The sequence below is a fragment of the Lentimicrobium sp. S6 genome, from assembly GCF_013166635.1.
Taxonomy (GTDB): domain Bacteria; phylum Bacteroidota; class Bacteroidia; order Bacteroidales; family UBA12170; genus UBA12170.
The window spans coordinates 1-57,671 of the sequence record NZ_JABKBZ010000021.1 but is presented as its reverse complement, the minus strand read 5'-3'; the positions used below and the strand labels follow the sequence as shown (position 1 = coordinate 57,671).

General features: G+C 36.4%; 38 protein-coding genes (1 of these 38 running past the window's edge). 21 read left to right on the top strand and 17 right to left on the bottom strand.

What is annotated here, in order from left to right; translation table 11 throughout:
• The 8 genes from HNS40_RS09195 to HNS40_RS09160 all read left to right on the top strand — a co-directional run.
• Positions 1 to 1,325: the 3' portion of a sodium:solute symporter family protein gene (locus HNS40_RS09195; RefSeq protein WP_172279970.1), read on the top strand. 499 nt of this gene lie to the left of the window's left edge; 1,325 of the gene's 1,824 nt are visible here — the last part of the coding sequence; the start codon falls outside the window, past its left edge; its stop codon occupies positions 1,323 to 1,325.
• A gap of 16 nt (positions 1,326 to 1,341) precedes the next feature.
• Positions 1,342 to 2,520, top strand: coding sequence for a glycosidase (locus HNS40_RS09190; RefSeq protein ID WP_172279968.1), 1,179 nt, complete (start codon positions 1,342 to 1,344; stop codon positions 2,518 to 2,520).
• A gap of 15 nt (positions 2,521 to 2,535) precedes the next feature.
• Complete coding sequence (locus HNS40_RS09185; protein WP_172279966.1) at positions 2,536 to 3,726, top strand: AGE family epimerase/isomerase; 1,191 nt, start codon at positions 2,536 to 2,538, stop codon at positions 3,724 to 3,726.
• A gap of 4 nt (positions 3,727 to 3,730) precedes the next feature.
• Positions 3,731 to 4,906, top strand: coding sequence for a glycoside hydrolase family 26 protein (locus HNS40_RS09180; RefSeq protein WP_172279964.1), 1,176 nt, complete (start codon positions 3,731 to 3,733; stop codon positions 4,904 to 4,906).
• 8 nt (positions 4,907 to 4,914) lie between these two features.
• Complete coding sequence (locus HNS40_RS09175; protein ID WP_172279962.1) at positions 4,915 to 6,690, top strand: arylsulfatase; 1,776 nt, start codon at positions 4,915 to 4,917, stop codon at positions 6,688 to 6,690.
• A gap of 1 nt (position 6,691) precedes the next feature.
• Complete coding sequence (locus HNS40_RS09170) at positions 6,692 to 7,987, top strand: cellulase family glycosylhydrolase (RefSeq protein WP_172279960.1); 1,296 nt, start codon at positions 6,692 to 6,694, stop codon at positions 7,985 to 7,987.
• Positions 7,988 to 7,993: 6 nt separating this feature from the next.
• Positions 7,994 to 9,826, top strand: coding sequence for a hypothetical protein (locus HNS40_RS09165; RefSeq protein ID WP_172279958.1), 1,833 nt, complete (start codon positions 7,994 to 7,996; stop codon positions 9,824 to 9,826).
• Positions 9,827 to 9,901: 75 nt separating this feature from the next.
• Positions 9,902 to 10,729, top strand: coding sequence for an aldo/keto reductase (locus tag HNS40_RS09160; RefSeq protein WP_172279956.1), 828 nt, complete (start codon positions 9,902 to 9,904; stop codon positions 10,727 to 10,729).
• 767 nt (positions 10,730 to 11,496) lie between these two features.
• On the opposite strand, the gene HNS40_RS09155 is transcribed toward HNS40_RS09160, so the two are convergent.
• From HNS40_RS09155 to HNS40_RS09125, 7 genes are all read right to left on the bottom strand, one after another.
• A complete protein-coding gene (locus HNS40_RS09155) occupies positions 11,497 to 12,081 on the bottom strand; it encodes a transposase (RefSeq protein ID WP_172279954.1) in 585 nt (194 codons plus the stop codon).
• 1,002 nt (positions 12,082 to 13,083) lie between these two features.
• Positions 13,084 to 13,668 (bottom strand): transposase, encoded by a 585-nt coding sequence (locus tag HNS40_RS09150; protein WP_172279952.1) that lies wholly within the window; start codon positions 13,666 to 13,668, stop codon positions 13,084 to 13,086.
• Between the two features lie 198 nt (positions 13,669 to 13,866).
• A complete protein-coding gene (locus HNS40_RS09145) occupies positions 13,867 to 15,915 on the bottom strand; it encodes a glycosyl hydrolase (RefSeq protein WP_172279950.1) in 2,049 nt (682 codons plus the stop codon).
• Between the two features lie 156 nt (positions 15,916 to 16,071).
• Entirely contained in the window at positions 16,072 to 17,856 is a 1,785-nt protein-coding gene (locus HNS40_RS09140) for an IPT/TIG domain-containing protein (RefSeq protein WP_172279948.1), read from the bottom strand.
• Positions 17,857 to 17,892: 36 nt separating this feature from the next.
• Entirely contained in the window at positions 17,893 to 19,494 is a 1,602-nt protein-coding gene (locus tag HNS40_RS09135) for a RagB/SusD family nutrient uptake outer membrane protein (RefSeq protein ID WP_172279946.1), read from the bottom strand.
• Positions 19,495 to 19,525: 31 nt separating this feature from the next.
• Positions 19,526 to 22,603 carry a TonB-dependent receptor gene (locus HNS40_RS09130; RefSeq protein WP_172279944.1) on the bottom strand — a complete coding sequence of 1,026 codons (3,078 nt, stop codon included), beginning with the start codon at positions 22,601 to 22,603 and terminating at the stop codon, positions 19,526 to 19,528.
• A gap of 577 nt (positions 22,604 to 23,180) precedes the next feature.
• Positions 23,181 to 27,356, bottom strand: a complete 4,176-nt coding sequence (locus HNS40_RS09125; RefSeq protein ID WP_172279942.1) for a hybrid sensor histidine kinase/response regulator transcription factor — start codon at positions 27,354 to 27,356, stop codon at positions 23,181 to 23,183.
• 174 nt (positions 27,357 to 27,530) lie between these two features.
• Between HNS40_RS09125 and HNS40_RS09120 the strand changes: the two genes are divergently transcribed.
• Positions 27,531 to 28,484 (top strand): hypothetical protein, encoded by a 954-nt coding sequence (locus HNS40_RS09120; protein ID WP_172279940.1) that lies wholly within the window; start codon positions 27,531 to 27,533, stop codon positions 28,482 to 28,484.
• Between the two features lie 54 nt (positions 28,485 to 28,538).
• Here the strand turns inward: HNS40_RS09120 and HNS40_RS09115 are convergent, their stop codons facing one another.
• Entirely contained in the window at positions 28,539 to 29,747 is a 1,209-nt protein-coding gene (locus HNS40_RS09115) for a DegT/DnrJ/EryC1/StrS aminotransferase family protein (protein WP_172279938.1), read from the bottom strand.
• 230 nt (positions 29,748 to 29,977) lie between these two features.
• Here HNS40_RS09115 and HNS40_RS09110 point away from each other — a divergent pair, with 230 nt between their 5' ends.
• Genes HNS40_RS09110 through HNS40_RS09100 form a run of 3 tightly spaced genes read left to right on the top strand, consistent with a single transcriptional unit; the run spans position 29,978 to position 34,240 of the window.
• The gene (locus HNS40_RS09110; RefSeq protein WP_172279936.1) at positions 29,978 to 31,933 is read left to right on the top strand and encodes a DUF3857 domain-containing protein; all 1,956 of its coding nucleotides are present in this window, start codon (positions 29,978 to 29,980) and stop codon (positions 31,931 to 31,933) included.
• 5 nt (positions 31,934 to 31,938) lie between these two features.
• Positions 31,939 to 33,849, top strand: coding sequence for a DUF3857 domain-containing protein (locus HNS40_RS09105; protein ID WP_172279934.1), 1,911 nt, complete (start codon positions 31,939 to 31,941; stop codon positions 33,847 to 33,849).
• 28 nt (positions 33,850 to 33,877) lie between these two features.
• On the top strand, positions 33,878 to 34,240 hold the full coding sequence (locus tag HNS40_RS09100; protein WP_172279932.1) for a VOC family protein: 363 nt from the start codon (positions 33,878 to 33,880) through the stop codon (positions 34,238 to 34,240).
• 720 nt (positions 34,241 to 34,960) lie between these two features.
• On the opposite strand, the gene HNS40_RS09095 is transcribed toward HNS40_RS09100, so the two are convergent.
• Positions 34,961 to 36,355 carry an NAD(P)(+) transhydrogenase (Re/Si-specific) subunit beta gene (locus HNS40_RS09095; RefSeq protein WP_216664167.1) on the bottom strand — a complete coding sequence of 465 codons (1,395 nt, stop codon included), beginning with the start codon at positions 36,353 to 36,355 and terminating at the stop codon, positions 34,961 to 34,963.
• An 8-nt stretch (positions 36,356 to 36,363) separates the two neighbouring features.
• Positions 36,364 to 37,881, bottom strand: coding sequence for a Re/Si-specific NAD(P)(+) transhydrogenase subunit alpha (locus HNS40_RS09090; protein WP_371742931.1), 1,518 nt, complete (start codon positions 37,879 to 37,881; stop codon positions 36,364 to 36,366).
• 219 nt (positions 37,882 to 38,100) lie between these two features.
• On the opposite strand from HNS40_RS09090, the gene HNS40_RS09085 reads away from it, so the two are divergent.
• Together HNS40_RS09085 and HNS40_RS09080 are read left to right on the top strand one after the other, a co-directional pair.
• Positions 38,101 to 39,627: a T9SS type A sorting domain-containing protein gene (locus tag HNS40_RS09085; protein WP_172279928.1), complete on the top strand. Its 1,527-nt coding sequence runs from the start codon at positions 38,101 to 38,103 to the stop codon at positions 39,625 to 39,627.
• 144 nt (positions 39,628 to 39,771) lie between these two features.
• Positions 39,772 to 40,716, top strand: coding sequence for a GyrI-like domain-containing protein (locus HNS40_RS09080; RefSeq protein ID WP_172279926.1), 945 nt, complete (start codon positions 39,772 to 39,774; stop codon positions 40,714 to 40,716).
• Between the two features lie 180 nt (positions 40,717 to 40,896).
• Here HNS40_RS09080 and HNS40_RS09075 read toward each other — a convergent pair whose 3' ends face one another.
• Both HNS40_RS09075 and HNS40_RS09070 read right to left on the bottom strand, forming a co-directional pair.
• Positions 40,897 to 43,392, bottom strand: coding sequence for a T9SS-dependent choice-of-anchor J family protein (locus HNS40_RS09075; protein ID WP_172279924.1), 2,496 nt, complete (start codon positions 43,390 to 43,392; stop codon positions 40,897 to 40,899).
• Between the two features lie 20 nt (positions 43,393 to 43,412).
• Positions 43,413 to 44,051 (bottom strand): hypothetical protein, encoded by a 639-nt coding sequence (locus HNS40_RS09070; RefSeq protein ID WP_172279922.1) that lies wholly within the window; start codon positions 44,049 to 44,051, stop codon positions 43,413 to 43,415.
• 277 nt (positions 44,052 to 44,328) lie between these two features.
• On the opposite strand from HNS40_RS09070, the gene HNS40_RS09065 reads away from it, so the two are divergent.
• The gene (locus HNS40_RS09065; protein ID WP_172279920.1) at positions 44,329 to 45,060 is read left to right on the top strand and encodes a hypothetical protein; all 732 of its coding nucleotides are present in this window, start codon (positions 44,329 to 44,331) and stop codon (positions 45,058 to 45,060) included.
• A 246-nt stretch (positions 45,061 to 45,306) separates the two neighbouring features.
• Entirely contained in the window at positions 45,307 to 45,978 is a 672-nt protein-coding gene (locus tag HNS40_RS09060) for a hypothetical protein (RefSeq protein WP_172279918.1), read from the top strand.
• Between the two features lie 6 nt (positions 45,979 to 45,984).
• On the opposite strand, the gene rsmG is transcribed toward HNS40_RS09060, so the two are convergent.
• Positions 45,985 to 46,599, bottom strand: coding sequence for a 16S rRNA (guanine(527)-N(7))-methyltransferase RsmG (gene rsmG, locus HNS40_RS09055; RefSeq protein ID WP_172279986.1), 615 nt, complete (start codon positions 46,597 to 46,599; stop codon positions 45,985 to 45,987).
• Between the two features lie 395 nt (positions 46,600 to 46,994).
• On the opposite strand from rsmG, the gene HNS40_RS09050 reads away from it, so the two are divergent.
• Complete coding sequence (locus HNS40_RS09050) at positions 46,995 to 48,788, top strand: glycosyl hydrolase family 28-related protein (protein WP_172279916.1); 1,794 nt, start codon at positions 46,995 to 46,997, stop codon at positions 48,786 to 48,788.
• 108 nt (positions 48,789 to 48,896) lie between these two features.
• On the opposite strand, the gene HNS40_RS09045 is transcribed toward HNS40_RS09050, so the two are convergent.
• Together HNS40_RS09045 and HNS40_RS09040 are read right to left on the bottom strand one after the other, a co-directional pair.
• Positions 48,897 to 49,325, bottom strand: a complete 429-nt coding sequence (locus HNS40_RS09045; protein WP_172279914.1) for a hypothetical protein — start codon at positions 49,323 to 49,325, stop codon at positions 48,897 to 48,899.
• Positions 49,312 to 49,785 carry a hypothetical protein gene (locus HNS40_RS09040; RefSeq protein ID WP_172279912.1) on the bottom strand — a complete coding sequence of 158 codons (474 nt, stop codon included), beginning with the start codon at positions 49,783 to 49,785 and terminating at the stop codon, positions 49,312 to 49,314. The genes HNS40_RS09045 and HNS40_RS09040 overlap by 14 nt, the downstream gene beginning before the upstream one ends.
• 297 nt (positions 49,786 to 50,082) lie before the next feature.
• Here HNS40_RS09040 and HNS40_RS09035 point away from each other — a divergent pair, with 297 nt between their 5' ends.
• A complete protein-coding gene (locus tag HNS40_RS09035; RefSeq protein ID WP_172279910.1) occupies positions 50,083 to 50,568 on the top strand; it encodes an ATP-binding protein in 486 nt (161 codons plus the stop codon).
• A 600-nt stretch (positions 50,569 to 51,168) separates the two neighbouring features.
• Here HNS40_RS09035 and tnpA read toward each other — a convergent pair.
• Positions 51,169 to 51,633 carry an IS200/IS605 family transposase gene (gene tnpA / locus HNS40_RS09030; protein WP_172279908.1) on the bottom strand — a complete coding sequence of 155 codons (465 nt, stop codon included), beginning with the start codon at positions 51,631 to 51,633 and terminating at the stop codon, positions 51,169 to 51,171.
• Between the two features lie 334 nt (positions 51,634 to 51,967).
• On the opposite strand from tnpA, the gene HNS40_RS09025 reads away from it, so the two are divergent.
• The 3 genes from HNS40_RS09025 (at position 51,968) to HNS40_RS09015 (ending at position 56,322) form a co-directional block, all read left to right on the top strand.
• On the top strand, positions 51,968 to 53,068 hold the full coding sequence (locus tag HNS40_RS09025; protein ID WP_172279906.1) for a lactonase family protein: 1,101 nt from the start codon (positions 51,968 to 51,970) through the stop codon (positions 53,066 to 53,068).
• Positions 53,069 to 53,230: 162 nt separating this feature from the next.
• On the top strand, positions 53,231 to 54,457 hold the full coding sequence (locus HNS40_RS09020; RefSeq protein WP_172279904.1) for a DUF1566 domain-containing protein: 1,227 nt from the start codon (positions 53,231 to 53,233) through the stop codon (positions 54,455 to 54,457).
• 356 nt (positions 54,458 to 54,813) lie between these two features.
• The gene (locus HNS40_RS09015) at positions 54,814 to 56,322 is read left to right on the top strand and encodes a CotH kinase family protein (protein ID WP_172279902.1); all 1,509 of its coding nucleotides are present in this window, start codon (positions 54,814 to 54,816) and stop codon (positions 56,320 to 56,322) included.
• A 139-nt stretch (positions 56,323 to 56,461) separates the two neighbouring features.
• On the opposite strand, the gene HNS40_RS09010 is transcribed toward HNS40_RS09015, so the two are convergent.
• Entirely contained in the window at positions 56,462 to 57,520 is a 1,059-nt protein-coding gene (locus HNS40_RS09010; protein WP_172279901.1) for a T9SS type A sorting domain-containing protein, read from the bottom strand.
• Positions 57,521 to 57,671 lie beyond the last annotated feature (151 nt).

The window sequence follows — 57,671 nt, the reverse complement described above, 5'->3', positions numbered from 1 at the left end:
AAGTAGCTGCTGAATATGTACCTCATATCTACGGAATTATATTTACTGCTTTTGCTGTTTTCTATACCATTTTAGGTGGTATGACTAGCATAGTATGGACAGATGTAATTCAATATGTGATTATGACTGTATCTGCATTGGTCATAGGAATTATTGCCATGAATGCATTAAGCTCTCACGATTTAATCGTTCCCGAAGGCTGGATGAGTCCATCGTTTGGATGGAAATTAGATTTGGATTGGTCCAATATCATAACAGGGGTGAATGAAAAAATACAATCCGATGGATATTCCCTATTCAGCATCTTCTTTATGATGATGGTATTTAAAGGGATATTAGTGAGTATTGCTGGCCCAGCACCAAATTATGACATGCAAAAGGTATTGAGCACCAAGAGTCCACAAGAAGCTGCAAAAATGAGTGGATTTGTTTCTGTGGTATTAATGCCAGTTCGTTATTTTATGATTACTGGATTTGTGGTTCTGGCCATCCTCTTCTACGACCAATTGGATTTAATGGTGGGGGGAAGATTAGATTTCGAACAAATCCTTCCATCAGCCATTAACGAATTTGTTCCTGTTGGATTTACTGGAATTCTATTGGCTGGATTATTAGCTGCTTTTATGTCCACGTTTGCTGGCACCTTAAATGCTGCCCAAGCCTATATTGTCAACGATATCTATCTGAAATATGTAAACCCAAAAGCCAATAATCAAACCATCAAAAGAACCAATTATATAACGGGAATTACAGTGGTGATTGTGAGTATTGTCTTTGGAATTTATGCTCTCGATGTGAATGCCATCTTGCAATGGATAGTTTCTGCATTATTTGGAGGATATGTCGCTTCAAATATTTTGAAATGGTATTGGTGGCGCTTCAATGGAAATGGATTCTTTTGGGGTATGGTAGCCGGAATCGTTCCAGCATTAATATTCCCTTATATTTTCGAAACACTCGACTTATATTATTTCCCATTCATCCTGCTAATTTCAATAGCTGGTTGTATTATTGGAACCTTTACAGCTCCACCAACAGAAGAAGAAACACTAAAGAATTTCTATAAAACAGTAAGACCTTGGGGATTTTGGAAACCCATTCACGATAAAGTAATAGCAGAAGACCCAAATTTTAAAAGAAACAAAGATTTCAAAAGAGATATGTTCAATATCTTGCTTGGAGTTATCACTCAAACTGCCTTGGTAGCGCTGCCCATGTATATTGTATTAAAACAAACTTGGCCTATCGTCATCCTCAGCATCATCACGCTAATTGGTGGATTTATTATGAAGAGAACCTGGTGGGATCATTTAAAGAATGCTTAATTAAAAAATATTAAATATGACAACAAACGCTAAATTTACCCAGCGATTAAATAAAATCACAAAGGAATATACCGACCTTATTTCAAAGGAAAACGAAAAATTGGAGGAGGGCTATAATGGAATCTATCACCGTTATAAAAACCCTATTCTAACAGCTAAGCATACACCAGTATTTTGGCGCTACGACTTAAATCCGGAAAGCAATCCATATTTAATGGAGCGCTTTAGTATCAATGCCGTTTTTAATGCTGGAGCCATTAAGTTCAATGGAAAGTATTGTTTAGTAGCACGAGTGGAAGGAGCAGATAGAAAATCATTCTTTGCCGTAGCAGAAAGTGAAGATGGAATCAATAATTTCAAATTCTGGGATGAGCCAATCACGCTACCAGAAACAGAAATTCCTGATACCAATGTATATGATATGAGGTTGATAGCCCATGAGGATGGATGGATTTACGGCTTATTTTGTACCGAAAGAAAAGACCCCAATGCACCAAAAGGAGATACTTCTTCTGCTGTGGCCAATTGCGGAATCGCAAGGACAAAAGACTTAAAATTATGGGAGCGCCTACCCGATTTAATCACCTATTCTGGTCAGCAAAGAAATGTGGTTTTACATCCTGAATTCATCAATGCGAAATATGCACTCTATACGCGTCCACAAGATGGCTTTATTGATACCGGCTCAGGTGGAGGAATTGGTTTTGGATACACCGATGATATGTGTAAGGCAGAAATCAAATCTGAAACCATCATCGATGATAAGGTTTACCATACCATTAAAGAAGTGAAAAATGGACAAGGCCCTGTTCCAATAAAAACAGATAAAGGTTGGATACATCTGGCACATGGCGTGAGGAATACTGCCGCTGGATTACGTTATGTTTTATATGTGTTTATGACCGATTTAGAGCAACCAGAAAAGCTGATTCACAAACCTGCAGGCCATTTTATTGCTCCCGATGGTGAAGAAAGAGTGGGCGATGTGAGCAATGTGATTTTCGCCAATGGTTGGATAGCTGATGAAGATGGAAAAGTATTTATCTATTATGCCTCCTCCGACACACGTATGCATGTGGCCACCACAACTGTAGGCCAATTATTAGACTATTGCATAAATACACCAGAGGATGGTTTACGAAGTGCTACTTCTGTTGAAACATTGAAAAACATCATTAGGAATAATAAGAAATAAAGAGCTCCGATAGAGATGAACTTAAAAATAGAACTTGAGCAGGAATTGGTGAATCATTTACTTCCTTTTTGGCTAAACAAAACCAAAGATGAAATAAACGGAGGATTCATGGGTCAGATAAACTACCTGAATGAAATCAACACCAATGCCCCAAAGGCTGCCATCCTCAATTTTCGCATTCTTTGGACCTTTTCTGCGGCCTATAATTTCAAACCAAATCCGGAATATCTTAGATCTGCTGAACAGAGTTTTCTCTACATCAAAGAGCATTTTATAGACCATGAATATGGTGGTACTTTTTGGCTTCTCGATAAAGATGGAGAATCAATAAATGATAGAAAGCAAGCCTATGCACTTTCCTTCGCCATGTATGGATTAAGTGAATATTATAAAGCATCAGGAGATGAAATGGCAAAAGATTTAGCAGTCCAACTCTTTCATGATATCGAAAATCATTTTTACGATACCGAAAACCAAGGTTATATAGAAGCCTTAGCAAGAAACTGGGACCCTTTAGAAGATATGCGATTGAGTGACAAGGATATGAACGCTCCTTTTACCATGAATACGCATTTACATATTCTTGAAGCCTATACCAATCTATACAGGATTTGGCCAAACTCAGACTTAGCCAAGGCTTTAAACAACCTCCTCTTCATTCATAGAGATAGAATTATGGATGACAAAACTCATCATCTTGAACTGTTCTTTAATAGAAAATGGGAATCTCAAAACCAGGTGATTTCTTATGGACATGATATTGAAGCAGCTTGGTTGATGTTAGAAGCAACAAAAGCCTTAAATGATACAGAAATCATTAAAGAATTTGAAACCATCCTCATCAAAATATCCAAAGTGACCATGGAAAAAGGAATTCACGAAGATGGTTCCATTTTATACGAAGGAAATCCAAGTGGGGTGATGGATACAGATCGTCATTGGTGGCCACAATTTGAAGCCATGGTTGGCTTTATGAATGCTTATGAAATCACTGAAGATGAAGCGTATTTAAAGGTGGTAAAAGGCTTATGGAAATTCACTAAATCCCATTTAAAGCATGAAAGTGGAGAATGGTGGTGGAGAGTGAATGAGGAGTACTTACCAAATGTATCGGACGATTTAGTGGGTCCTTGGAAGGGTCCATATCATAATTCTAGAGGAATGATGGAAGTCATCAGGATACTAAGCGCTACTCATACAAACTAATACTATGACAACAATTTCGAACAAACTTATTTTGGCAAAACCAAGCTTTATACTCTTTGTTGTACTGACGGCTTTTCTTTCATCATGTCAATTTGAGGAGGTTAAAAATCAAGAATCTTCTACCTACAGTATTTTGCCTGTAAACAAAAATGCTAGTCAAGAAACTAAAGCCTTATACCATCAACTCAATATGCTATCTAAAGATTATGTTCTAGTTGGGCATCAAGATGATTTGGCTTATGGAGTTAATTGGTGGGACGAGCAAGGCCGCTCCGATGTCAAAGATATAACAGGTTCTTATCCTGCCATTGGGGGCTGGGATATTGGAGGAATTGGTAGAGGATGGCCCATGAACTTGGACTCTATTCCTTTTGATAAAATGCGAAATTATATTCAACAAGCTTATGAACATGGCTCTATAAATACCATCAGCTGGCATACTTACAACCCTGTTACAGATGATGGCTCTTGGACCGACAAAACCATTGCCAATCCTACTCTAAGTCAGATTTTACCAGGTGGAGAATTTCATAATAATTATGTGGAAATGCTAGATTTAGCCGCCGATTTCATTCAAAGTTTAAAATCTAAAGATGGAAATTTAATCCCTATCCTATTTCGTCCATTCCACGAGAATAATGGCAGCTGGTTTTGGTGGGGAGAAATTCATTGTAGTCCTGAGCAATACAAAGAACTATATCAATTTACCATGAAATATCTTATTGAAACCAGAAAGCTCAATAATTTACTTTTTGTATATTCACCCGATAGAGCTTTTACAAACGAGAAGGAATACCTCGACCGTTATCCGGGTGACGATTTTGTGGATGTGATTGGATATGACGATTATTATTCTTTTAAAATTGGAGATACATTGGGTCTTCTTCAACGCCTAGAAGTCATTAGTGATTTTGCAGAAAAGAGAAATAAAATAGCAGCATTTACTGAAACAGGAATTGAAGGTTTAAAAGGTGATAAAATATTTACTGAGGTGTTTTTGCCCATACTTCAGCACAACGAAAAGACCAAGAAAATGGCTTATATCATGTTTTGGAGAAATGCCAATACACATCATTTTTATGTGCCTTATTTGGGTCAAGAAGAGGCAGAAGATTTTAAAGCTTTTAGAAACCACGAAAGCATATTATTTGGTGATGATTTACCCAAAATGTATCAATAAAAAAATTAATGGAGATTAGGAAACCACATATTATCACATTTATTTTATTCTTAGGAATCCTATTCCTCCTATCTTCTTGTCGAACCAAAAACGAGAAACCCAATATTCTACTTATTCTTACCGATGACCAAGGCTATGGCGATTTATCCATGAATGGAAATCCATATCTAGAAACTCCAAATCTAGACCAATTGGCTAGCGAAGGTGCTCATTTTACCAATTTCTATGTCAGCCCAGTATGTGCTCCAACCAGAGCCAGTTTACTCACCGGAAGATATCATCAAAGAACAGGAGTTTCAGGTGTGACTAGAGGTAGAGAAAACATGAAGCTCGATGAAAAAACCATGGCCGATTATCTAAAAGCTGAAGGTTATCAAACGGCTTGCTTTGGGAAATGGCATAATGGAGCTCACTATCCTTATCACCCGAATGGCAGAGGATTCGATGAGTTTTATGGCTTTACTGCTGGCCATCTCTCAAACTATTATCAACCTGTTTTAGAACATAATGGCGAAGAGGTCATTCCTGAAGGATATATCACAGATATCTTAAGTGAGAAAGCCATTGATTTTATCAGGAAATCGGACGAGGAAAATGCCCCCTTCTTTTGCTATTTGGCTTATAACACTCCCCATACTCCTGTTCAAGTGGACGATAAATACTATGACAAATACAAAGCCATGGGACTTCCGGATTTCGATGCTGGAATTTATGGTATGATGGAGAATATTGATGATAACGTAGCTTTGGTATTAAATGAAATTGAAGAACTAAATATAAAGAATCATACCATCGTCATTTTTTTATCGGATAATGGGCCTTTAAATTTTCGCTATAATGCTGGGTTTAAAGGTAGAAAAGGCTCAGTGGATGAAGGAGGAATGAGAGTTCCATGCTTTATCCGCTGGCCTAGCTATATCCAAGCCAAAACTCAAATTACTCAAGTTTCTGCTCACATCGACCTTTTACCTACTTTACTCGAAATGATCAATAGTCAGACTCCTCAAAAAAATAGAATGGATGGAAAAAGTTTAGTCCCACAAATGCTGAGGAATGCAGGAAATGAAGACCGTTTACTGTTTCAAGAATGGTCGGGAAAAAGAAGTGTAAGAAGTCAAGATTATTTAATGGTTGACCAAGAATTATTTCATCTACAATCGGATAGTTGTCAGAAAACCAATATTGCTCTTTTACATCCTGAGCTCATGAAAGAATACCAATCGAAATGGCAAGAATGGTATCAGGAAGTCAACAATAAAGAAAATGAAACAGCAGCCATTCCGGTGGGTCATCGGAAGTTTCCAAAAACCATTCTTCCGGCACACGAATCTGTTTTATTTCCTCCCTTCGAATTCAGGAAAGACAGAAAACTTACCGGAATCGCCTATCATGCAAAATATGGTTGGGCACATGATTGGATTGACTTCTGGACTAAAACAGAGGCCTATGCAGAGTGGAATATAGATATTTTAGAGGAGGGCAATTATCAAGTTACACTTAGTTATAATTGTAAGCCAGAAAATACAGGAACTGTGCTCAATATTTCAGCCGGACAAGCACAATTAGTGACCGAGATTGACGAGCCTTTTGTTTCGGAGGTACATGCTAGTTTCGACCGAATAGAAAGGGCACAAGAAGCACCCACAAAAACCTGGGCCAAGCATCAAGCTGGAATCATTCATTTGGATAAAGGAAAATCCACTTTTCAAGTGAAAACTCAAAACATGACAGGCCCAGAATCTATTGAACTAAAAGAAATACAAGTCACACAAATAGAGCAATAAAATGAAAAAACTCTTTTACTTATTCATACTACTTACTTTGATTTCTTGTCAAAACCAAGAAACACCAAATTCAAATTTTGTAGAAGTCAATGGCCTTGACTTTATTCTCAACCAAGAGCCCTATCATTTTTCTGGTGCCAATTATTGGTTTGGTATGAACCTCGGAGCAGAAAAATCAGGTGACCGAGCAAGACTCATAAGAGAACTCGACCAAATGCAAAAGTTGGGTATCACCAACCTAAGAGTTTTGGCAGCCAGTGAAGCACATGAAGATGCCAAATACTGTGTGCATCCTGCCTTACAAACTGCTCCTGACGTATTTAATGAGGATGTTTTTGGGGGATTAGATTTCCTATTGGCTGAAATGGCTAAACGAGATATGAAAGCGATTATGGTGTTGTCAAATTACTGGACCTGGAGTGGTGGTTTCCCTCAATTCTTAGAATGGACCGGAGCCGATTCTATTCCATATCCTCAAGAACCTCCCTATAGTTGGAGTGTTTTCACCAGCTATTCTTGTGAGTTTTATAAACATCAAAAAGCCCAAGAGCTTTATAAAAACACGGTAGAAGCCATTATCAACCGCAAGAATCACATCACCAATAAAATCTATAAAAACGACCCAACTATAATGACTTGGGAATTGGCCAATGAACCACGAGGATATGACTATCCAGCTGAATACCGACAATGGTTAGCCGATGCTGCTGCTTTTATAAAAAGCCTCGATAAAAATCATTTAGTAGCAGCCGGAAATGAAGGAAGTACCAATAGCAAAAGTGCTGGAGTAGATGTGATTCTCGACAATCAAATTGATGATATCGATTATATCACTTTACATGTTTGGCCACAAAACTGGAGTTGGTTCGACCCAAATCAAGCGGAAGAAAGCTTTCAACCAGCCATGGACTTAGCTAAGGAATATATAGAAACTCACGAAGCTGCAGCTATCAAACTCAACAAACCTATGGTATTAGAAGAATTCGGAATTGCCAGAGATGGAGGAGATTTTCAAGAGCATGCTTCCACTGTCTATCGCGATAAATTCTATCAATATTTCTATGAAGTGGTTTTAGAAAATATTAAATCTGACGGCCCTATCCAAGGCATTAATTTCTGGTCCTACACTGGGGAAGGGAGAGCTCCAAGACCAGGTGAATTTTGGAAAAAAGGCGATCCATTTATTGGTGACCCTCCTCATGAGTTGCAAGGTTGGTATTCGGTATATGATAAAGATGAATCTACCTTGAACATCCTTAGAAATTTCAATAAAGAACTACAAAACATCAAAAAATAATAAATCATGAAATCTAAATCTTTAATTATAGTAGCTGTATTATTTCTGCTGCTTCCTAATCTTCATGCCCAAGGTTTTGAGCATTTCATCACCGCCAAAGGAAATAAATTTATGAACGGGAAAGAACAATTTCGCTTTATCTCTTTTAATATTCCTACCCTGAATCTTGTGGAGGATGAAATGGATTTTAGGACTGTCTATCCTTATAAATTACCTACAGAATATGAGATTAGAGATGTATTGGAGTCGGTAAAGCAAATGGGAGGTGAAGTAGTCAGAATTTATACTTTACCTGTGAAATATCCTAACTTTCCTGACAGTGTAGCTACTCATATCACTGGTCCTGGAGAGTTTAATGAAGAGGCTTTTAAAGTAAATGATTTGATGCTGAAAATTGCCAATGAGCTAGAAATTCGTATTATCTTTTCCCTGCTCAACAATTGGGATTGGATGGGAGGCGCACCTCAATACGCTGCATTTAGAGATAAGGAATGGGATGATTTTTGGACCGACCCACAACTCATTGCGGACTTTAAAAAAACCATTGAGTTTACACTGAACAGAACCAACACCCTAACAGGACTTAAATACAAGGATGATAAAAGCATTATGTGCTGGGAAACTGGTAATGAACTAGTTTGTCCTCACGAATGGACCGCAGATATAGCAGCATATATCAAAAGCATAGACAATAACCATCTTCTTTTAGATGGATATCACGCCATGGATGAGCGTTTTGTAAGAGAATCTTCCGTAGCTGACCCTAATATTGATTTGATTCATACCCATCATTATGCCCTTGACCCCGATGTCATTTATGGTCATATTCAAAAGAACATAGAAATTATTGATGGCCGAAAGCCTTATATTTTGGGTGAATTTGGTTTTCAAAGCACTAGAGCTATGGACATTCTTATTGATAAGATTATAGCTACTGAGGAGATTTCTGGTGCATTAATTTGGGGATTGAGAGGACATAGAGAACAGGGTGGATTTTATTGGCATTCGGAGCCTCATGGACAAGGTATTTACAAAGCTTATCGTTGGCCTGGATTTAGCTCTGGAACGCTTTATGATGAGGCTAATTTCTTGGAAATGTATCGCAGTAAGATTTACAAAATGCGAAACATGGAAGTTCCAGAATTGGAAAAACCAAAGGCACCAGGATTACTACCTATTCAGGAGGTTTATAGCATCAGCTGGAAAGGTTCAACTGGAGCCAATGCCTATCATGTGGAAAGAGCTGAAACCCCATCAGGACCTTGGACTCGTATTGCTCATCATGTCTCAGATGCTCAACATGCTTACTTTCCTCTTTATAATGATTTCTATGCTCAAATTGGCAAAACCTATTTTTATAGAATTATAGCTATTAATTCAACAGGCTCCTCTCCATCTTCTAATATTATTGGTCCAATAACGGTGAAGGAAAATGCCATTGTGGATAATATGGAGAATATTGGCCAGCAATATTTCTCAAAAGACTTAGAGCTCACTACCGGAAATGACAGGAGATTCAAAGAAAACATAAATCGCTTTAAGGGAAAAGAAGGAAGTGAATTGATATACAGAACTGCAAAAGATTTTAAGGAATTTAGAATTTACAGTTTTGAAGAAACCGATGATATAGGATTGAGTATATGGGTTTCAGAGAACGGAAAAGACTATAAAAAAGTGGATGCCAAGGTTAATGATTATCAAGAAAAAGAGAGTAAATATGATTATTTACATCCGCTCTATTATCACGGAAATATAGAGGCTAAAGAAGACATCCATTATCTAAAAGTATTGTTTGAAGGTGAGGCTGAATTGGTGAGAGCTGAACTTATATTTAACTAGAGAAGTAACTTTTGTTTTTAGAAAGGTGCCATACATTTTGTGATGGTACCTTTTTTTATTCTTATTATTGTATTTATGAAAAACATCAATAGCACCAGAAAATTAAATAACGGAGTAGAAATCCCATTATTCGGATTGGGTGTATTTCGTTCGGAAAATGGAGGAGAAGTAGAAAATGCCATCCAATACGCATTTGAGGAGGGCTACCGATTGATAGATACGGCTGCCATTTATAAAAATGAAGAAGGAGTGGGACAAGCCATCTTAGATTCAAAACTAAAGAGAGAAGATATATTCCTAACTTCTAAAGTATGGAATGAAGACCAGGGTTATGAATCTACCCTAAAGGCTTTTGAGAAATCATTAGAGCGACTTCAAACCGATTATCTGGATTTATATTTGATTCATTGGCCTGTAGCAGAGAAATATATCGACACCTGGAAAGCCATGGAAAAACTCTATAAAGAGGGAAGAATAAAAGCCATTGGAGTGAGTAATTTCAATCAGCATCATCTGGAGGATATTTACAAAATAGCCGAAATTACTCCTATGGTCAATCAGATAGAGTTGCATCCTGAATTGGCGCAACCTGAGTTGGTTAAGTTTTGTGAGTCTCATGGGACTTTATTACAAGGCTGGAGCCCGTTGATGAGAGGTAAGATATTAGATATTACTATTTTGCAGGAATTGTCTAAAAAGTACCGAAAGAATATTGTTCAAGTGGTTTTGAGATGGCATCTGCAAAAAGGGTTTCTTTTAATTCCGAAATCCTCACAAAAAGAGCGCATTCAATCCAATGCCAATATTTTCGATTTTGAAATCAGTTTGGAAGATATGGGGAAAATAGATTTGCTGAATTGTGAGAATAGGACTGGGCCGGACCCTGAGAATTTTGATTTTTAGGCTTAGGAAACCTAAAGGATGATAGCCCCAACGCTGGGGATAGCGTCCTTGAATTTGTTACTCCTAACTCCTAAGTTAAGATATTTTTGCTAACTATTCCAGGGCCTCAATCCTTTCGTACCTCAAGGCTTTGATCCCTTTGCTTAGTTTTATCCGAAAGGATGATAGCCCCAAGGTACGCTGGGGATAGCGTCCTTGAATTTGTTACTCCTAACTCCTAAGTTAAGATATTTTTGCTAACTATTCCAGGGCCTCAATCCTTTCGTACCTCAAGGCTTTGATCCCTTTGCTTAGTTTAATCCGAAAGGATGATAGCCCCAAGGTACGCTGGGGATAGCGTCCTTGAATTTGTTACTCCTAACTCCTAAGTTAAGATATTTTTGCTAACTATTCCAGGGCCTCAATCCTTTCGTACCTCAAGGCTTTGATCCCTTTGCTTAGTTTAATCCGAAAGGATGATAGCCCCAAGGTACGCTGGGGATAGCGTCCTTGGGTTTATTACTCCTAACTCTTAATCTAAGGTATTTTTGCTATCTATTCCAGGGCATCAATCCTTTCGTGCCTCAAGGCTTTGATCCCTTTGCTTAGTTTAATCCGAAAGGATGATAGCCCCAAGGTACGCTGGGGATAGCGTCCTTGGATTTGCTACTCCTAACGCTTAATCTAAGGTGTTTTGCTATCTATTCCAGGGCCTAAATCCTTTCGTGCCTCAAGGCTTTGATCCCTTTGCTTAGGTATAATATATGGGGATAGCGTCCTTGGTATGTTTATTCACCTTCATCAAAAAGGTATTTTTTTATTATAGCTTCATTATGCAAAACCTGATGATAATTAATAAACTCTTCTTTAGTACCAAAAAGTTTTAATACATTTTTCCTAGCTAATCGAGTTGGCTTATCTGAAATGAGTGATTTATAAGAGCTATTGGGATAATTCTTGAAATCCTTTATCATTTCATGTTTGGTAGGATTGTGGTGTAAATAAAAAATCAACCTTCTTAAATAATCTTCAGTATCAACATGAATTCTTCTGAAATGACTTAAAAACAAGCTTCCATTTCTGCTTTCTTCAAAATTTATTTTATTCGTATAGCTTAATGAAAACTTTAAAAATTGATTGCTCAATTCATTTACTTCTAAATCATCATTTACTCGCAAAACCAAGTGATAATGATTAGGAATAAGGACATATGCATAAATTGAACAATAGTCCGCTAAATATTTAGAAAGTTTCTCGAGAAATAATGAATAATCAGAGTCCTTAAAAAACACACGATGATGGTTGTTTCCGCGGTTGTATATATGGTATACCTTCCCTGGTTCCAATGGTGTTTTTATCTTTTTTGATGGCATTTGAAGTGATTTCTGTAAAGGTAATTAATTTCTTTCAAACCCCAGGGCCTCAATCCTTTCGTACCTCAAGGCTTTGATCCCTTTGTTTAGGTATAACTGAAAGGAGGATAGCCCCAAGGTACGAAGGGGATAGCGTCCTTGGATTTGCTACTCCTAACGCTTAATCTAAGGTGTTTTGCTATCTATTCCAGGGCCTAAATCCTTTCGTGCCTCAAGGCTTTGATCCCTTTGCTTAGTTTAATCCGAAAGGATGATAGCCCCAAGGTACGCTGGGGATAGCGTCCTTGGATTTGTTACTCCTAACTCCTAAGTTAAGATATTTTTGCTAACTATTCCAGGGCCTCAATCCTTTCGTGCCTCAAGGCTTTGATCCCTTTGCTTAGTTTAATCCGAAAGGATGATAGCCCCAAGGTACGCTGGGGATAGCGTCCTTGGATTTGCTACTCCTAACGCTTAATCTAAGGTGTTTTGCTATCTATTCCAGGGCCTAAATCCTTTCGTGCCTCAAGGCTTTGATCCCTTTGTTTAGGTATAACTGAAAGGATGATAGCGCCAAGGTACGAAGGGGATAGCGTCCTTGGATTTGTTACTCCTAACTCTTAATCTAAGGTATTTTTGCTATCTATTCCAGGGCATCAATCCTTTCGTGCCTCAAGGCTTTGATCCCTTTGCTTAGCTTAACCTGAAAGGAGGATAGCCCCAAGGTACGAAGGGGATAGCGTCCTTGGATTTTTATTCCTAACTCTTAAGTTAAAATGTTTTTGCTATCTATTCCAGGGCCTCAATCCTTTCGTGCCTCAAGGCTTTGATCCCTTTGCTTAGTTTAATCCGAAAGGATGATAGCCCCAAGGTACGCTGGGGATAGCGTCCTTGGATTTGTTACTCCTAACTCCTAAGTTAAGATATTTTTGCTAACTATTCCAGGGCCTCAATCCTTTCGTGCCTCAAGGCTTTGATCCCTTTGCTTAGGTATAATATATGGGGATAGCGTCCTTGGTATGTTTATTCACCTTCATCAAAAAGGTATTTTTTTATAATAGCTTCATTATGCAAAACCTGATGATAATTAATAAACTCTTCTTTAGTACCAAAAAGTTCTAATACATTTTTCCTAGCTAATCGAGTTGGCTTATCTGAAATGAGTGATTTATAAGAGCTATGGGGATAATTCTTGAAATCCTTTATCATTTCGTGTTTGGTAGGATTGTGGTGTAAATAAAAAATCAACCTTCTTAAATAATCTTCAGTATCCACATGAATTCTTCTGAAATGACTTAAAAACAAGCTTCCATTTCTGCTTTCTTCAAAATTTATTTTATTCGTATAGCTTAATGAAAACTTTAAAAATCGATTGCTCAATTCATTTACTTCTAAATCATCATTTACTCGCAAAACCAGATGATAATGATTAGGGATAAGTACATAAGCATAAATAGAGCAATAATCAGTCAAATATTTAGATAGATTCTCAAGAAATAATGAAAAATCAGAACCCTTAAAAAACACCTTTTGATGATTGTTTCCGCGATTGTATATATGGTATACCTTTCCTGGTTCCAATGGTGTTTTTATCTTTTTTGATGGCATTTGAAGTGATTTCTGTAAAGGTAATTAATTTCTTTCAAACCCTAGGGCCTCAATCCTTTCGTGCCTCAAGGCTTTGATCCCTTTGCTTAGCCTATACGTCACAAAAAAGGAGCCCTAAAAGAGCTCCTTTAACCAATGTTACAAATACAAAAATCATCTTATGATATCTTTTCTAACATTGTCAATCAATTAATCAAATCAGTGTTTAACTATTTTTAATGAGGTTAATACCTTATTATAGCTAGTTACAACTAGTATATACATTCCATTTTTATGGGGATATGGAACGATATGTTCTAAATTTCTTTCTAAATCTCCTTCATCTACCTGCACTCCCATACTATTGAATATTTGATAATGCACCTCCTCTTCGGCATAAAGATGAAGCTGATCGCCTACAGGATTAGGATAGGCTTTTATAATGGAGGAAACATTCTCTAATTCTTCTATGTCATTATAATCTTTTTGTAATTCGTTGAATAATTCTGGGAGTTGGTCCATAAACATGCTGAAATCGCTGGCATAGAAATCCTGAAAATCGGGGACACTGCTATGCCCAGGATAGGGTGCATAAAAATGGGAAGTGCTGGCATTTCTCCATACTACGGCATAGGCTATTTTCTTACTCACCTCATCGCTAATAATGGGCTCCTCCAAAAAGGTAGTGAACCAGTTATCCTTGGTAATTCTCTCCAAACCTGTTTCTGTTAGAGCTGCAATTTTATTTCTCTCTTCTGCCATTTCCACCACATAAATCAGTTGCTCCTGGAATTTATCTAAGGTGCTTTCATTTTTCACATCTTGATAATCATCGAAACCCAAAATATCGATATACTCATCGCCAGGATAGCGTTGTAGGTATTTGGCTTTATTGATAAAAACATCTGGAGAATAGGAGAAAAGTAGATTATTTACTTGTTTTTCTTCAATCAGATAATCAACGGTGTATTGCCAAAGCTCTTTGTATTCTTGAATGGAACAATGGGACTCTCCCCACCAAAACCAATCGCCATTATGCTCATGCCAAGGTCGGAAGATAATAGGGATAGACTCTCCTCTACTTCCTTTTATAGTTTTACAAAACTGGGCAATTTTATCTAAACTGGACACAAAAGATTCGTGATTGAATCCTCCGGGCATTAATGAAGTCACCACATTAGAATCGGGATAAGGATTATTCTCCCAATAAAAATCTCCACCATAGGGATTATCATAATGCCAGCAAAAGGTATTGATTCCTCCTTGGTTATGGAAGAACTCTACTCTGCTCTTATCTTCAGAAGCATTATTTCCTGCGGCTATTCCCATAAAATCCCAAGAGGCAACTGCAGGATAAGAACCACATACATCTTTTACATCAGATCTATTGGCTTCACCAGTCCAGTTAACCCCATAGGCTGTGACATCGTGATGGCCAAAAAGCAAATGATGACTAGAAAGTTGTTGTAGATTATAGTATAGATTTCTGGTTTCTCGAGTGGCATCAACATTGGCAAGAATCAAAGTTTCTGAACTAACTACAGCATCTCTAATGCAAGCCAATTCCATTATTCTTGTGGCTTCATTTAATTGTAGTAATCCTAAATCTATTTGCTCTTGGGAGGCTTCAGTATGGTCTAAAACTTCTTGTGCTTCAAAAATGGCTGAAGCATAAATTTCTTTTGAACCTGAAAGGAATTGGCCTTCTTGGCTGCCCTCCTCCGCTTGGTCATGATAGGTATTTGCTGAAATTACAGCTTTGTTTAATGATACTTTAGAGGAGGTCTCTAATAATAAATCATCCATAAAAAACAGGCCTTGAGCATTTGCTGTGCTACCGGCATCGAAATAGAAAAACAGGGTGGTGAGTTGACGAGTTTCCTCGCTTAAAACCTCAAAGGCAATCTCTTGCCAGTTGGTACTTTCTTGCAATTGTATTTGAATCCAATCGTCGCTACCATTATCATAAACTGGCTTTACCGTCAATTGAGTAGCGATATCTACTTTTATTTTCAGATGAATGGTATAACTTCTTAATGCTATACTTTCGTCCATATTAAAATGAAACTGATCCCATTCCCAGCTGTTTTCATTTCTCAAATAATCAATCTTCATGGATTCATTTTCGAGACCTAAAGTAAAAGTAGTTCCTTCTGCATACCAGTTTTCTTTTAAGGTATCTCCAGAAAAATCATCGAGAATAATGCTTTGGGTATATGCAAAAAAAGGAAGTAAAAGTAAAAACAGAAATAAGAATTTTAGTTTCATAGCTGATTTTTATAAGAATTAGCTGATTTTTTGATTGCCCCTTTCCCTAAAGGGAGCAAAAAATCAATCGATTAAATGAATCATTAAACTCATCTATAAATTTAAAAAAGAAGCTGCCCAAACACTTTAGGTTCAAGCAGCTTCTCTCAGTTTTATTTATTTCTGAAAGTATGGACCATCAGTGAGTATCAAATTATCAACGAATAAGTCGTAAGGACCAACAGGTTGATTATTAGAATTAAATCCTAATTTGATATGAGTAAGTCCTGAGAAATCTGGCTCATCAGTATCTGCACCCCAATTACCCCAAGCAGCGGTATTTACATTGAGTGTATAGATTTGCCATCCATCATAAGCAGGAATACTCCAATTGGTTCCCCATTTACCACCATTATAGTCGCCTACTTCGGCTTCAAAAGTAACTTCACGGCCTTCGTTATTTACCCAGAAACTAATATAAGGAGTTCCTACTTCAGTAAGGTCAATAGTGAGATCATACATCTCAAGATTTCCCCACCAGTTCCAGCCTTCTTCAACAACTTCGGCAGAAACTTGTAAATAATTAGAACCTTGTGGAGCTGCTAAACCACCACCATTGATTGCACTTGTACTAGTTACCATTGATTGCCAGTCACCATGTACAAACGGATCGTTGCCATCTTCAAAATCAAAGAATGTATAAAGCGTTTCGGTATCATTATTTGGTGAGCTCACAGGGCCATCAGTAATTTGGAAATTATCCATATTGATTTCCCATCTGTTTCCTGCACCAACATCACCAGTTCCCATTCCTATTTGGATATATCTAATGATAGAATAGTCAAGAACACCATCATTATCGTCACCATCCCAACCATTGGCACCCCAATTTTGGAAATCGGTTCCAGGACCAATAGGTATAGAAACCCATTGCCATTCTCCATTGGTATTGATAGCATCTACGTGGTTCGCAAATTTCTCGCTTTCATAAACTTCAAACATAATTCTAGCTACACCACTTCCACTATTTATCAATAATGAGATATGTGGGTCGCGGAATTGACTTAAGTCGATTCTTGTAAATCCTGCATCACCAGATTTATCACCATAGGCTACTTCACCAAAATATGCCCAATCAGCAGATTCAGGAACAGGGTCCATTTTTACTGTTTGGTAGTAGCTTCCCCCAGAAGGTGCATAAGCTTCTATACCTGAAAGATTGATACCATATTCTTCTTCTCCATGAACAGGGCTTCCATCCCAGAAAGTATATCTATCAACGGCATCCTCAAAGTCTAACATAAAGAAAGGCTCAGAACCTGGAGGAAGAATTTCTTTCACTTCCACAGGAATCATTTCTGAATTCTGAATGTCATTACCAGCTAAACATTTGATATTAGTGATTTGTGTTTCCACTTCTAGTCCAGCACCTTTAGTAGCCACTGTTAATTCAGTTTCGGTAGCTGTAGAGCCATCAAAAGTAAAAGTAGTATCTCCTAGAGTTAAGCTAGTTACTAAGTCCATATTTTCACCAGTAATGATGAATGGATAGTCCACATAAATGACTTCAGGAAATCCAGTAACACTAGTATTGGGATAGGTAATAGCAAGAGCTTCTTCACTAATAGCAGACTTCTTATAAACGTTAGTTAACTCAATCTTACCAGAGGTAACCACACGTGGTAAAGTAACGGTTAATTTACTATCAGTTTGCTCAGTAATTACACAAGTGGTTCCACCAACAGTAACGGTCTTTACTTTTTCTAAAGAACTACCAGTGATTACAAAATCAGTACTGATATCTGCAACTTTTGGTGAGAATTCACTAATTACTGGCACAGGCCAAGGGACATCATAGTCTTCTGAAAATTCCTTTTCCTTTACACAAGAAGACCATAAAAGAAGACTCCCTGCAAAGACCATCGAAAGCATGATAAATCTATTAAATATATTTTTTCTCATTTTTCTAAGTTTTGTTTCACTAAAAGAAGTGAATGATTAATAACCAGGATTTTGTGAAAGACCCCAAGATTGTACTTCATTTACAGGAATAGGCAATACAGGAATAATATTAGCGGTTCCTGTCAGAGAATGTGATTGGCAACGGCCTTTCACCTCTTCTGACAGTGTATTCAAATATCTACCCGTACGAATTAAGTCCCAGTAACGTAGAGTTTCCATGGCCAATTCGTTTCTTCTTTCTTTCCAAATGGCATTGAGTAATTCTTGTCCAGTAAGTGTATTTGGTAAAGGGTCTAAAACACCCTCTAGGTCAGCTTCTGGAATGGCATCATATTCCATGCTTCCTTCGCTAGCTCCTTTTGGATATGTACTTGCTTTTGCTCTAGCTCTAATTTGATTGACGCTAGCAATAGCAGAACTTTCATTACCAGTATGGTAAGCAGCTTCAGCATTCATTAAAATCACATCTGCGAATCTGAATTTTCTAATATTCTGTGGGCTATCTTTAATATTTGAAGGCTTGAAAGCTGGTTCTAAAGCCGCTTTACGACTTAAATATCCAGTTGCATTTTCAGCAATATCAATTTCAATCACATTACCATGAACCACAGAACCATCTCCATACATAACATTGGCTAAACGAGGATCATTAGTTTCGTAACTGTCCATTAGGTTTTGTGTTGGGTTATTAAATCCCCAGCCCCAAGTAGTTCTAGGATTTTGAATCACAGTATTTGTTGTTCCTGTTTTTCTTGGACCCCAATCTTCATTATTCGAAACACATTGTACTTCAAAGATAGAACCAGAACCATTTTCCCCTTCCATCTCGAAGATAGAAGAATAGTTGCTAGCTAAAGAATATTCACCGCTACCAATAATGGCATTGGTTAAATCATAAACTTCTTGCCAATTGTGATTGTTTGCATTTTCAGTTCCGATTTGATACATAGCTACACGTGCTTGGTAGGCTAATGCTGCACCTTTGGTTGCTCTTCCCATTTCGTTGGCATCAAAAGCTGATTTTTCAGGAAGTAAGCTAGCTGCCATGGCAAAATCTGCATCTATTTGAGCATAAGTTTGAGCAAGGCTTGCACGTTGTACATTATCAATTTCGGAAGGATTAACTGGAGCGTCAAACAAAGGAACACCACCAAACAATCTGCTTAAATAGAAGTAATAATATCCTCTAAGGAAATAAGCTTCTCCTAATAGTCTGTTTTTAATTTCAGTATTTACACCCTCAGCTTCAGGAAGGTTAAGGATAACAGTATTACAACGGAAAAGCCCGATATAAACATTATGCCAAACCGCTGCTGTGAAGCTATTATTAGCAGTTGTTCTCCACTCTTGCATTTCTGTAATTTGTGGTAAATCACTTGGCATACTTCCTTTTTCACTGTCGTCGCTCATGACATCACCAAACATCCATTCGTAGTTGTGGTCAGCATTGTCAACCTCATCCCAAGAAAGTGGATCGTAACAAGCATTTACGGCTAGGGTAGCATTTTCTGCAGTATTAAATAGATTTTCACTGGTTTGAACCCCCAGTGGTTCTTTTTCTAAGAATTCCTTTTTACAAGCTGAAGTTAACAACAGACTGATAAATAAAAGAGGAATGATATATTTACTTAAATTCATAATTTTCTTTTTTTCTAGTTAACTCAATTAATTAAAAGGTCAGTTGAATTCCGAACATAAAAGTACGAGCTGTTGGGTAATTCGCGATGTCGATACCAGAGTATAATGGATTATTATAATAATCACCAATTTCGGGATCAAATCCTTTATACTTAGTGAAAGTAAGCGCATTATCTATAGAGAAATAAACTCTCAAATTAGAAACATACTTTTTCTTCACAGGTACGGTATAACCAATCTGAACATTTTTCAACCTGAAATAGCTACCATCCTCAACATATCTGTCAGAGAAAGTTTCTATGTTTTTATTCAAATCCTTATCCGTCATTCTTGGCACATCGCTACTGGTATTTTCTGTTGTCCATCTGTCCATTCTATCTGCAACAGAGTTTTCCCAACCATTAGAGGAATTAGTGAAACGAGTTAAGCCATTCACCACTTCATTACCTTGACTACCTTGTAAGAATAACTTTAGGTCGAATCCGCTATAAGCTAAGTTCACATAACCACCATAGATAAAGTCTGGAGTAGCACTACCTAAATACGTTCTATCATCCTCATTAATTTTACCATCATTATTACGGTCGATGAATTTCACATCACCAGGAGCAGCATTGGGCTGAATAGCTTCACCTTCTGCATTTACATGTGCATCTAGTTCAGCTTGAGTATTAAAGATACCATCTGTTTCTACACCATAGAAATAGGCTAATTCTTTACCCTCCTCAGTTCTTGTGGTATTACCTACTTTGCTAATGTTTCCACTTTCTATAGGTTCTCCACCAGCTAAGCTAGTTACTTCGTTTTTGATGGTACTAAAGTTGGCACCAACTTCATATTTCAACTTATGATCTGCATTTCTATATCCTAAAGTTAATTCGATACCAGAGTTTTTCATTTCACCGGCATTTACGAATGGAGCAAAAGCACCTACATATTCAGGAATTGGAACTTGTAATAACATATCAGATGTTGTTCTTTGGTAATAATCGAAGATGAAAGAAACTCTATCGTCGAATAAACCAGCATCTATACCAATATTTACACTTGTAGAAACTTCCCACTGAATTTCTGGGTTACTCAATGTGGTAGGTATAGAACCTGAAACAGGAAGGCCACCGAAAGGATAATAATTACCAGGAGTTACTGTAGTTACATAAGCATAGTTTCCAACAGAACCTTCGTTACCAACTTGTCCCCAGCCTCCTCTTAATTTAAGAGCTGTTAACCAATCTTGTTCACTTAAGAAGTTCTCTTTCTTCATATTCCAACCAGCTGAAAATGATGGGAAATAACCCCAACGGTGGTCTTCAGTAAATTTAGAAGAACCATCGGCTCTCATAGTAGCTGTTAATAAATATCTATCCTTGAAGCTATAGTTGATACGAGCAAAATAAGACAATAAAGAGTGTTCCCACTGGTTTGAGTTAAAAGAAGCATCTAAGCTTTCAGCAGAAGAAGGATATTGTAAGGCTTCATCTTCAGGAACATTATAAGTAGTTAGTTCAATTTCTTCCCAATTGGAGTATTGAGATTCCATACCAGCCATAGCATTCAAGCTATGTTCTTTAATTTGAAGATTATAGTTCAAGTAGTTTTGCCAATCCCAATGAATAGAATTTGCTGGCTTGTTATATAATGAACTTTGAGAACGTTGCTCATCGGTAGAGATGAAGAACTCAGGAGAATAGTTTTTATAGTTATAGGAGCGATAATCAAATCCATATTGAGATTTAAAGGTTAAACCTTCAATGATTTGAGCTTCGGCCCAAACAATATTTAAAGATTTGAAATCTTTAGTTTTTGCATATTTAGATTCGTCAACAATACGTGCAGGGTTATTGATATAAGACAAATCGGCTCTTCCCCAATTATTAGTTGTAACATCCCAAGCTGGAGTTACAGGATCTGCTCTTAAAGCACCGGGTAAAACACCTTCGTATAAATCGCCATTATAATTGGATTGTTCCATATTGAATAATGAAGAATTCAATCCACCTTTTAACCATTTTGTGAATTTCACTTCGGTATTGGCTTTTAAATAGATATTTTGAACACCACTATTCTTAACAATACCATCTTGCTTGAAATATGTACCACTCATTTGGTATTTTACGCTTTCGTTACCACCTAAAACAGATAAAGAGTAATTTTGGATAGCAGCATTGGTCAATACTTCATCTTGCCAATTGGTACCTTCATAATTACCATCAATCACATAGTTCAAACGCTCAAAGATATCAGTAGGAACTTCAGAACCATCATTACCATAAGCTTCTAAACGTAATGTAGAATACTCAGTAGCATTCAACATATCTATTTGTTTTTGAGGAGTTTGAACACCATAATAAGCATTAAAATTCCAAATGGGTTTCATTTTACCATCACTATTTAGCGATACTTCACCTTTTTTAGTAGTAATGATGATAACACCGTTGGCACCTTGAGAACCATAGATAGCAGAAGCAGAAGCATCTTTTAATACTTCCATTTTCTCAATATCATTTGGAGTTAAATAACGAATGTCTTTGGTTGGAAAACCATCAACAACGTAAAGAGGGTCACTATTATTGATAGTACCTGTACCTCTAATCCTTACTTTGAAACCATCCCCAGGAGCACCAGAGTTTGCTGTAACCGCAACACCAGCAACACGACCTTGAATTGCTTGATTTACATCCGTAGCTCCAGTTTGAGTCAGCTGTTCTTTCTCTACAGAAGCAATAGAGCCGGTTAGGTCAGATTTCTTTTGAATACCATAACCCACAACAGCTACTTCATTCATTAGGACCGATTCTGATTCTAATTTGAAAGTGATGGTTTGTTCCTCACCTTCTTTAATAGTGATTGTTTGATTTTGTGATTTGTAACCGATATATGTTGCTGAAATTGTAGTTTCCCCAACTGGAACATTATCGAGCACAAAATTCCCATCCATATCTGTTGCAGTACCAATGGTACTACCCACAACAAATACGTTAGCACCTGGAATAGTTTCTCCAGTAGTACCTGCAACTTTACCCGTGACTTTGCCGACCTGACCGAAAGCAGAGATTCCGATCATTCCAAACATCACTAGCAAAGAAAAAACTCTTAGACGTAAATACATAAATGTTTCTTTTTGTGTTTTTAATAAATATATAATTTTCTCATAATAATGACACAAAAGTATATTTCACATCAGTCATTAGGGGTGGGCTTATATTTCAAATAGGGGTGACAAATATTTCATTGCTGTAACATTAGATTTTAATCATTGATTTTCAATCTATTAAATAAATATTAATTATGACTATCGGATATATGTAAGGTTTGAAATTTTTATGAAATGTTTTGTATTTTGCCTTTGATTTGCTTCAAACATGTGCAATATTCACTTTCTAAGGAGGTAAATTACTACTTATTTTATCTTATTTATGTGTTTTTGTGATATCAATTTTAGAGTTATTTTTGAAATAATAAATCCTAATACCAAGGAATCTTTGTTACTTCTAAGTGCCTATTTTTTTATTATTCCACACAAAATATACAAAGGTAAATCCGCAATGAAGTCGCAATAAAAATGCATAAGGGTTAAATGAATCAGGGACGCGATCCTTTACAAGGCTCTCATCCCTTACAAACGCTAAACTTTGAACAACAAACTTTGAACTTCTTAAATTTAATTCTAAGTACTTTAACATACTCTAGGCACTTTCAGTACTTTTCTGTGCCTTCTTCTCCTTAATATAAGCAGAAGGAGTACTTCCAAACTCAACTATAAAGCACTTTCTGAAATACTGAATATCGTTAAAGCCTACATCGTAGGTTACTTGTGACACTCGTGCTTCTGGCAATAATAATAGCTGTGCGGCTTTGTGGAGCCTCATCTTTCTAATCATCTCGTTTGCGGAGTAACCAACAGTAGCTTTGAGCTTTCTATACAATTGCATTCTACTGATGCCTATTTCCTCACAGATATTAGAAATCTCGTATTCGGAATTATGCATATTCTCAGCAATCAACTCTTTAAGCTTATTGATGAAAATGGTAGATGGATCCGACTCCTGAACCTCCTCTTCATCAGGTCTAACCACAAAGTCTTTATAATGCTTATCTTTTAACTTGGTTCTAATTTCGATGAGCTTTTCTATCCTTACCATTAAATGTTCTGGGTCAAAAGGCTTTGGAATATAGGAATCTGCTCCATGACGCAATCCTCTAATTCTGTCTTCTGTGGTAGGTAAAGCAGTAAGCAGAATAATAGGGATATGGCTGGTGACTTCTGTGGTTTTTAGCTTTTCAGTTAACACATTCCCATCCAAGCCTGGCATCATCACATCGGAGATGATAAGATCGGGGATGGTATCATTGGCCTTTTGCCAGCCATCGTTACCATCTATGGCTTCTATGATTTTAAAATCATCCCCTAATATCTCTTTCAGTAGCTCTCGTACTTCTGTATTATCATCAATAATGAGGATGATATTTTGATTCTCCTGAGTAGATTTTTTGACCTCCTCTTCTATTTGCTGCTTTTCAGCGTTGATGAGTAAAGGAGTTTTGGCTGCGCTAGAGTTTTGTTCAGTACTCATTTCTTCGGCAGTAGGGAAATATATGGAAAATTGAGATCCTTGGTTCTTCTCACTAGTCACTTCTATAAATCCATGGTGTAAATCGACTAGCATTTTTACAAAAGACAATCCTATACCACTTCCTGGGGTATTGGTAATGCCTTCCTGATAAGAATGAGAATTTCTATAATAGCGTTCGAAAATCTGAGATATTTCTTTATTTGTCATACCAATTCCTTGGTCGCTAATCTTTAACACAAAATACTGCTTGTTTTTCTGTTGCCTAGAACTACTTCTGTACCAAGTATTTTTGCTTTCTGTTCTTTTTCCCAAGCTCAATTCAACGGTTACTTGGCTTTTTCCTTCAGAAAATTTAACGGCGTTGGAAAGTAGATTATTGAAAATAGACTTCAATCGGTTTTGATCGCCAATAATGCTCACAGCGCTTTGAATCTCGTTAACAAATTTCAATTCAATATTTTTGCTTGGATATAGATGAATAAAATCCTCACTTAAGGATTGGAAGAAGTTCACAGGATTGATATTCTCTTTTCTCAACCTAATCTCATCTTTCTCTAACTTCCTCAAATCCATAATATCGTTAATGAGCTGTAGTAAAACTTTAGCGTTTCTATCTATTTTTTCGGTTAAATCACTTTGCTTGAGTAGTTGAGGTTCTAAGCTTCTCATTCTGCTTACAAAACCAAGAATTAAGGTGAGCGGTGTTCTAAATTCATGAGAAATATTGGTATAAAAACGCATTCTACTATCGTAAATATCCAATTCCTTTTTCTGCTCTAATTCTCTTACTTTCAGCCTTTGCTGATAAGTTAAAATATAGTAGGTCAGATATAAGGCGCCAATAAAAATAAGAATGTAAATAATAAAAGCCAATTTGGTAAACCACCAAGGAGGGGATATCATAATATCAACTGTAGTAATTTGATCGCTCCATATTCCATCGCTATTGGTACACTTTACTTTGAGTTTATATTTTCCAAATCGAACCTTGGTATACTGGGCTTGTGGGAGCTTTGCATAGCGCCAATCCTTATCGTAACCTTCTAGTTGATAGGCATAAGAAATTTTCTCTGGAGATGAATAGTTGAAATTAGCAAAAGAGAAGGAAAAGGAGTTCTGGGTGTGACTCAATTCTATGCTTTTACTTAACCAAAGCGATTTATCTAATATAACATCATCCTCAAATTTCTCTTGGGGAATAATTATCGTATTGAATACTTTTAACTGAGTAAGCGTAACCTCAGCATCTTGTAAATTGTCTTTTATCTCATCAGGCTTAAATGAAATCACATAATCAGGACCTCCAAAATACAATCGGTTTTTAACTCTCAAAACACAATTGGCATTGAACATATTTCCAGCCAAACCATCGTAAACATTGTAGTTTCGAATGGTATATCTATCAGCTTTATTTCTTTTTATCCTATAAATTCCTTTAATAGAAGAAATCCATAATTCATCATTTTTTACTGAAGCAATGGACTGCAAAACTGTTTTAGATGACTCTTCAACTACATTATAAGAAAATTCCTTAGGTTCTAATTTATAGTTATTTAAACCAAACTCACTACTGAACCAAGCTTCATCATTATCTATATAAATATCTGTAATATAATTGTTTCCAATACTTATACTATTGTCTTGAAGATATTTATAATGTTCAAATTCTAAGATTGAATCCTGAGTTTGATTGAGGTGTAAAATATAAACTCCATTTCCTCTACTCCCTAACACCACTTTATTCCCCTTGAGAAAGGAGATTTTAGAAATAGGAAACTTCTTTAATTCCTTAGACCTTTTGTTTTTTAGTTCTAAAAAAGTATTTGTTGATTCATCGTAATACAGAAGCCCATGATTCCAAGTTCCTGCCCAAATCACACCGCTTTGGTCTTTATTTAATACCATCACATGATTATCGTTAAGACCTTTGTTACTTTCCTCAGAATACTCATCTATCACTATGGCTTGTGGATTTTTCTCGCCTATTAATTTCAGCTTAAAAGTTCCATAACCTTTACTACTTATCCAAATATGTCCATCCTCATCAGTAAGTGCACTATATAAGCTACTCCATTTCACATCAGAAGCACCAGGCTGTTGAATATGTATGTTTTTCACTTGGGTAATTTGGCCTTGTTCATCTAGATTTGCTTTCAACAAACCATCGGAAAAGGTACTCATCAATATTTCATGCTCGCTATATAATGACAATGTGGAAACATCACCAATGGGTTTTAATCCTTTGAAAGAGTAAAATGGTTTGCGATGCTGATCATATTTAAATATTCCAGATTCAGTTCCAAGCCACAGAACCCCATTTCTATCTTCAAAAACTGACAGTATTCCCGGAGCCATCCTCTGATTATCTTGCATCATCAATGGTTGAACGATACTTTTTAAGGTGTATCTGTCGTATAAATAGATGCCAGTTCTGGTTCCAATCCAAATGAGATTAGAGTTTAAGCCAGAATTCATCATATAATGAACTTCCTCTAAATGAAAATCTTCTCCAAAGGGGTCGATTGTAGGATGATGCCAATTGCCTTTTGAAGCCGTAAAACTCATGATTCCATCGATACCAGAAGCCCAAACATTTCCATTCTCATCGGAAATAATGCTGTGAATAAACTCAGAGAATTCAAGAAACACCGCTGAAACCTGTTGTTTATCGTAATTATAAAGAAAAACACCATGATCGCTTCCCAGCCAAATATTTCCCAGTTGATCTTCATGAATAGCAGACACTCTAATATTGACTTCTTTTCCTTTTTTATTGGTAAATGGAGAATATTGAAAAGTAGCTGTTTGGGGTTTATAGATAAACAATCCATCGTTGGTTCCAATATAAACCTGCCCATTTTTCAATTCAGAAATGGCTAATATATTTCTCAGTTCTACTCCATTAATTTGGGTGTAGAGTTTAATCTTCTGATTTTGCGGGGAGATGGTAAACAAACCCTCTGAATAGGTTCCTACCCAAATCATTCCCTGCTTATCGAGATGCAAAGTTGAAATTTTCCTGCCTATCTTTCCGTAATTCTTCGACGAGAAATTTATAGCTTCTTTACCATCGTACCTATAAAGTCCTTGCCAGGTTCCATACCATATAAAGCCCACACTATCTTGAATAATGCAGGTCACATCTCCCTTTGGATTGTCTTTAGATAGAGGAGCGAAATTAAATTCAATCTGTTGTATTGCCGATTCTTGAGCCATGGATAAATTAGAATTCCATAGTATAAATGAAAGAGCAAATAGGAGTAAAATGAGTGGCTTTAGGTTTTTCAAAATATTCAGTTCTTGATTTATTAGAGTCACAAAAGTGCAAAAAAATTCACTTGGTAATCAAAATTAAAACTAGAAAAATGATTATTCCATAAACAAATACGGCATATGGCGAATTGTAGATTTATCCTTACAAAGGTAATTTTGCATCTATTAAGGATTCAAAAAAAGAAACAAATGAAAACAAAACTGATCTTATTATCATTACTATTTGTGAGTGGAAGCCTATTGGCTCAGACCGATTGGTCTAAGTATAATTTTGAAAAAGAACACAAAAGAAAAGTAAGCATTAATGGAGGAGGAAGCAAAACTCTAAAAAACAATAAAACATTTATTAATGGTTATGCCATTCATCAGGCTACTTTAATGAAAGGCTCCGAGTCCTCTGCTACCAAGGCGGTATATTCCAAAGCAGGTCTGGGAGGAATAGACCACAACTCTTATCAAATAATGGTTGACGAACTCTATTTGGAGTTGGTTAATGGATTGCAAGACGCAGGAATACACATTACCGATGGTGGAGATGTATTAACAAGCGATTTCGCAAGCGATAGAAAATCCAAAGAGAAAAGAGGTGAATTTATTGGAAATGTAGGAACAGAAACATCTAGAGATGGTAAAAAGAAAATAACTGACAGTTCTATTCTGGGTTACAGAGTTGGGGCAGTTCATGAGGATGTGAGTTTTTACCCAACTGATAAGAATCTCTACCTTTCCACCAATATTACGACCATGGGTAATTTCTATCAGAAATTGGTTTTAAAAGAAAATTACAATTTAATGATGGTGGACTTCTATGTTACTTTTGCTTCTTTCGATGGAGGTAGAGGCTATAAAAGTATCAACTTGCAAACCAATGCAGTTATGGCTGTTTCTGTAATGATATATGTGATTACGCCTGGGGGTAAAGTGGAAATTTATTATAAGGATATGCCTGTATGGGGTAATGCAGACTGGTCGCTTGGATTAGAGGAAGTAAAAGAAAATGCAAGTACTTCTGAGTGGTTGGGTTTAGCCCGATCTGGTGAATATTATATTATGGCTGATCCTAAAAAATATATTACAGAAGCCAAAAGTATGATCAGAGCTTTGCAAAATGATTTCATCAAAGGAATTAAAACCGAATTATAATTGCATCCTATTTTCGTTAATAAGACCCGCAATACAAAATGCGGGTCTTGTTTTTTATGCCATAACTACTTCCACAGAATCTACCACTGCTTGTATCACTTCGTTTACCATATCTTCTGAAAGATCATAATATACCGGCAGGGTGATTTCATGTTGATAGTTCTGATAGCTTTGTGGGTACTCCTCTATTTTATATCCTTCATTTTTATAGAAAGTCATCATAGGTAAAGGAATATAATGCACATTCACCGATACTTCTTTCTTAAAAATCCCCTCCATAATTTGATCACGCTGACTTTCTGTAATACCTTTAATTCGGAGGAGGTATAGGTGATAACTGCTGTCTTTTATTGAAGATTTATACTCTGGAATATGAGCCCAAGGGTGTTTTGAGAAAGCTTGAGTATATTGCTCAAATATTTCTTTCCTTCTCACCAACATATCGTTTTCGTAGCGTTCCAGTTCAACGAGTCCGATGGCTGCCTGAATATCAGTCATATTATACTTATATCCAGCCTCTAAAATATCGTAGCGCCAATTCCCAATCTGTGTTTTTGCTAGGGCATCTTTCGATTGGCCATGCAGACATTTTCTATTTAGGTCTTTATATATTTCTTCCACATCAAAAGCTTCCGGAAGCTTCAAACAAACCGCTCCACCTTCAGCTGTGGTTAGGTTTTTCACCGCATGAAATGAGAAAACTGTGATATCGGTAAAACTTCCTGCTTTATTCCCATCATATTCTGCACCAATAGAATGAGCTGCATCTGACAATATCAAAGGACGGCCGAGCAATTCTTGTTCCGGGCTTTGAGCTTGAAACAAACCCTTTTTCGATTCCACAAGATTAAGAATCTCCTTATAATCTGCAGGATAACCTCCCAAGTCTACCGCAATAATGGCTTTGGTTTTTGATGTAATCGCTTTTTCTATTTCAGATACTGAGATATTGAAATCCGACTCGTTCACATCCACAAAAACCACTTTAGCGCCACAATGCACAACCACATTGGCTGATGCTGCATAGGTATATGCAGGAACAATAACTTCGTCACCTTCCTTTACACCATACCAGCGCAAAATCAGTTCTAATCCGGCAGAACCACTACTCACACACAGGCATTTATCGGCACCAGTATACTCCTCTAAATTTCTTTCGAGTTTTTTGGTTCTAGGTCCAGTGGTAATCCAACCCGATAATAAAGCTGCAGAAACTTCCTCCACAACTTTCTCATCCATTCTTGGTGGTGAAAAAGGAATCATATCTATTATTTTTTTGCAAAGAAACGAAAAAGGAAGGGAATATCTATAGTGTATTCTACTGATGATTCCCATATTCTGAAATATGATAATATTTATTCTTTTCGCTTAAGTGAATTTCTTAATCCTCAGTAAATCATGAAGAAATATTATTCTCAAAACAGTATATAAGCAGTAAATTTATATATTTGAACCTTCAAAAACGTATAAACAGCATTCCTTAAGCCAATTTTATGAAACGATTTACCTTTTTACTATTATCTATCCTTATTATTACTGCTGCCTTCTCTCAAAAACGACCCAAAAACAAAATGAAATTTGGAAAGGTAAGCCTTGAAGAATTACGCATGACTACTTGTGATATAGACTCTACAGCAGATGCTGTCATTCTTGGTGATTTCAACAGGTATTCTCTTGAATACCTACCTAACTTGGGCATCAAGCTTTCAATAGATGTTTATAGAAGAATTAAAATATTGAATACTGATGGTATAGCCAAAATGTCTGATTTCGCTATCGGCCTGTATCATAGCAACGGAAACAGAGATAAAATTTCCTACTTTAAAGCAGTTACTTATAATGAAGAAAATGGTGAAATCATAGAAACCAAACTCGATAAAGACAGTCGATTTATTGAAGAGGAAGGCAACTGGGATATCCACAAATTTGCTTTTACCAATGTAAAAGCCGGCAGTGTTTTGGAATATAAGTATAGTATTACCTCTGATTATGTGACCTATTTACCTACCTATCATCCGCAGCAAGATATTCCTGTACTATGGAGTGAATTATATGTGGAATATATTGAACAATTAGAATTTAAATACTTTATGAAAGGTAGGGTTCCTCTTAGTTTTAGTGACCACCACCGTATTGAAGGAAAGATTCAAGATACTTGGATTTTTCAGAACATCCCTTCCATGGAACAAGATAATTTCATGGCTCCAGTTATCAATTATAAAACTCAAATAGACTACGAATTAAGAAATATCAATTTCCCGGGTCAATATTATAAGGAATATACCACCACTTGGCAAGAAGTAGCTAAGGATGCCATGAAAAGCGACTATTTTGGTGGCCTCGTAAAAAAAGAAAGGTTTTACAAAGATATTACCGCTCATGTTTTAGCAGATTCTTCAGCTGTAACTAAAGAGGAGCAAGTTCTTTCTGCTATTAATTATATTAGAGGTCAATACCAGTGGAATAACCAAAACAGATTCTACCCAAGTAGAGATTTTAACAAGGTGATCAAAAATAAAAGAGGTCGTTCCAGTGATTTGAATATGCTATTATTAGGTACTCTTCATCAATTGGGAATCACCTCAAGGCCATTGGCTTTAAGCACCAGAAATAACGGTATCCTCATGGAGTCAAAACCTTCAATAGAAGATTTAAATTATTTGATTTGTTATATTACTATTGATGAAGAGGTTTTTTTAGTGGATGTGGCTACTGATTATTCAGGCATCAATGCCTTACCTTCGAAATGCTTAAATGGTAAAGGTTTAGTATTGGATGAAAAACATAGTAAATGGGTGGCTTTAGAGACTCATATGAAATATAAACGTCGCGTTTTTGTCCAAGCTACTTTTGATGAGGATCTAATGGTATCTGGAAGCTGCCAAACAAAAGAGCAAGGCTATGCTGGCCAATCTATTCGAAGAAGCATACAAAAAGAAGGAAGTGAAGAAGAATATATTTCAAAACAAAAAAATGGACTAGAGGATTATGAAATCTCAGACTATAGCTTGATAGATGTGGAGAATACTCAAAAAGCAGTTGGTGTGAAATTCAGTTTTGAAAATGAGGAGCTCATCAATGATATGGGAGACTTACTTACCTTAGAACCTATTCTATTTAAAGATTTTGACGAGAACCCTTTCAAAAAAGATACCCGTGAGTTTCCTATTGATTTTATATATCCTATTAGCCTAGATTACACCTATATGTATACCATTCCCGAAGGATTTGTTATTGAAGAATTACCACAACCTACTCGTGTTACTAATTCTGACAAAACCATTGGCTTTTCCTTAAACTCAGTAGCAAGAGGAAATACGATTACCGTTTCTGTAAAATTCAATGTGGATCAAGCCATGTACCATACCGAGCAATATGAAGATTTGAAATCATTTTTTGATTATTTTGTAACTCAGCAGAAACAACCTATTGTTCTTAAGCAATTATAATACATATGAGAATTTACCTAATTAGCCTCCTCCTTTTTCTGATATTTGGTAGTGGATATGCACAAACAAAGCCCCAAACCAAATATCTGGGAACAGGTCCAGAAGTTTCTATGATGACCAATGCCATAGTTCGGAATCATTCCAAAATTGTTCATTTCAAATCTAAAAAACATATTGATATAAAGGAAGAGTTTGCCATCACCATTCTAGATAACGAAGGAAAAGATGAGGGAGAAATTGCCTTTTATTATTCCAATTTTTCAAAGATCACTAAAGCCGTGATTTGGATTTATGATGAAAATGGTGAAAAAATTGAGAATATTCGACTTTCACAGATGGAAGATGAAGGTTTTATATCCTATAATATGTATGATGATCAAAGGCGTAAATACTATAAACCATTAGTTAAAAAAACACCATATACTGTTCATTTTGTAATAGAAGAAACCATTAACGATTTCTTTCATCTCCCCTCATGGTATCCTCAACCAGATAACGATGTTTATGTGGAGAAAGCCAGTTTGGAAATTATTAATACAAGTGGAGAAGAATATCAATATTTCATGAGAGCTTTACCTGATTCTATATATACTTTTGAGGAGTCTGAAAACTCTAAAAAGTGGACCATCGAAAACCTTCCTGCTTTTATTGAAGAAAAATACAGTCTACCTACTCATACTCAATTACCAAGAATCGTTTTTCCATTGGAGCATTTTCAAGTAGAGGCCTATGAAGGAAGCCTAAAATCATGGGAAGATTTCGGCCAATGGTCTGCTGATTTAAAAGAAGGAAGACAAGAACTTTCTCCAGAAACAATAATTTATATCCATTCATTAACAGATACCATAGTCGAAGACAGAGAAAAGGCCAAACTAGTTTATAAGTGGATGCAATCTCAAACACGATATGTGAGTATTCAACTAGGTGTTGGAGGATGGCAACCATTTGATGCCTTAGAAGTAGATGAGAAAAAATATGGTGACTGTAAGGGATTAACAAATTACACTCAGGCATTGCTCCAAACCATAGGAGTTGATTCCTATTATTGCTTAGTTCATGCCGGTGGAGGCCATGCACCTCTTGAAAAAGATAAAGTGTTTAATCAGTTTAATCATGTCATTTTGTGTTTGCCGCTTCATGGAGATACTACTTTTTTAGAATGCACCTCAAATACGGCTCCATTTGGTTTCCAAGGGAGTTTTACCGATGACAGATATGCGCTATTAATCAATGATGGAAATAGTAAACTAGTAAAAACAAAACGCTATAATGAAACAGATAATTTATTGTATAGAAATTCATCCATTCAATTAGATGATGAAGGTGGTTTTCAAGGAAGTTTTTATGCTGAATTCCATAATGTACAAATAAATAAACGAAGAGCACAGTTAGACGAATCCCTGGAAGACAGAAAAGAATATCTATACAAAAAGGTGGATATCAATGGTTTCAAAATAAACAGTTTGAAATATGATTTTATTGATAGTATTCACCCTTGTATTAAGGAAGATATAGATTTCTCCATTAGAAAGTTTGCTTCCACTTCCAATACAAAGATGTTTCTTCCTTTATTCTATTTTAATGCTTCCAGCAAAAAGATAAAAAAAGACAAAAACAGAATAAATGATATCGTCATCAAAAGAGGAAGCACCGAATTAGATACTATTGCTTTTCAAATCCCACCCTCGTATCAATTAATGAAATTACCAGATACCATAAATCTTGTTTCTGATTTCGGAATATATGAATCCATTTCATGGCAAGAAGGAAATCAAATTTATTATGTCCGGAAAAACATCAGCCTTGCTGGTCAATATCCACCCGAGCGTTTTGAAGAATTTAGAAAATATAGAAATTCCATCATCAAAGCTGATAAAGCCACCGCTATTTTAGAAAGAAAAAACAATACTGAATAAAATTCCCTAATTTTGAAAAAAAGAAAAAATGTTAGGATTAAGAACAGTAGTCTATTTCGTTAGCGACCTTCAGAAAGCCAAAGAATGGTATGCCAAAGCTTTTGAAACCCAAGCCTATTTTGATGAGCCCTTTTATGTGGGATTTAATATTGCTGGTTACGAATTGGGATTACTACCTGAGGAGGGCTCCGAAATTATAAAAGGAGACAATACCATTAGCTATTGGGGTGTAGAAAAGATAGAAGAAGTATACGAGAAATTAATAGCATTAGGAGCCACAGAGCATGAGAAGCCTCATAGTGTGGGTGGGCCATTAATGGTCGCTTCGGTTCGTGATCCTTGGGGGAATATTATTGGGATTATCTATAATCCTGCATTTGAATTACCTTAGTATTCCTTTCCAGAAAACATCAACATACTCATGTAAGATTATATATTTTAATTGGTATTCGTGAATCGCTTCGCTTATTTCGGCCTTACTCTCCAGGGCAAACGCATACTTTTATTTTATCCGCGGATTACTACAAATTAACACGGATTTAAAACATTGATCAGCATTTTCGCGATAGCTTTGCTTTTGCTTAATAGTTAATTTTGGTCTAATAACATGTAACATTAGGGATATAGAGTAATGGTCGGCAGAAATTCAAATCTTAAGACCGATAAAGCTATAGAAAAAGGAAGCTCTAAGGAAAGTGGAGGATGACCTATTTGAAATCACTATTGTAGGGTTTATGAAAACTTAGGGAGGTCTGGGAAGCTCCGAGTATGCGAGGAGATCACCCAGCCGAACTTGTTTTTGTAAATGCGGAGATAGTGATTTCAAATCAGTCTTGAATTTTTGCTTCGTTTTGTTTCAAGACAAAATGAAGAGGATAAATGCAGCTTTTTTGATAAGCTGTAGTCTTAACTTTTTTTTGCTTTAGTTACTGACCAGAGCCGAAGCCAAACACAAAAAATAACGAAACCATCTTCATAAAAAAGAAAAACCAGAGATTATATTTTATAATCTCTGGTTTTTTATTTGAGTATAATGGACTCAAAATTGTGCTCTTCGACTCATTTCGACTACGCTCAATGTCCAACATATCACTCAAAAAATAAATAAACATTAAGCTTTCAAAGCCATATTTATCTTATCCACACTATCCTTGGCATCGCCATAAAGCATATCGGTATTCTCTTTATAGAATAATGGGTTTTGAACTCCGGCATAGCCAACGGCCATGGAACGCTTCATTACAATCACACTTTTGGCATTCCAAACTTGTATCACCGGCATTCCGTATATCGGACTTGTTTCGTCTTCTTCCGCTCCTGGATTTACAATATCATTGGCACCAATCACCATCACCACATCGGTTTCTGGAAGATCATGATTCACCTCCTCCATTTCCATGACTATATCGTAGCTTACATTGGCTTCTGCTAATAATACATTCATGTGACCCGGCAAACGACCTGCTACAGGATGAATTCCAAACTGTACTTTGGTCCCATTCTTCTGTAGTAAGTCTACCAATTCTTTCACTGGATATTGAGCCTTGGCTACTGCCATTCCATATCCTGGGACAATCACAACCGATTTGGCTTCTTTTAATAGCTCCGCCAATTCTTCATGTGTGGTTGCTGTTACTTCTCCTTCAATGGCTTTGGCTTCACCTTGTGGTGTATCTCCAAATCCTCCAAAAATAACCGAAAGAAAGCTACGATTCATGGCCTCACACATAATGATAGAAAGAATAGCTCCAGAGCTACCTACTAAGGCTCCTGTTACTATGAGTAAGTCATTACCCAACATAAAACCTGCTGCCGCTGCTGCCCATCCCGAATAAGAATTAAGCATACTCACCACCACTGGCATATCTGCACCACCAATGGCCATCACCAACATCACTCCAATAAAGGAGGCTATGGCAGTCATGATATATAGATACATGATTCCCTCTACACCTAGAGCTTGTGCAAATAACACACCCAAGGCAATAGTAATGATAACTAATATGATATTGACCACATGTCGGCCTTTATAAGCCAATGGTTTGCTCCTGATTTTCCCGTCCAACTTTCCCCAGGCTACAATAGAACCAGTAAAAGTGATGGCTCCAATAAAGACACCAATAAATACTTCCACTAGGTGGATGGTATGTTCTGCACCTATGAGAAGATGTGTTTCAGGATCGAGGTAAGAACCAAATCCTACCAAAACGGCCGCCAGTCCTACAAAACTGTGAAGGATGGCCACCAATTGTGGCATGGAAGTCATTTCTACCTTTCGTGCTACTATAATACCAATGAGCGATGCAATGGCTATAGCTATGAGTATATAAACATGGCCTTCTGCTCCATCTCCCAAAACGGTGGAGAGAATGGCGATGGCCATACCTATTATTCCGTATAAAACGCCTCGTTTTGCTGATTCTTGCGACGATAATCCGCCCAAGCTAAGTATGAATAAAATACTAGCAAAGAGGTATGCTGCTGTTTGAATTTGTGCTGTTATCATATCTCCTCCTATTTTCTAAACATTTTCAACATACGATGTGTCACTAAGAAACCACCCACAATATTAATACTGGCCACCAAAATAGCTACAAAAGCAATGATGGTCATGGGGTCGGATAGGTTATCGGTGGTTTGTAATAAACCGCCAATAATGATGATACCACTAATGGCATTGGTAACCGCCATAAGAGGAGTATGAAGCGCATGAGATACATTCCAGATGACTTGCCAGCCCACAAAAACAGCCAGTACAAACACAGTGAAATGCCCCATAAAATCAGCAGGAGCTACTTTCCCTAATAGGAATAATAATGCTCCAATAACGGCCAAACTAATGACTGTGGAAGTGGCTTTCTTCTTAGAAATTTCTTCAGGCGTTGGTCCTGATTTCACAAGCTTAACCTCCTCCGTTTTTGCTGCTTGCGGACTTACAGGAAGTGGTTCGGGTGGCCAGTTGATTTCACCATTATAGGTGACCATGGCTCGGCTCACCACATCATCTTCCATGTCTATCTTGAAATTCTCGTTTTTGCCCATATCATCGAGCAAATGACAGAGGTTATTTCCATATAGCTGACTGGCTTGATTGGGAAGTTGATCAAGTTTTCCAACTATTGTCACACCATTATCGGTTTTATAAACTTCGCCATCTTTAGTTAATACACAATTACCTCCTGTGGAGGCTGCTAAATCTACAATAACAGAGCCTGGTTTCATGGCCGCCACATGATAATCAAGTATCAATTTGGGTGCTTCACGACCCGGGATTTGTGCGGTGGTGATGATGATATCCACTTCTTTAGCTTGTTGACTAAAGAGCTCCATCTCTGCATCAATAAAAGCTTGACTCATCACTTTAGAATAGCCTGAATCTGTAGAACCATCCTCCTCTATTTCTACCGTGAGGAAAGTAGCTCCCATACTTTGGATTTGCTCTGCCACTTCTTTTCGAGTATCGAAGGCTCTCACTATGGCGCCTAAACTATTGGCTGTTCCAATGGCTGCTAATCCGGCAACTCCTGCACCAATCACTAAAACTTTAGCCGGATCTACTTTTCCTGCAGCAGTAATCTGCCCATTGAGGAATCGGCCAAAATGATTGGCACTTTCTATCACCGAACGATAACCAGCAATATTGGCCATAGAGGATAAGACATCCATTTTCTGTGCGCGCGAAATACGCGGAATGGCATCCATGGCAATGGCATTGATTTTCTTTGCTGCCAGTAATTTGAGAAGTTCGGGATTTTGAGCTGGCCAGAGGTAACTCAGAGTTACGGTGCCGGGATTCATCAATTCTATTTCCGATTCGGTAGGAGCGAGTACTTTAAGAACAATTTCTGCTGTTTTATAGAGTTCTTTGGCATCGGCAACTAGATTTGCCCCTGCATCTTCAAACTCTTTATCAGCATAATTTGCTCTTTCTCCGGCTCCTTTTTCAATAAAAACAGTGAAGCCTTGCTTGAGCAAGCGCTGAACCGTTTTCGGGGTAGCCCCAACACGTAATTCCTGTTGCGACACCTCCATTGGGATACCAATATTCATATTTAAAATTTTAATAAGGTTATTGTTGCCATAAAGATAAGGATGTTTTTCTTTGGGTTTGGTTTTTAACAGGATGTTATCAATGTGAAATGAAGCATAAACTTAACTGTTAATATTTTCTTATGATTGTTTAAGCCCAAAAAACCATATTACATTTACAAAGTATTATCCTTTAACATTTATAATATTCAGAATATCAAAATGAAACATTTACTTATTTCCCTATTGTTTTTTTTCAACATCAGTCTATTTTCTCAAAACTTTAGCTTTGAATTTCAGAATGAATTTAACATAGATGCCAGAGACTATCCAATAAGCTCCACCCAAGAGAACTATTTTGTAGCATTTAGTGTGGTTGATATCAATGATAACTTCCGAACCAATACTCATTTAATCACTTGCGATATAGATGGACAAATTGAGGAGGTCATGATATATGAATCCCCCAATGAAATTATCTCACTGTCTTGTGATCAAATTCTCCACCTTCCCAATGGAGAAAAGCTATTAAGCGGTATTTATGCCGAAAACAGCTCTCCACCTTATCATCCCTACATCATGAACATTACAGAGGATGGTCAAGTAAACTGGGCCAAAAAGATAAATTCAGGAACAGTTTCCAGTGTAAAAATAGAATTATTAAGCGATGATTCCATTTTAGTTCTATTACGAAGTAGTGGTGTTAGCAACCATTATATCATCTGTAAAATGGATTTGCAAGGAAACTTTAGCAATATCAATGAGCTAGGTAGTTTTCAATATGTGCCAAAAAAAATAAGTAGCTATGATGGATATTTTGAATTGTTATTCGTGGATGGAAATCTGATGAGTATCGATAATGATTTGTCTAATATCAATTGGCAAAGAAAGTATTATAACGAAATAGGGAAAGAATATAGTAGGGCTGAAAATGGAGACTATATTTTTGTTTCTGCACAAGTGTCTTTTCCAGGCTATATGACTGTATATAGAACCGATGCTGATGGAAATACCATATGGGCTCAGTATATAGAAGCATGGCACGGACAGGAGCAAAACCAAATCAGTATTTTTGATATTGTAGATTTTCATTTTATTGAGGAAGACTTAAATGGAAATATCATCATCAGTGCCAATAGTGAAGGCGGATTATTTGGCTCCCTACAAATGGTATTGGATGCAGATGGAAATTATATTTCTAATTACAAGATCAACACTTATAAAAATAAAATGAGGCTTATTGATAAGCAGAATTATTTGGTAGGAGGATTTCAGAATACTAGCTCATATAATTCCTCCAACTTTGTTTTTGAAAAGAGAGGCTTGGCGACTAGCTATCCTTGCGACAGCATTTATAATTACAGCATTGCTAGTGGAGAGGACATGAATATGACTCCAGACGAAATCGACTTAACTCCTTTCGAAGAATTTACTGTTGAAGATATAGATGTGGTGATGAGTTCAGGGAATTTTGAGCAAAACGAGTATTGCGATATGCTGCTTCAATTGGATAGAAATCCAAGCATTCAAAGCCAAGTAGAACTCTATCCAAACCCTAGCAATGATAGAGTTTCGATATTAAGTGAAAAAGAAATCTCCAATATAAAGATTTATAATGCTCTTGGCTTTCTTATCGAAGAAACGGAATATTCATTTATCGATTTAAATGATTATCCTAGAGGAATTTATCTAATACAAATTGAGCTTGATTCCAATCAAAAGGTGATAAAAAAGATGGTGAAGAATTAAGATGCTTGATTTTTTTATTCACATAGCACTGCTTCTCATTACTATAAACATTGGGTAAAATTTCAAAACCTTGCTTTCATTTATTTTTAATAATCCATTGCAAATATTTGGAAAGTATATTATCATTGTAATTAAAGATATATTATGAAAGCCCAAAACCCTATCCTAGACAATGAATATAAATCAAGGATAAACAAGATATTCGACTATATAGAAACACATATAGATCAGCCCTTTAGCTTGGAAGAATTAGCAGAACAAGCAAACTTCTCTAAGTTTCATTTTCATAGGATATTTACGGCCATGGTGGGAGAAACTCCATTTCAGTTTATACAAAGAATAAGGCTAGAGAAAGCGGCCACTTGTCTACTCATGAACTCTAGCGAGAGCATCACTAATATTGCATTTCGATGTGGATTTTCTGATATCTCTATCTTCTCTCGCAACTTTAAGTCTCATTTTAATTTATCACCCTCCTCCTATCGGGAAACGAAATTGGCAAATAGCAATAATCGTCAAATGAATAGCAAAACGGCACAAGAGGAACTGAAGAGCTCCATGTATTTTTGCTTCGAGTCACAAACCATAAAATGGAGGACAAAAATGAAATTAAACAAAAGTGTGGAAGTAAAAACCCTTCCTCAAAAAACAGTCGCCTATCTCAGACATACTGGGCCTTATAAAGGTGATGAACAGTTATTCGAAAAACTTTGGAATCAATTATTTGCATGGGCAGGTCCAAGAGGATTATTTGGAAAACCAGAATTCTCTAGTCAGGTGATTTATCATGATGATCCCAATATCACAGAGCAAGGAAAACTCAGAATGAGCGTTAGCATTGGAGTAGCTGAGGACACAAAAGTGGATGGAGAAATTGGTAAAATGATTATTGAAGGAGGCGAATATGTAGTAGCTCGTTTCGAAGTGGAAGCCCATCAATTTCAAGAAGCCTGGGAATGGGTTTATGGTCAATGGCTTCCTACCAGTGGTTACCAACCCGATGATAGGCCTTGTTTTGAAGTTTATCCAGAGGAGCCTAAGAATGGGAAATTTACTGTGGATATATGTATCCCAGTAAAGCCTATATAGAAGTCAGTCAGTTATTAATACCCAAGAAAAATGAGACTGAATTAAAAAATCTTTGTGGATCTTTGTTATACTTTGCGCTCCTTTGTGATACAACTATAAAAAGCTGTATCACAAAGTTTCACGAAGAATCACGAAGGTCCACTAAGAAAAGATAACATTAACATATGCTGATACCAGACTTTATTTAGCTATCAAAAACTTCTCAGTATTTCTGTCTCCATTCAAAATCACCTCGCAGAAATAAACACCCACTTCTAATCCTTCAATAGCATAACTGGCTTGATTTTTCCCAGTATTTTGAACTTGTAAAGTTTCCGATTTCACTAAAGAACCTTGAAGATTATAGAGATGGATTTCGGCTTGTCCAACTTCGCTACTCCTTAACTGAATTTTCAAATGTTCAGAACTTGGGTTTTCCATCAATTTAAAAGTGAATGTATCATGATTTGACAATTCTAAAACAGCAGTCTCCTCTCTTTTCTCCACTTTAATATCATCTACAAACCAAGAATACCAAAGATTATCGTAAGATTGATTATAGGCTCTCCAGGCAATTCTGATGGTTTCTCCTTCGTAATCATCTAAAGATATCCTAATGGTTTCATCATAGGCGATTACTCTATTGTCCATGAAAAAAGCATCCCATTCATCGGTCCAGCTGATTCCATAATCGGTACTAATGGCCACAATGAAATGATCATAATCGTAGCTACCCAATTGGGCAAAGGTTTCAAAGCTTAATTCGGCAGGAGCAGTGACCTCAAAGGGAGGACTGATCAACCATTCGTCTTGGGCATTATTCTGCCAATCCCACTGCACCACCGCTTGTCTGTCGCCATCAGGAGGCGTTACGGTATATTCCACACCATCGCTATCGACATATTCTACCACAGGTTCTTGATACCATACAAACCAAGTAAACTGAGCCATAATCTGGTCCCATCCTTCTGGTAGAAAATCTCCTTCGAAGCTCTCCTCCAATAAAGGCGCCACTCCTTGCCATGAGATATCGAAAGAAGCACTGTTTGCAGTATTCCCAACAATATCTTCCATCACAAAATATACCGTTCCTTCAGTTCCATCGATATGTGCAGGAATATTTCCTGAATAAATATAATTGGCTTTTGATTTGCTATTGAGTGTTAGCTCAAAGCTCTCATCTCCATTTCCAACATTATAAATGCCTTGCATAGTTTCAGTAACTTCTGAATCATCTCTAATCGTAACAGAAACTGGAATTTCTAAATCAGCATATTGATGCATTTCATTTACTGACAAAAACTCTGGAGCTTCTTCATCCAAAGTATTTGCTTGAATTTTGATATCATCCACAAATAAATTCCACCCATAGGCACTTACTGCTTTCAGACTTACATAATGCAAATCAGCTGTTCCATCAAAAGTAAAACTATACTCAAACCATCCTTCGTAGGTTTCTACGGGAGTCATGCTAATGGTACGGTGAATGGTTCCCAAAAGCTGAGCATTGCTTTGATTGGCATCATCGCTAATATAGACTTCTATTTTGTCGGCTTTATTATCAATATGATCGCTGCGATACATCCAAAAGCGAACGATATACTCTTCCTCTTGAAATATTAATTCTGGGGAAATCAAATAAGCAGTATTTCCTTCATCTGAAGAATAGGCATTATAATAAGCCATTCCTTGAGAGTCGTCATGAGGCAAGCAAGCTGGCGAGACTCCTTCAGTAGAACGAACAAAGTTTTTGTCTCCGACACCAATATTGGCTGTCCAACCTAGAGGAGGGAATAATTCCAGCTCAAAGTCTGCAATAACAGGAAACTCACTAATTGGAGTGAGTGCCATGGAGCTAATTTGAGTGGAATGAGAAACGGACGAGTTGGTGGAGTTTAGGGTCACCATAGTTACTTCTTCCTGCTCGTTTTCCACTCCGGTGCTAGGCACCGACTGTCGCAAGATGATGGTTTTAGACTCAAAAGCTTCCAATTGAAGATTAGAAATACTTGTGGAACCATCCTCAGCATAAAAAGTGGCTGGCCATTCCGAGTCATAAGTCAGACTTAAGTCATCGGCATATAATCCAAAGTTCTCAATTTCTAAAAGATAATCATGATGAGAACCCGCTTGGATAAGGGTATCGGCATTTAATCGGGTGATATTGAATTCATAATCTTCAATCTTTCTCAAATAAATATCATCGAGCACTAAATACCATGGAGAATTATCCGCCACACCGTGGATTCCCAAAAAGAAAGTACCCGTTTCATTAGCCACAAAAGTCATGGAATACTCCGTATAAAACTCTTCATTTACGGCTTGCAAAGGAAATATCTCATTGTTCATGGCGGCAGAATTGGCCTCATTTCCCCACATCACTTCCAAGGAAAATCCTTCGCTATTATCAGTCTGATAGAACATTGAGAATTCATAGGTCTCCCCAGATTCCAGTTCAATTTCTTTATACATCCAATGGTCACTGCCCCACTTTAAATAGCCAAACCAATCGCCAGTTCGGGCTTCTCTTCCATGGTTTTGAACTCCGTTACCAGCTAGCCAACCATCGGCATCACAAGTCCATCCAGAGGGTGGATTTTCATTGGAATTGTTATTTTCAAATCCTTCGTTAAATACAAATTGTGAAAATGTTAAAGTAGAATAGACGAGTAGGGCAATTAAAAATAGTTTTTTCATTAGGGTAATTTAAACAAACACTACTTTAGTTTGATTTCGTAAACGATTGGATTTAGCTTTTGGGCTAGTGGTTCAGAACTAGTAATTAAATGATCGCCCATTAAAGAATGGAATTCTTTTGGAAGTTCTTCCATTGGGGGATTGAGAAATATTTGTTCTTGATCTGACTTGAGTTTTCCATTTTCAAAAACTACAGAACCCGAAGCATCCCATGCAAAACCATAGAACTGAAATGAGGATTCATTGAGCTTTTCTAGTTCTTGCAAGTTCATCCCTAAAGCTATTCCACTAGCTGTTTTATATTTGCATTTACTTCCTCTGAGTATGATCTCTTGAATACCTGTTCTGCTCTCTTTATCTTTCCAAACTACTTTTAAGCTTGCATGATCACCCATATTAATTTTAGAGATGGCATACTCCACCGTACCTTCTTCTCGAAGCTCGATTGTTGATTCCATATTTTCACCAAATTCTTTCTTCAAGGCCTCCTCCGATGTATATTCTAGGAGCTTATTGAGGATGTAATTGGTTTTTTCGGTAAACTTTTGAGTTTCTTTTTGGTCGGTTTTCTTGGTTTCTTTAGTCTCTGTAGAATTAGACTGGCAAGCTGAAACGCTTATCAATACGATAAGAGCCAGCAAAGTGTTCATCATTTTCATTTGGTTCTAGTTTAATATGTTTTGAATTTGCAATTTAGAGAAAAATTAGGATTATGAAGTCTATATATTTAATACAATTTTGTATAAAAACATAACATTACCATAATTTCAAGCTGTTTTAAAAAAAATAATGGATTCTTTGTATAACTTAAAAACCATTCCCTACATTATAATTATTATATTTGATTTTCTTAAATTGTCCCTTTTAAAGAACTAACCCATAATATACAATTCAAAACAGAGAAAAATAGAGGGTGGGGTTAAATTACTAAACAAAATGAATAATACAAACATGAAAGGTGCAGTTATATTGATTGGTTCGCTTCTTTGGGAAAACGAAAAAAATGCTTTAATTACAAGCCAAGGAAAGTTAAGAGCTAAATGGAGAAATAATTTAGATTTAGAAAATAAAATTGAGATTAAAGTACCGATAAGGTATGGAAGATTATCTGGTTCGAAAAAAAACACATATACAATGGTTTTTTCAAATTCAGAGACAAACCTTGGTTCTGCATTTCTAATTCCATTTAAAGAAGAAGCATTCAACTTTGCTCAGATTAAAAAACAAGCACTAGAGCTATCTGAAGCTGAAGGTATTTCCACCAATAAGCATCTAGATAGATTGTACTCAACTTGGGGTGTAATAGCAATATCTTTTAATGATAAGAAGAAAGAAGCTTTAGAGACAATTCGACAAAAATGGCATAACGAATTCAAAGAATTTAGCAATAGTGATTATAAACTAAAAAAGGAAACTCCAACTGTAACTAAAGATGGAGAGCTAAATTTTAATATTAATTTACCTGATAACATCGACTATGTCTTTGCGACTAATACGACACCAAGTCTTCCAGATTACCCATCTGTAAAGAAAATAGTAGAGGCCATAAATAATTCAAAACCCCATTACGATACTTATGTGATGGAAAACTTCAACCATGGGATTAGAGTTAATAATGATATTGAAATTATAAACCTGATTAATTCATTAACCAATAAATCTACATAATTCAAAGATTCTTAAGAACTTCATTAGAATATATATTCGTAAGCAATGGAAAGTAAATATAATTCATATAAATATGTTACTAGAATTAACCAATTAGGTGAATTTTCTTTGTTTCATGGGGCTATTAATGGTAATCCTAATAAACAATGTTTAAAACCTGTTTTTTTGATTAGAAATAAGTGCAAAAATAATCTCGACCTTGAACCTGGTCTTTTGGCAAGTAATAAAAGTTTTTATAGTTGTCCTATGTCAACATTTTATATTCAAATAAATTCTATTAAATATTATGAAAAGAAATCTTATAATTATCTAGAGGCCCAATTATTAGTCTTCTCAAAAGACTTCCAAACCTATAAGGATATTTTTGTAAACATAAATTCTTATCATTATGGGTGTGGTGCAGTATGCATACAAAGTATTAACGATATAATCAACTCTATTAATATTTACATTGATTATGATAATAGTTTGGAATTACTTGATGAAAAACTGTTTGAAAATAGATTTCAATTGCCAAAACTAGATAAAGCTAAACTATTAAACGATATTGATAATTTGGAATTTAAATACTATTCAAATAGTAGTTACAGGTTTAAAAAAGACAATATATTCTGGAAAGAAATTGAAATTTCGAATCTACCCAATAATAGTTACATCACTAACTTGTATATGTTGACACTTAGGAAATCAATAATTTTAGACAGTAGCCATCTTTCTAATAACATCCTACTATTGACTTATGACAGAGAAGACATATACTCAAGGCACTGTGGAAAACAAGAAATTGAAGAAGATTTAAGAAAATCGGATGAAATAAGAGGAATTCTCAAACATGGAGTTTATAACTCAATAGATTTAATTAAAGAGAAAAATGAAAGAATGAAAAAGAAAGTTGAGTTGACTATTGAATCTGAATAAAAATCACTAATACAAATGAACGACCTTCTTTGTCTCAAAGAATTCCTCTTCAAATTCTTTTTTCAAATCTAGAATTTTGTATTCTTTATCGGTAGCCATAATTTCCTCTAAAACATCGCCTCCTTTAATATAGAGGATGCCATTATTTAAATCATTAAAGCCTTTTTTCTTGATTTTATTATTCACCCAAGAACAGAATTCTGGTAGACGAGTTACTGCACGACTCACTACAAAATCGAATGGTCCCTTTACCTGATCGGCCCTAATTTGTTCTGATGTTACATTCTTTAAACCCAATTGCTCGGTGATGTCTTGTACTACCATTATTTTCTTGCCAATAGAATCGACCAAATGAAAACGAACCTGCGGAAACATAATAGCCAAAGGAATTCCTGGAAAACCTCCTCCAGTTCCCACATCAAGAACCAAGGAATTAGGTTTAAACTCCATCATTTTGGCAATAGAAAGAGAATGAAGAATATGGCGCTCCATTAACTGATCGCTGTCTTTACGACTCACCAAATTGATTTTTGAGTTCCAATCCAAATACAAAGCCTCTGCTTTTAGGTATAAGTCTATTTGCTTTTCGGTAAGATTGGGGAAGTATTTCTTTAGTATCATATTTTTCGCTCTAATGATTTGCAAAGGTCGGAAAATTACGGCAGAATTTGTAAGGAAAAAACGCTTTGAATATTGTACCATGGATGATTTAATTTTGTCCGCGAATTTTCAAGAACAAACACCAATTAACACCAAAAATAAACGGTTCCACTAATCAAACTCCATCTATTATAAAGAAATAGTTGCTTGTTGAATAGAGTGAAAAAGCTCATTAAAAAATCAATCCTAGCCACTTTTACTCCGCTCTGCGACCACTTTGCACCCTGTGGACAGTTTTCAAATCCTGTACTGTTTACCTTCTTTTATTCCATCAAAAACATTTTTAATCATTGTAGATCACTTTCCATAATAGGTAACTTTATAAAACCAAGATTCTAGCTCAGAACAATTATAACATGAAAGATATTCAACCAAGCAGCCTAATAGGGCTTTTCCTATTATTGGCCTATGCGACGTGCGCGCAAGTTATTCCTGAAAGTAAGAGAGTTGATTGGTCTCAAGCTGGTCTGATTCAAGATATAGCCTCCTCAGAAAACATCATCTCTGTGATGGATTTTGGAGCCACTGGCAATGGTATCAATAATGATTCTCCAGCTGTGATTGCAGCCTTAGAAGAACTCAATAATGAAGCGGGAGTATTGTTTTTCCCTCCCGGAACCTATCTACTCAACCAAGCCATTAGCACCTACAGTAATTTAACCATTAGAGGTGCTGGAGCATCAGAGACACATCTTCTGTTTTTTCTTTCCTCCGACAATATTCATTCTATTCAAACTAGTGCTTCTCAGTCTTCTAGTTTCTTTACTCTCATTAGCGGTTATTCCAAAGGATCTACTCAGATTATTGTGGAGGAGGCCACTGATATTCAAGCTGGTGATTTTATAGAAATCCAACAAGAAAATGGCGATTGGGATATCAGCCCGGCCAGTTGGGCAGCAAATTCTGTTGGACAAGTGTTGAGAGTCTCAAATGTAAATAATAATGAAATTAGTTTTGAGGATGCTATTAGAATAGATTATAACCCTTCTTTAAATCCTGTTTACAGAAAAATAGAACCCATAGAAAATGTAAAAATCGAGAATCTCAAAATAGAACGCTACGATGCCCCCGACGATGGAGGAGCCAAGAACTTCTATTTTGCCTATGCCGTAAATAGCCAAATTAGCGGAGTAGAATCCGTTAAAAGTCAGGGGAGTCATATTTATGCCACACATTGCTCTCATCTATTCTTCTTTGGCAATTATTTACACGACGCCTTTATTTTTGATGGCACCGATACGCGTGGCTATGGTATCACTTTAAATATGCATACCGGAAATTGCCTCATCGAAAACAATATATTCAGAAATCTGCGTCATGCCATGATGGTAAAAACGGGAGCCAATGGCAATGTATTCGCCTATAATTACTCCCGTGATCCCCATCGCTCAGAACCCATCAACGACTATTCTGGCGATATTTCGGTTCATGGTCATTATGCCTATGCTAATCTATTTGAAGAGAATATAGTGCAGAATATCATCATCGACCATTATTGGGGACCTGGAGGTCCTTTGAATACTTTCTTTAGAAATAGAACAGAGCTATATGGTTTAATCATGACCACCAATAGCGAATTGGAAACCGCCTATCAGAACTTTGTGGGTAATGAAATCACTAATAATTTTCCTTATGGATTTTATACCCTCACCGGCGAAAACCAATTTGAATATGGAAATAATGATGGCGGAAATGCAACACCATCTGGCACCTCAAATTTACCTGACCATTCCTACTATTATACGGATCGACCTTGGTTCATAGAATCCGCTATTGCTTATCCAGGAATAGGATACCCCAACTCTCTAAGTCAATTTAATAATCCAGCAAAAGAAAGATGGTTGAATGGCGGAGAGATGACCGTAGCTTTAGAAACTGCTGTTGGAGTGGAGCATACTCCTATCGATCAGTTTATCATTCGCTTGTTAGGAAACCCTGTCGATGATCAATTACACTTAGAATATCCAAAATCATTGGGTTCATTAAATTATCAAATTTACGATCTACACGGACGATTACAATTTCAAGGGCTTTGCTCTTCCTCCGATATGAGTTGTAGTATTCAGGTGGATCAATTACCAAAAGGAATCTATTTTATTGAACTTAAAAGGCGGGATTTTTCTCAGGTTTTGAAGTTTAACAAACAATAATGAAATTATTATAAACTAGCCCTTGGGCCTTATCGTGATAAACTTTAGTACTCAGGCTTGGTGTTATAGAAAAAATATTAGTGGAGAAGTAAATGAAGACCTGCCAATTTAAGAGGTGGGTCTTTTTATTTGCCTTAAAAAAGTCCTCATATAAAGCAAAAACACCAAAAACATGGCCAAGCCTATGCCTAAATAAATAGGCATTAGAACCCATTTAGGAATAAAGCTTTGCCTTAAAACAATGCCTATTCCTATCATCAATACTATTAGTAATTTGTCTTTATTGAGGTGAAACTCCCAAAGGCTTACTTTATTTTCAAAAGCATTGATTCGCTCTATATTCTTATTGGTAAGCTTGATAAAAATGAGTTTCGATTTGACAAACCCTAAAACCAATCCTAAAATAATTCCTATTAATAAATAAGTTGACTCCAAATCAATAGCCCAAGAATAAGCTCTCGAAAGCAATATATAACTTGCCACTAACCATAATAATCCAGTGAGAAAAATCAAATGATTGGGTTTAACTTTCAGCATGTTTTTCCTTTTTCATATGCAATAATTCACGATAGTAGGCCATACTCGATAAGAACAAAGCCAATCCAATGCTAAAATAGATGATGAGTAATAATATCCGAGGAAAAAAAGTTGTATTTCGTAAAAATATCCCAAGGCTCATCATAAAAATAATCAGTAAATAGGAAGACCATTTCTGAAAAGCCCAAATACAAATCTTATTCTTTTGGTAGTTGTTTATCCGTTCTATATTTTTAAAGGCTATTCTGGAAAATCCGAAATAAGTGATAACAGATCCAGAAATCAAACTCGTAGAAACTCCAATAACCTGATAAGCTAAGCTCAAATCTGCCAACCATTCTGAAGCAATTGAAATAAGCATCAACCCCACCATAGACCATAAAAGACCAGGTATCAATATTAGAATATGTTTCCCAACTCTAGGCATATAATCATCATAATTTGTCGCAAAGTTATACATATTGTTCTGCTATATTCTATTTTTAAATATTGTTGTGAAATCTGCCCCTTTAAACTAACACCTCTCTCAGAAAAGTGGCCGGATGACCTATTTTAAATTACTGTTGGAGGGTTTATGAAGACTTAGGGAGGTTTGGGAAGTTCCGAGTTTACGAGGAAATCACCCAGCCGAACTTAGTTTTTGTAAATACAGAAATAGTGATTTAAAATTAGTCTTGACTTTTTGTTTCGTTTTGTGTCAAGACAAAATGAAAAAAGAGCCCTTCTTTTACTATTTTTGAAAATCAATAAAAATATCATGCTACATCTCATCATAGGAAATACCGGCGCAGGAAAAACTACCTATGCCTTACAACTAAAAGCCCAAAACAAAGGCCTCATTTTCAGTATCGACAAATGGAATAATACCTTATTCTTTCAAGACAAAACCGAAGGGGATGGTGTAGAATGGATTTTAGAGCGTATTGAAAGAGCCGAAAACATGATGATGGATACCATTTTACAATTAGAAAATGCAGAAGTGGATTCCATATTAGATTTAGGTCTATCCAAATTTGAGCACAGAGAGAAATGGCGACAGTTCGCTAAAGAACACGATTTCAAATATCAAATTCATTATCTCAATATCGATAAAGAAACCCGAAGAAAAAGAGTCACCAAAAGAAACCAAGAACAAGGAGATAGTTTCGAGTTTGAAGTGAGTGCCGAAGCTTTTGACTTTATGGAAACTTGGTTTGAAGCGCCTCGTTCTGAAGAATTAGTTGGTGCTATTGTGGTTCGGTAAATTTTTAGGAAGAGGAACGCAAATTAGGCGAATTAGTTTGGATTCCTAGCCATTCTAAAAATGCATTGCCCGTAATAAGCATTTCGACAGAAACTCACAACAGCCTTTTAAATTGCTCGTAGAGCATATGCTATCAAATCTTCAAAAAACAAAGCACAACCTTTAAAGCCAATCCCCTACAGGGAAAGTAAAAACCCTGGCAAGAACCTCATACAAACTCATAACCGCTACGCGGTAATTTAAACATTCCAATGCACCCTGTTTTATAGCAAAACTCAAAACTAAGCATTGCCCGATAAGCTTTTGTATAAAGACTCACAAAAGCTTTTTAAATTGCTCGTAGAGCATATGTTATAAAACCCTCAAAAACAAAGCACAATCATTAAAGCAAATCCCCTACAGGGAAAGTAAAAACCTTAGTAAGAACCTCATACAAACTCATAACCGCTACGCGGTAATTTAAACATTCCAATGCACCCTGTTTTATAGCAAAACTCAAAACTAAGCATTGCCCGTAGGGCATAAGCTTTTGTATAAAGACTCACAAAAGCTTTTTAAATTGCTCGTAGAGCATATGTTATCAAATCACAAAAAACCATATCAATCCATAAATTCAAACAAATACCTCTCATCATATTCAACTTCAAATTTCTTTAAAAACTTAATATACTCCGTCTTGAACTTTTCCTTTTTGTGATGCTCCTCTTGATTCTGAATATATTTATAGACATTATCTATATGACTTCTAGAGTATGAAAATGCGCCAAAACCGGGCTGCCATTTGAAATGAAAATTTGATAACTGATTATCATTAATAAATAGGGACGAACTCCTTTTTATATCATGAACAGTATCTGAAATTGAAATTTTTGGATTCAAACCAACAAAAGCATGAACATGATCTGACACCCCATTTACAATAATGGTTTTATGCCCTAAGTCGTTAATGATTCCACCTATATATTTAAATACTTGTGGGCGGATTTCTTTTGTCAAAAGGGCTTTTCTAAAATCTACTGCAAATACCATTTGGATGTATAGTTGTGTAAAAGTTCCGGGTTTCATAATAATGCATTTTAGTTTTTAATAAAAGTATAAAAAATCTGGCAAATTACTGAATAACAAATCCCCTACGGGGAAAGCAAAACACAGTCTAAGAGTTTTTATACAAGTTCATAACCGCTACGCGGTAATATCTTCATCCTGTATCATCCTCTCTAAATAGAAGCAAAGCATTGCCCGATAAGCTTTTGTAAGAAAAGATAAGTGGGGTTTCTAATTGCTCGTAGAGCATATGCTATAACCCATAATTCGAATATATTCATCCAATATCCTACTCATTTTATTCGCCCATTCGTGTCAAATATTTATTCCCTATTTTTGCAGAAACCAAAACCCAATGAGAAATTTAATACTACTGAGTCTTGTCCTATTGATGGGCTGTGAAAATACGCAACAACTAAATCAAACGACCTCCACCAAGTTTTATGTGGGAACTTATACCGATAAAGACAGCCAGGGAATCTATCAATATGAGCTTCTTGAGGATGGTAGTATGAAGAATTTGGGATTGATGGCAGAATCTGAAAACCCAAGCTTTTTGGCCAAGTCAAATAATGGAAAATACCTAGTTGCTGTAAATGAAATCGCAAATGAACAAAACCATGGAAGTATAGAATCCTATTCCCTTCTTGAAGATACTTTGATTTTATTAGATAAAAAGAGTAGCGGAGGCGCACACCCTTGTTTTGTGACTGTAAATGAGGAGGGCTTCGTATTAGCGGCTAACTATACTGGAGGTAATGTGGCACTATTGAAACTGCATGAGCTAGGTGAGCTAGAAGAGTTGGACATGCAAATCCACCAAGGCAAAGGCAGCACCGCTAGACAAGAAGCTCCGCATGCTCATTCTGCTTGGTTTGCCCCCAATCAAGAGCATATAATTGCGGTAGATTTAGGAACTAATGAATTGTGGTTCTCTAAAATTGAGGATAATAAATTCACTCCATTGCCACAACAAAAACTTGCTATGGAAGAAGGCGCAGGCCCAAGGCATCTCTGTTTCCATCCCAATAGAAAGTGGATATATGTACTCAATGAACTCCATGGAACTATTACTTTAGTAGAAACTGATAAAAATGGCACTTACCAAACTCGTTCTTCTATTTCTACTCTTGAAAAGGGATTCACCGGAGACAATTCCTCTGCCGATATTCATATTTCTGCTGATGGTAAATATGTATACGCCAGCAACAGAGGCCCCAATAATATAGCCATATTTAAAGTGGAAGAGAAAACTGGTAAACTTGACCTCCTCTCCCACCAATCTACTAATGGCAATTGGCCCCGGAATTTTAGCTTCTCTCCTGATGAAAAATATATTTTAATAGCTCACCAATACAGTAATAATATCACTTGTTTTAAACGTGATGCCCAAACAGGACTTCTAGAATTCGTAAGTGAGATAACAGCTCCTAGTCCAGTTTGTGTTTTGTTCTAGATAAGCCTATCAAAACCTGATTAATATTTGTAAAATAGAGAATAAAGACTTTATATAGCCTACTTCAACATCTATAGATAAAATCCACTGAATGGTAGAATAAATTTTGTAACTCCTAGGTCTTCATATACTTTCGCAGTATAAATTTTAAATCGAAATATGATGATGAAGACGATAAACAAAAACATTTTATTATTAATAGCTGTATTATTCAGCTTAGGAATACTTACACAAGGATGTACAAAAGATGATGACGATACAGAAACTATTTCCACTGAAACTGAAGAAAGCACCCCCACAGTTAGCTTTAAACTAACAGATACTGGTCAGGATGTTTTTTATGATGATGACGGAAATGAAATTTCAAGCCCTAGCGAAGGAGAGGACTATTATGGTCAAGATGCACAGTTTACAGGACTAGCTTCTTCATATCAAGATAATGGAGACGGTACCGTAACGGATCTAAATACAGGATTGATGTGGCAACAAACACCAGATTTTGAACGCCATAATTATTATGATGCTTTTGATTATGTTGACGGATTAGAAATTGGAGGATATACTGATTGGAGGCTACCAACCATCAAAGAATTATACTCCATCCTTTACTCTAATGGTTCTTTAGACGCTGCAGGAACGTCTAGTTCTCAACCTTATTTAAATGATGAGTATTTTGATTTTGAATACGATGAAATGATGTCCTTTGCTGGCCAATATTGGTCAAGCACCAAGTATGTGAAAGGAGGATTACAAGTGGATAATATTGAAGGTGCATTTGGTTTCAATTTCGCCGATGGACATATTAAATCATACGAAACTGGACTGTATTTCGATGGAAGCGAAGGCGTTCAAGACCCAGGTTGTTTTGTAAGAGCGATAAGAGGAGAAGAAAATGTATATGGAGTCAATGAATTTGTCGATAACGGTGACGGAACTATTTCCGATAATGCAACAGGTTTAATGTGGCAACAAGTTGATGATGGAAACAGCTACGATTGGAAAGATGCTTTGGCTTATGCCACACAAAGCGAATTGGCCGGATATACCGATTGGCGTTTACCTAATACCAAAGAACTTCAGAGTATTGTAGACTATGATAAAACGACCTTCCCAGCCATCGATGAAAGCTTTTTCACCTGTACCAATAGCGACAGTTGGTTTTGGACCAGTACCACTCAAGGCGATTTCAAATACACTGCTTGCTATCTTGCTTTTGGGAAAGCTTATAGTAAAGACAATAGCGATGCCACAGAATACTACGATTGGCATGGAGCTGGAGCTCAACGTTCCGATCCTAAGTTTGGGGAAGTAGAAGACTATCTTTTAGAATCAGTAAATGCTTCGGATTCTCTTAGAATAAGAAACTATGTGAGAATGGTTAGAAACTAGACCATTATAGGTATTAAAAAGAAAAAGCTATTAGTAAAGGTAGATCCTGATAGGATAAAGTTATATTTTTTGTCCACGGATTACCGCAAAATAACACGGATTACAAACCATGGTCAGCCTTGCTGATCATGGTTTGTCTGTGAATATTACTCTCAGTGAGTTCGCTTCAATTCGGTTAGCGGAATCAGTGGACAGGTTTTCTTTTTGTCAGAACAGATGTGGATTCTTAAGCATTATCCCAAAGTGTATGACTAAGCTCAGTCATGCTAATAGCTTTTTGTTTTTCATAATTAGCTGATTATCTTTGCCCAACTATTTTACTAGTCAATCTAAGGATTGAAACACAAACCAAAACAATGAACAACTATAAACTCCTTTTACTGCTTTTGCTCCCCAGCCTTTTTATGCTCTCCTGCGCCAAAGAAGATTTAGAACCCGAGAAAGTCATTGCCGATATCAACCTCCAAAACTTCTCCTTTCTTAAAGACGACAATCCTAGCCTGAAAAGAGATGTATATTTTAATATTGAAGAAAATAAAATATACGGTAGCCTTCCTCCAGAAACGGATATGACTAAGTTGATAGCTTCTTTCACTCTGATTGGGGGTAGCGCATTTATTGGAGAAACCCCATTAGAAAGTGGAGAAACCCTATTCGACTATAATGAAATCAAGACTTTAGAGATAAAAGGTGATAATGGTTCAGATGCCTATTTTGAGCTGGAAGCCATTCGCTTTACTGGTCTACCCATTTTTTATATCACCACTGATGGAGGCGCTTCCATATCGAGTACCGAAGAATATGTATCGGCTCATATCTCTTTTGATGGAGCCAAGGAATTTGAAGATTTCGAGGACGAGATTTTGATTAGAGGTAGAGGAAATTCAACCTGGTATTTTCATGATAAAAAACCCTATCAAGTAAAGTTTGACGAGAAAACCAGCATCTTAGGAATGCCTGAGGATAGAAAGTGGATTTTCTTGGCAGAGCATTCCGATAAAACCCTTCTGAGAAATGCATTGGCTCTGAAAATGGGAAGCTTAAGCAATCTAGAATACACCCCTCAATATCATTATGCTGAGGTTTTTCTTAATGATGATTATGTAGGAACCTATAATATCACCCAAAAAGTAGAAGAAAGCAAAAACCGATTGGATATTGGTGATGATGGATACCTCCTTGAAATTGATCAGCTCTATCGTCTCGACGACGATGATGTCTATTTCTATACCTCCCCTTTTCTTATTTGTGTAAAAGAGCCCAAGATAGATTCTATCAGCCAAGAATACGATTTCATCAATGCTTATGTCAATAAAATGGAGGAGGTTTTTAATAGCGACTATTTCAATCATCCCGATTCTGGCTACAAGAAATACATCGATGTGGATAGTTTTATCGACTGGTATATTATCAATGAAATCACCAAAAATCAAGATGCCAAAGACTATTCCAGCATCTTTATGCATTTAATCCCTGGTGAGAAATTAAAAATGGGTCCTATTTGGGATTTTGACTTAGCCTTTGGGAATGTGTATTATTCCGATTGTAAAAACCCCACCGGATTTTGGGTAAAAGACCATGCATGGTATTCAAAATTATTTCATGATCAGGAATTTGTGAATAGAATGAAATCCCGTTTTCAATACTATAGAAGCCAAGAGGAATATCTACTTCATTTTGTAGATGAAACCGCTTACCAATTAAGAATAGCCCAGCAAGAAAACGATGACAAATGGCATGTTTATGGCGAATGGCTTTGGCCCAATAATGTGGTACTAAGCAGCCATCAGGAAGAAGTTGATTATTTGAAATCTTGGTTAAGTGAACGCATGGATTGGTTGAATGAAGCTTATGGGGAGATGTAGTTGCGTGATTACAAATTCTCTATAATAAACTAATTTCAATTACGAAGCAGTAACGCGGCTCTCCCGAGCTGCGAATTCCATTTTGATAATTCTATTGCTTATACACAGTTCAGGAGAACTGTGCTACGGGTTTCAAAAACTACTCCCTCACCCACTTACCTGTCTCCACCACTTTACCTTCTTTTATCAATGACCAAATATATATACCAGAGGAGAGTTCCATAGTATTTACGCGAGATATGTTTGAGGTAATGGCCTCCTCCAAAACCAATCTTCCGTTGAGGTTGTGAACTAGGAGGGTGGCTGGATAGGCTCCGGTATGGAGTTCCATATATTCTTTGCCTGGATTGGGTAATATAATGGCATTTTTTATGGGGATTTCGGTGTCGTTGTTTGTTGAGGTGATGAGGCCTTCTGGGTTGACTTTAATAAAAACCAAATCTCTTGAAAAAGGCCCTTCATTTCCATTATTATATTTAGTTCCCACCATTAAACAACCTCCATCATCGTCTGTTTTAATATCAACTAAGTTGTAATATGCATCTCCTCCATAAAACCTCTTCCAATTTAAAGATAAATCGCTTGTTATGGAGCTTAAGGTAAAATATGATTTGAAAGAACTATATGCTGTTTCGAAGTCAAGGTTAAATGTAAAGCCTGAATAAATATTGTTATCACTTATAAAAGCTAAACTATTATACTTTGCTGGATAAGATAAAGAATCTGGAGAGCCATAAATTAAATTACCCAATTCATCATAGTTTACATTCAACTTTCTGATGGAAGAAAACCAGGCTGTTGGATCATAGCTCTGGTCATACTCTCTACTTGATAAAAGAAAAACAGAATCCGATTTGGCCCGAATCGATCTGTAAAAACCATCTGTATCCATAAATTTAGAAAAAACTAAATCGTAATTTTCATCTAAAACATTTATCTCCTTTTTTATATTCCCACCCTCAAAATTTGGATAACATAACAAAATTGAATGATCTGAATTCGGAACTTTTATAAAATCACAAATACCTTCATGCCCTGATTGGTTATAGATACTATCATAAACTATAGCCCCATTCTGATCTAATTCTAGAATTAATTTATCAAATGTATTTGTTTGTTGACTAGGCGGACTTCCTAGTATTGTGGCTGCAATAGATATATTTCCATTGTTTTTAATAAAATGATAAACATTATCCATATTACCTGTTTCTAAATTATAATATAGGGTTACCCATTTAAGTCTCGTGTAATTTAATCGAAGCGTAAGCAATCGGTTTATGCTCTACGCATCTCTGAATGATTTTATCTAAAATTGATTGGCGATGATTCCTTCTGTTAAATCTAAAGAA

Coding starts and splice junctions, on each gene's coding strand:
- HNS40_RS09190 (WP_172279968.1), top strand. CDS start 1,342: ATGACAACAAACGCTAAATTTACCCAGCGATTAAATAAAATCACAAAG.
- HNS40_RS09185 (WP_172279966.1), top strand. CDS start 2,536: ATGAACTTAAAAATAGAACTTGAGCAGGAATTGGTGAATCATTTACTT.
- HNS40_RS09180 (WP_172279964.1), top strand. CDS start 3,731: ATGACAACAATTTCGAACAAACTTATTTTGGCAAAACCAAGCTTTATA.
- HNS40_RS09175 (WP_172279962.1), top strand. CDS start 4,915: ATGGAGATTAGGAAACCACATATTATCACATTTATTTTATTCTTAGGA.
- HNS40_RS09170 (WP_172279960.1), top strand. CDS start 6,692: ATGAAAAAACTCTTTTACTTATTCATACTACTTACTTTGATTTCTTGT.
- HNS40_RS09165 (WP_172279958.1), top strand. CDS start 7,994: ATGAAATCTAAATCTTTAATTATAGTAGCTGTATTATTTCTGCTGCTT.
- HNS40_RS09160 (WP_172279956.1), top strand. CDS start 9,902: ATGAAAAACATCAATAGCACCAGAAAATTAAATAACGGAGTAGAAATC.
- HNS40_RS09155 (WP_172279954.1), bottom strand. CDS start 12,081: ATGCCATCAAAAAAGATAAAAACACCATTGGAACCAGGGAAGGTATAC.
- HNS40_RS09150 (WP_172279952.1), bottom strand. CDS start 13,668: ATGCCATCAAAAAAGATAAAAACACCATTGGAACCAGGAAAGGTATAC.
- HNS40_RS09145 (WP_172279950.1), bottom strand. CDS start 15,915: ATGAAACTAAAATTCTTATTTCTGTTTTTACTTTTACTTCCTTTTTTT.
- HNS40_RS09140 (WP_172279948.1), bottom strand. CDS start 17,856: ATGAGAAAAAATATATTTAATAGATTTATCATGCTTTCGATGGTCTTT.
- HNS40_RS09135 (WP_172279946.1), bottom strand. CDS start 19,494: ATGAATTTAAGTAAATATATCATTCCTCTTTTATTTATCAGTCTGTTG.
- HNS40_RS09130 (WP_172279944.1), bottom strand. CDS start 22,603: ATGTATTTACGTCTAAGAGTTTTTTCTTTGCTAGTGATGTTTGGAATG.
- HNS40_RS09120 (WP_172279940.1), top strand. CDS start 27,531: ATGAAAACAAAACTGATCTTATTATCATTACTATTTGTGAGTGGAAGC.
- HNS40_RS09115 (WP_172279938.1), bottom strand. CDS start 29,747: ATGATTCCTTTTTCACCACCAAGAATGGATGAGAAAGTTGTGGAGGAA.
- HNS40_RS09110 (WP_172279936.1), top strand. CDS start 29,978: ATGAAACGATTTACCTTTTTACTATTATCTATCCTTATTATTACTGCT.
- HNS40_RS09105 (WP_172279934.1), top strand. CDS start 31,939: ATGAGAATTTACCTAATTAGCCTCCTCCTTTTTCTGATATTTGGTAGT.
- HNS40_RS09100 (WP_172279932.1), top strand. CDS start 33,878: ATGTTAGGATTAAGAACAGTAGTCTATTTCGTTAGCGACCTTCAGAAA.
- HNS40_RS09095 (WP_216664167.1), bottom strand. CDS start 36,355: ATGATAACAGCACAAATTCAAACAGCAGCATACCTCTTTGCTAGTATT.
- HNS40_RS09090 (WP_371742931.1), bottom strand. CDS start 37,881: ATGGAGGTGTCGCAACAGGAATTACGTGTTGGGGCTACCCCGAAAACG.
- HNS40_RS09085 (WP_172279928.1), top strand. CDS start 38,101: ATGAAACATTTACTTATTTCCCTATTGTTTTTTTTCAACATCAGTCTA.
- HNS40_RS09080 (WP_172279926.1), top strand. CDS start 39,772: ATGAAAGCCCAAAACCCTATCCTAGACAATGAATATAAATCAAGGATA.
- HNS40_RS09075 (WP_172279924.1), bottom strand. CDS start 43,392: ATGAAAAAACTATTTTTAATTGCCCTACTCGTCTATTCTACTTTAACA.
- HNS40_RS09070 (WP_172279922.1), bottom strand. CDS start 44,051: ATGAAAATGATGAACACTTTGCTGGCTCTTATCGTATTGATAAGCGTT.
- HNS40_RS09065 (WP_172279920.1), top strand. CDS start 44,329: ATGAATAATACAAACATGAAAGGTGCAGTTATATTGATTGGTTCGCTT.
- HNS40_RS09060 (WP_172279918.1), top strand. CDS start 45,307: ATGTCAACATTTTATATTCAAATAAATTCTATTAAATATTATGAAAAG.
- rsmG (WP_172279986.1), bottom strand. CDS start 46,599: ATGATACTAAAGAAATACTTCCCCAATCTTACCGAAAAGCAAATAGAC.
- HNS40_RS09050 (WP_172279916.1), top strand. CDS start 46,995: ATGAAAGATATTCAACCAAGCAGCCTAATAGGGCTTTTCCTATTATTG.
- HNS40_RS09045 (WP_172279914.1), bottom strand. CDS start 49,325: ATGCTGAAAGTTAAACCCAATCATTTGATTTTTCTCACTGGATTATTA.
- HNS40_RS09040 (WP_172279912.1), bottom strand. CDS start 49,785: ATGTATAACTTTGCGACAAATTATGATGATTATATGCCTAGAGTTGGG.
- HNS40_RS09035 (WP_172279910.1), top strand. CDS start 50,083: ATGCTACATCTCATCATAGGAAATACCGGCGCAGGAAAAACTACCTAT.
- tnpA (WP_172279908.1), bottom strand. CDS start 51,633: ATGAAACCCGGAACTTTTACACAACTATACATCCAAATGGTATTTGCA.
- HNS40_RS09025 (WP_172279906.1), top strand. CDS start 51,968: ATGAGAAATTTAATACTACTGAGTCTTGTCCTATTGATGGGCTGTGAA.
- HNS40_RS09020 (WP_172279904.1), top strand. CDS start 53,231: ATGATGAAGACGATAAACAAAAACATTTTATTATTAATAGCTGTATTA.
- HNS40_RS09015 (WP_172279902.1), top strand. CDS start 54,814: ATGAACAACTATAAACTCCTTTTACTGCTTTTGCTCCCCAGCCTTTTT.
- HNS40_RS09010 (WP_172279901.1), bottom strand. CDS start 57,520: ATGGATAATGTTTATCATTTTATTAAAAACAATGGAAATATATCTATT.